Origin of the sequence: Fibrobacter sp. UWOV1 (assembly GCF_900142495.1) — a bacterium.
GTDB lineage: Bacteria > Fibrobacterota > Fibrobacteria > Fibrobacterales > Fibrobacteraceae > Fibrobacter.
This window is the reverse complement of sequence record NZ_FRBA01000003.1, coordinates 288,356-346,026: the sequence shown is the minus strand read 5'-3', so window position 1 is coordinate 346,026 and position 57,671 is coordinate 288,356. Positions and strand designations below refer to the sequence as shown.

The following is a 57,671-nucleotide window of genomic DNA, read 5'->3' as shown; positions in this document are numbered from 1 at the left end:
TTTTCCATTTGCACCAGGATTGATTTCTATCTTAAACAAATTCGCATTCATGTCATAGTTAGAATCGCCATTCACGCATACGGAATCCAACGTCGAATCGCTCCTGCAACCCGGTTCAACAACATCAAACGAATACCTAGGTCCGCAATCATGTCCATAACTTTCATATGGACTAGGGAATTTAATTTCAGTCTTTCTAATCTTGTCAAGAGTCCATACTTGATACTCGCTTTGCTTTATGGGATCATAGCTTATCTCATCAAGAGACGATTTGTTATATGCAGGGTGTCCATCCAAAAATTTTTTCCACCCAGAAAGCGTGAATACCGTTATGTCATAGGCATTCTCATCATATTTTTTGAAATCATATCCATAATAATCGTGAGCATCATTCGCCCTCTTAGATTCAGTCAAGGTTATGCTCTTTGTCGTCGAACTAAAATAAAGTGTATCTACAAAAATCCGTTCATGTTGATTGTCGTCTTTTTTATCACAACTTAAGGCAAGGAAACCGCAATCAACATAAAATGTATTGTAACGCAAATAGCGAACCATGACTAACGGCAGCACTTTCCTATGCCTCTTGATGGCAAGGTTGAAACGCTTCGGCTCATAGCCGATTATCTCCTGGGACCCGGAAATCTGCCCCGTCAAGGGAATTTCGCCATTACGCAGGGGATCCGGCAATTTCCATCCGGCAAGATTGGCCTTTACAAGATAATCGGCAACAGGTTCGTAACGATACGCATCGACCCTGCCATCGTATAGGGCTTCTGAAACGTGGATGGAAGGAACCGTGATATGCTCATTTTTCGGATGATCCGGAGTCATGTCCAGCATAGTCTCGGCATGCTTGACCTTGAACACGGCCTCGGCCGTCGTGGAATTTTCACCATCCGTCGAATTGGCAACAATCAAAAGTTTGTATTCACCTATTTCCAGTTTGGCATGACCCAGGCTATCCTTCCCGTTCCAGCTGATTTGGTAGGCGGTATCACTAGAATTCGCGCGTACCACCATGGAAATATTCTGCAACTCTACCGTATCGGAACCGCTTACCACATAGATACCTACATTGGCATCCCTGTTCTTGATTCCGTATTTCGCGACCATCGTCCTAAGCCACAGGACCCTTTTTTCACAAGCATTCTCGTCGGTCGTATCCGTCTTGCACACCCTGGTCGAATCGTTTTTCAGCAACACAAAATCAGGCAACGTATCCGCAAGCGAGATTCTAAGAGAATCCGGCACAATCACAACCGTGGCCGAATCAAGGAACACGTGCGGATTGGAAGAGACGTTCTCCGTAACCTCCGCATGAATCGTCATCTTGCCCGAAGCGGGATATTTTCCCATCTCAGTTGTGCCGGTCCAGGCAAACGTCAACCCATAGGCACGAGGATTCACGCTCCATCCCATGACCAGTGGATTGAGGGTATCGCTACCGATTTGACCGTCGGCAATCCAGTAGAAGCCGTCAACATCGCTGCTTCCGAAATAGGCCTTCATTTTCGGCAAGGTCGAATCACCGTAAAGGGCCGCTCTAGATACGCGGAACGCTTCCGTAGCAGTCATCACCACATGTCCAGAATTCCCAAACAAGAACATCTCGTGGCTAATTCTTGAAGGCGGAATCCATTCAGGGAAATCTTCCAAATAGGAATTTATGGTTGCCGAGAACAGCCCCATGTCAAAGGCGACCGGCCGTGATTCACAACTGCTGTAACTGCAAACATTCCCAAATCCAGCCGAATCATAGGAAACCTTCAAGGTATCGCCTGCGGCAAGACCTTTCCACTTCAAATGATACTGACCATCCAGTTCATAGAACCATACGGCAGAAGAATCGGACGAAGTATCAGCAGGAGCCCCATAATAAGGGTTGCGCCACACCTTCGACACGGACTCGTCAAACATGCCGACATGCTTTGAATCCTCCGCATACACGCGCAGGAAATAGCTGCCGTTAAACTTTCCGGACTGGTATAGCGACAATCTAAGGGTATCCGTCCCTATATGCATGGCTGTATCGGGGCTCGCCGAGAAATGCCAGTCAGGAACATCATTGAACAGTGAATCCCGATTCTCCCCAAGCAGGATCATCGACGTATCCGTTTTCCACAGGCTGTCAGGACCATCGATACAATTTTCTCCGGCACATACTCCAAGTTCTATGGCAAACATCCCTTCCAGATATTTATTTTCACCAATCTTGCGGTCAAGATAGCCCAGCACCGCATCATTGCTCTGCGAAACCTTGGAAACATTTCGATGCGAACTGTTCTGCAATGCGGAAACGACAAAGATATTGGATGTTTTCCACTCAGGGGCGCTGTCCGTGCCCAAGGAATCAATATTGGCATACCTCAGCCTGTAAACAGTGTTCAAGGAGTCCGCAAGCTTGACTGGCGGAGCCACGCCCGTAATGGCAACAAGCGATGTATATACGGCTGAATCGCGAGGGGACGAGATTACCGGAGTCCGTTCGCCGATGAAGAACAGGTCGGTCTTCACGGAAGCGTTGCCCGCAGCGTCTATGCATACGGCCTCAAGATAACACTTGCCGCGCATATCGCCAATAGAATCCAGATTGAACGTGGCCGAATCGTTCTTCAGCGTCTTGTCCGATATTCTTTTCCACGAAGTCGTCCTTCCGGAGCCACTCACCTGATAAAAGCAGTTCATGCCCGTACGGTTGGACACGACATCCTGTCTTTCGTTCACAACAATTTTCGCCGTGTAACTCCTGTCGGAATCCGGATATACCAGCTTGGAACTCACAAGGCTTTCGATATACGGGGCAGTCTTGTCCACACGGAGTTTTTTCTGTAGCCTGTAAAGCGAATTGTTCTTTGCGGCATCACGTACAAGGGCGCGTATTTCGTAGTCGCCATCTTCAAGACGCATACCGGCCATTTCGGTCCACGATGTATCCGCAATATCGCCGGGTTTCACCTGGACGGAATCTCCCGCATGGTCAATCTTCGTTGGATCTCCGACATGAACAAATTGCCAGGCTACCGTCACGGGTTCCGAATCGCGGCCATCCAGCGAATCACGCACAACATACGATATTTTCAGCAGGCTATCATATGAAGCGTAGGCAAACGACGGATTTCGCGCGGGCTTCTTATCTTGCAGTTGCGGATAAGGGGTCCCCGATGAAGAGACAGCCTCAAGTCGCGGATTGACCAGTTCAGGACGCTTCGTATCGACGAAGAACGTATCATACGCCACGGAAACATTCAGGAAATCGTTCGAATCGGGCCATGACGATTCGGGAACATTTCCCGGGCTTCCTACAATGGCAGAAACAAGACCGTTCATTTTCGTATAGGTATTTTCATCAGGCACGGCATTGTCCACCGCATAGGTCCTAATTCTATAATAGCCGTCTTTGCCCCTGACAGAATTACGCACCGCGTCGTTCCACTGAATCGCGAACTCCGGAGTGCACACATCATACAGGGCCGGGAAATCCGCCACTCGCGAATAGCTCGAATTCCTAGAATTGCCGTTCGCCTTTTCCAGGGAAATGCGCATGGCCCGGATATCGGGACTGCTCGCCGAATCCGCCCATGCAAAGCGGGCCACGAACGGAATGCTGTCCGGATTTACCATCTTCCCCTCGGCCACGATATTGAATATGGGGGCAGTCGTATCCACGCTGAACGATACATTGTATGTATTCGATGAATCTTTACCGGCCGTATCGGAAACCATGTTGCGGATATCCGCCACGAACTCCCAGTGATATTTGCCCTCGGCAGGACGGTCTTCCACCCATTCCGATGTAAAATATGCCGTGGACAAATCCTGGAGACGCCCCGTAGAATCCCGCGTCGTGTCAACGTACGATTCGTACTCCATCGACATTTCCTTCGAAGAACCGGGCGCGACATTTGTATTACCAGATTCCAGCACTATTCTGTCCTTTGCACCCATGACCCTGAATCCTTGGTATCCGAGAGCGCTTGCATAGGCCTTGAAGTTCTTTATTTTGTTCAGCACCATGTTGTGCTGCGGCCATACAGGATCAAGCATATTTGCAGTAGCCTTGAACAGGTAGTAGAATCGCTGCGTATTGGAAAGGCCAATCTTGTTCACCGTCGAAATCGTGACTGTATTTTGATTGTCTTTCTGGATAGCCAGCAAATTGTTGTAGCCATATTCGCCCGGCACAAAATCGAATTGACCATTTTTCTTGACCGGGTGCGGGACCTTGTCAATCGTTATCCTTCGTTCAATTTTTCCACTATCCGTTTCCACAGAATCCACAATCACAATCGGGTTTGTCCAAGCACCTCCACCAGAGCGTCCATAGACAGTACAGGCATCATTAGCCTCCGGATTCTTCGATATATCACATTCCCATGCAATTTCCTCCTGATAGTTGAAATTCATGCGAATCTGGCGCAACCTGTGCGGCATCAAATCGTCCACAACAAAAGAGTACTTTTCAATCCAGTCTTCAACCGTTATCGCAGGGACCTCGTAACGTTCCACATGACGGATGGGGACGCCACCCGGATTATCGCTACCATCAGGGTTCAAGCCATCCACCTTTTCCCAGCGGTCAACCTTCACTCCCATTTTGGACCAGTCGGATTCAGACTTAAATTTCAAGTCACCCTTTCTAAACTCAGAATAATTCTTTTTCCCGTTCGATGCAGCGACTTTTCCGCCAGCACCGAACAGACCAATCTCGCAAAGTTGCTGTTTGTTCGCTTTGTCAGCCTCATAGTAACATCCCGCATCCACAGCCCGCAAGGTTGAATCCGACACAAAAAGTCCCAAGTTTACGAACGGCTTTTCATAGAGAAAATCTTCCATAAGCCGTATCTGACCAGACTCGTTACCGCCCTTGACCTTCGTGTAAGAGAAATCCACGGAATACAGCGTATCAAGCATACGACGTGTTTTTGCATTTTCATGGGAATCAATAAGATCAGAAACACCCATTTCTGCCAAATCAAAGCCAAACAAAACAGCCCCGCCTAGCGCTATAGCCGCCTTTGTAGCAACCTGGATTAGAGGATATGCAGACAGTGCAATATCAGCCGCAATAATACCACTCACAACCCCTGTAATTTCTGCGACATTGCGAAGAGCTTTCTTTGTAGCACTTTTAGAATTCGCATTCATTGCAGCATCGTAAGTGAATTTTCTCACATCAGCATTAGGATCATTAAAGGCAATTGTAGAATCGGCCAAACTTGACCACTCAGGAACCAACGTTGTTCCGACATCCTGCAAAGCAATTCCACCAAAAACTCCCAGAGCAAGACCCGTCACCATGTTCGTATAGATAGCAGAAGCCGAGCCATCGCCTTCAAATTGCTCAATCATGTTCATAACCGATGTAGACGCACCTTCAGGAATAAAAATATTCAAGAAATTACGAAAACCTTTATTCGGGTCGGAGAACGTCAATCCACCCTTTCCACCCAGCAAGCGTATCATTGGCATGTTTTCATTAAAAGGCCGATTAATCAGTGCAGAAATGCCGGGAGCACCCGGCTCGATATATGAAGTTAATGCATCTTCAGCTTTGAAACCATAATCTTCTTGCAACTTAAATTTATCCACCGCAAGTGTCACAACTCTTTCAACAGCACTCAAACCAAACGTAGGAGCCATCAACCAAAGAGCAATAGTTGCCGTGTATGGTTCCTTGGCTATTGCACAATAAGACATTCCAAGTATGGACATCAACATATATTGAGTCTGTGCTTCCGCATACTGACGTCCATAATCTCGCATATCCAGCAGCATGTTCAAGCTACCCGTCCCCTCGTGTGGCGAATCAAGAGCAATCATCTTATCGACATCATTGTTATAGACGCTTTGGTCTGTCACATACTCATGCGAGGCTACACCTCCCATACTATGAGCAATGAGGATATTGCGGGAAGGAATGGTGCGATACAATGCTCCTTGTGACTCCCTCTTATTTCTTAATGAGTCTTGTCCACCAGCCCTTACTTCCTGAGCTTCCTCAAAAAGCGACCGGCGAACAGAGCACTTGTTGTTACCTTTCCACGTTCTGTCTCCGATTTCATGCGCATTGTGGGCAGGGGATTCCGCAGGATTTGCAAATGCCCGCTGGATATAAATATACGGCGAGCTTCGATAATTCGTGGAATCCATATAAATTTTGTCATTTTGATACTGATAATCCTCAAATACGGCAGAATCCAACCAAAAGGTAAGTTTCTTTGCAGACCTCTCATTATAATCCTCATCTTTGTTAGGATTAAACGTCCTATCATAGGCACCCAACATCCCAACGGCATCACCCAAATTCCAACCAAATGAATCCGGTTTGACAATATAATTGGTAGTAATAGTGTAAGCATCCCTTATAGCACCACTATTACATTCACTTTCAAAGCCTTGTGTTTCTGGCGCTGCTCCATGAACAAGGACGACATTATAGCGATCCAATGTTTCCATCGGCCTCGGAACAGCGTACACAATACCAACAATAGCAATTATTGCATAAAGAATTATCCTCATAATTCTTCCCCTTATTTTGTAACAACCAAGTCCTCTGAGGGATAACCTATTGACAACCCTACAGAATCAACAAATTCATTGTATTCGATTCGCACAGGCAAAATAGGCGTTTTCAAAGGTTTCAAAAAATGAATATAATTTCCGTTCAAAGGATTTGATTTACCATCGAGCATCCTAGTTGGATGTTTTATCGTAAGCATTTTTCCACGTATTTCTAGAACATTTTTGGTATATATAGACCAACTGGCGTCATTCCAAATTAAAGAATCCATCAAACCATCTTTTCCATATTCATAAACCCCATATTTTTTTTCATCATACAAACCCTTTACGCACACAATTTCTCCATCAATGTACGTAAAGTCATCACATCCTTCCAGCCACGCATATTCACCTGTAAATTCCAATTTTTTCACGACACCTGTAGCCGTATCGAGTATTGCATAGGGACATTTTTCCTGCGTAACCATTTTCAGTAACACATCCCCACCAAGCCACGGGCGTCCATATTTTTCATGATTACATTCACATGGAGTTTCGCAATTCCATTTTCGAACAACTCTAGGTTTTCCGCCAACCCGCCAAAAACCGAATTCGTCATTTGCATTTGAGAAAAAAGCGGAAGAATCATTGTAAAACCCCTCAACGAAACTCATTCGGCCTTCTATCGTATCGCCCCAATATGGCGTTCTTTTTTTTCTATAATTCACCAAATATAGTCCATCGTTCGTTCCACCCTTATCACAAATATCGCTTCCCATAAAAACTTCATGACAATCTTCATATCCCCTGGAGTTCGTCAACAAAGCCAAAGAATCATCAATTATTGCAACTAGGGTTCCCTCATAACGCCCCCCCCATTGGCGATAATCACTATCCCCGCACCCCCACATGCTTACGCAAGCAAGTACCACCGGGGCTACCACAATCAGTCTTTTAATTTCAACCATCATAAAGGAGACCTCCTTTGCCACCTATCCACAGCCAGACACAGCCCAGAAATATGTGACAGCAATCACATACAAATATACTCTATATTTTGTACAAAATCAAGTATGGCGGCGAACGATTTTCACCGAAGAATACGAACAACGTTTCAAATAGCGAAATCGACTTTTTTTCTTTGATTAAAACGTAAAAAAAGGGCCGCATCGCTGCGGTCCTTTTTGCTAAAGGCGATCCCGGAACAAGTCCGGGATGACATTTAAGGATTAATCCTTCCCGTACACCTTTTCGGCGTAGGTCACGGTTGCGCCGAGGTATTCGCGGTTCATCTTGGCGATGTAATCCACGGTGATACCCTTCGGGCATGCGGCCTGGCATTCGTAAAGGTTCGTGCAGTTGCCGAAGCCTTCCTTGTCCATCTGGGCGACCATGGCCAAGACGCGCTTCTTCGCCTCGACCTTGCCCTGCGGCAAGAAGCTGAGGTGAGAAACCTTGGCAGATACGAACAACATTGCGGATGCGTTCTTACATGCAGCGACGCAAGCACCGCAACCAATGCAAGCGGCAGCGTCGAAGGCGCGGTCGGCATCGGCCTTGGGCACGGGAATCGTGGAAGCTTCAGGAGCGGCACCGGTATTCACAGAAATGAAACCGCCAGCCTGGATGATGCGGTCGAATGCGGTACGGTCAACGGCGCAGTCACGGATAACCGGGAATGCGGCGGCGCGCCACGGTTCGATCACGATGGTGTCGCCATCCTTGAACTTGCGCATGTGAAGCTGGCAGGTAGTCGTTGCATGGTCAGGACCGTGCGGCATACCGTTGATGACGAGAGAGCACATACCACAGATACCTTCGCGGCAGTCGTGGTCGAAGGCGAAGCCTTCCTTGCCCTGCTTCATCTGTTCTTCGTTCACAATGTCGAGCATTTCCAAGAAGGACATGTCCGGAGAAACATCGTTGATCTTGACAGTTTCGAACTGTCCCTTGGTCTTGGCATCCTTCTGACGCCAAATCTTCAAAGTCAAATTCAGTCCGCTCATTATTTGTAGCTCCTAGTAGCGAGGTGGACGTTATCAAAGGTAAGAGGTTCCTTGGAAAGTTCCGGTGCGACACCGTCGCCCTTGTACTCCCAGGCACCCACGTAGCAGAAGTTCTCGTCGTCGCGCTTAGCTTCGCCTTCCGGAGTCTGGCTTTCTTCGCGGAAGTGGCCGCCGCAAGATTCCTTGCGATGCAGGGCGTCGAGAGTGAGGACTTCGGCGAACTCGAGGAAGTCAGCCACGCGGCCGGCACGTTCGAGGTTCTGGTTGAAGGAACCTTCGGAGCCGAGCACGTTGACGTTTTCCCAGAATTCGGCACGGAGAGCCGGAATCTTCTCGAGGGCGGTCTTGAGGCCGGCCTCGTTACGGGCCATGCCCACGTATTCCCACATGATGTTACCGAGTTCACGATGGATATCGTTAACAGTGCGGTGACCCTTGATGGAGAGGAGCTTGTGGATGCGTTCTTCGGTCTGCTTCTTGCAGTCTTCGAACGCGGCATCGGATTCGGAAACCTTCTCGAGCTTGGTGCCCGCGAAGTAGCCGCCGATGGTGAACGGAATGACGAAGTAACCGTCGGAGAGACCCTGCATAAGAGCAGAAGCGCCGAGGCGGTTTGCACCGTGGTCGGAGAAGTTGGCTTCACCGAGAACGAAGCAGCCCGGAATCGTGGACATCAGATCGTAGTCCACCCAGAGGCCGCCCATGGTGTAGTGGATGGCCGGGAAGATACGCATCGGGACCTTGTACGGGTCTTCGTCGGTAATCTTTTCGTACATCTGGAAGAGGTTGCCGTACTTGGCAGACACGCCTGCAACGCCCATGCGCTGGATAGCGTCGGCGAAGTCGAGATAAACGGCCTGCTTGGTGGAACCCACGCCGAGACCTGCGTCGCAAACCTGCTTGGCGTTACGGGATGCCACGTCACGCGGCACGAGGTTACCGAAGCTCGGGTACTTTTCTTCGAGGTAGTAGTAACGGTCTTCTTCGGGGATCTGGTCCGGGCTGCGGGTGTCGCCCGCCTTGCGCGGGACCCAGATACGGCCGTCGTTACGGAGAGATTCGCTCATCAAGGTGAGCTTCGACTGCAGGTCGCCGTGGCGAGGAATGCAAGTCGGGTGAATCTGCGTGTAGCAGGGGTTAGCGAACAGGGCGCCACGCTTGTAGGCACGGAAAGCGGCCGTCACGTTGGAACCCTGGGCGTTTGTAGAAAGGTAGTAGACGTTACCGTAACCGCCGGTGCAAAGGCACACAGCGTCACCCACGTGGCTTTCGAGTTCGCCAGTGATTAGGTTACGGACGATGATACCGCGAGCCTTGCCGTCGATCACGACGAGGTCCATCATTTCGCGGCGGGGGAACATCTTCACCTTACCGGCGGCAACCTGGCGCATGAGGGCCTGGTAGGCACCGAGCAAGAGCTGCTGACCCGTCTGACCGCGGGCGTAGAACGTACGGGAAACCTGCGTACCACCGAAGGAACGGTTGTCGAGGAGGCCACCGTATTCACGACCGAACGGAACACCCTGGGCCACGCACTGGTCGATGATGAGGTTCGAGTTTTCGGCCAAGCGGTGCACGTTGGCTTCGCGAGCGCGGAAGTCACCGCCCTTCACGGTATCGTAGAACAGACGGTAAACGGAGTCGCCGTCGTTCTTGTAGTTCTTGGCAGCGTTGATACCACCCTGGGCAGCAATGGAGTGTGCGCGACGGGGGCTATCCTGGATGCAGAAAGACTTGACATTGTAACCAAGTTCGGCGAGGGATGCGGCGGCAGAAGCACCGGCAAGGCCAGTACCAACCACGATCACCGTGAACTTACGCTTGTTGGCGGGGTTCACGAGCTTGAGTTCGAACTTGTGCTTGGTCCACTTTTCTTCGATGGAACCACCGGGGATTTTAGAATCAAGAATCATTAGTGGGCTCCTTAAAATTAAGCGTTAAAAGAAACTTCGACGGTGCCAACAGAAGGAATCACGAAAGAAGTCTTGGCGGCTTCCTTGTCCTTCTTCATCTGTTCGTACTGCGGCTGGAGGCTGCGGGACTTTTCGATGAGGGCCTGGGTACCCGGCTGGTTAGCGAGGTAGAAGGCTGCAACGGCGGTGATACCGAAACCGAGGGCAACGATAATGCTGTAAGCGATACCGGCGATGTCGATAATCGGGGTCCACTTCTGGTGAGCAATGCCCATGGTCTGGAAGGCAGAAGAAATAGCGTGGAAGAGGTGCATACCGATCACGAACATGCTGACCACGTAGAATGCAGCCCAAGCCGGGTTAGCAAACATCTGGATGGTGGTGAGCCACATGTCGCGGACGATTTCACCTTCGGCATTCACATAGAGGTAGTGTTCGCCGAACTTGAGCATCATGAGGTGCTGCACGAGGAAGCCGAGAATGAAGAGACCGGACCAGATCATGGTGAAGGTCGCGAAAGTCTTCTTGCCCTTGCGAGCGTTGACTTCGTAGTCGATGCCACCGCGAGCCTTCTTGTTCTCGATCTTCAGCTTGATAGCAAGGAAGATGTGGAGAGCGAAAGCAGCCACCAGCACCAGTTCAACAAGATAAATCATCTTGATCGGGAAGTGGAGCGGGTTGAATCCGGTCAGGAATTCGGTGTAGGCATTGTAAGATGCCTGTGCCGCAGCCTGATCGAAATTCAGAAGCTGGAAGTTACCACACATGTGGCCGAAGATGAACAGGGCGAGGAACGCGCCTGTGCATCCCATGATCTGCTTCTTACCGATGGAAGAGGTAAGATACTTGACGATCCATTGCATTGAGTTGTGTCTCCTTGAGGGGGGTTATTTTTGAAACTTAGAGGACGCAGCAGGCCTTGAGGCTCGGCATTTCGTAAGCGTAGCGTTCGTCTTCCTTGAACCAGAAGTCCAGTTCGCGCTTGGCGGATTCGGGGCTGTCGGAGCTGTGCACGACGTTTTCGGTCATGGAAGGGGCAAAATCGTAGCGGAGGGTACCGGGTTCCGCCTTAGCCGGATTGGTTGCACCGTTGATAGCGCGAACCTTGGCAATGGCATTTTCGCCGCCGAGGGCGAGCATCACGGACGGGCCCTTGGTCATGTAGGCTTCGAGTTCCGGGAAGAACGGCTTTTCCACGTGTTCGGCGTAGAAACCGCGAGCATCGGCAGAGGTCATCTGGTGCATCTTCACGGCGCAGACGGAGAGGCCTGCAGCGATGTAACGGTCGATAATGCGCCCGATGAGGCCAGACTTGACCGCATTGGGCTTGATCATTGCAAATGTCATTTCCATAGTAGGTACCTTTTGTTTTAAGATGTGGGAAATATAGATTTTAGTAGGAAGTAGGAAGTAGGAAGTAGGAAGTAAAAAGACAAAAAAACTGCCTACTTCCTACCGTCTACTGTCTACGGCGAGCTTTGCGAGCTACTCTTCGGCTTCGATTTTCTTCATCAGATCTTCGGCGAGTTTGCCGTTACTCTTGATGTTGTCGACGAGCCACTGGGCAGATTCCTTGAGTTCGCTATTCGGATACTTCTGGAGGAACTCTTCGAGTACTTCGAGAGCCTGTTCATTCTGACCCAGGTTTTCATTGAGAATAAAGCCTCGACTGAACATGGCCTTTTCTGCATTAGGGCTATTCGGCCACATGGTGTAATAGGCATAATAGTCGCCTTCAGCATCCTGGAATTCTTCATTTTCGCTTTCGATCTGGGCCATTTCATAAGCAACATGCTCGAACAGGCTGTCATTATCGGCATAAGCGAACATGACCTTACGGTATTCGTAGTAGGCATCAGACTTCTTGCCGGCCTGATAGAGAGAATCGGCACGAGCCAGAAGAACGCTAGCAATCATGGTCGGCTTATACTCGGCAACGCCCGTGTCATAAAGATGAACCGTCGCCTTGGAATAGGCTTCAGCAGCAAATCTTTCGGACATGAGTCTTTCGACTTCGTCAGAACGGCGAGCATAAATCACAGGAATACTTTCTTCGAAAGTCTTGCCAACATAGAGCATGCGGTATCCCATGTAATATTCATGCTTGTACATATTTACCGGGAAGGCCGCAACCTTGCGAAGGTCGTTCTTAGCTTGTTCGTAATCGTAACCCACATGAATCGGGGAACCCGTGCGGTCATACAAGGCTTTAAGCGTGTCTTCGGGAATATTTTCGCAACCGAATTTTTTCTGGATGTAATGTTCACTCAAGTAATCCCAGCGAGACTGGCGGACCATGGCCCTGTATTCCCAGCTATGGTTCAAGTGAGCTTCTTTTGCAGCATCCGCAAAGGCAAACGCTTCGGCAAGCATCGACACAATGCGGTCATGAAGGTTGCGGTTCATTGCACGTTTGACAAACTTTTCATTAAAGCGGATCATGTCCGCTTCCGTGAACACGGGCTCCCCGGCCTTGGTAATCAGCACGACAGAAGTGTCTACGTCAAAGTAGAACCCCTCCTTGATTGCATTGGCAATACCCACATCGACGCGGTCAAAGGGCTTTAACCGAGAAGCGTCGATACCGGCCAAGTAGAAGACATGGAACGTATTATCGCTAGCCTTGAGCACCGGCGTTACAAAGCCCGGTTCCTTGTCCTTGAGCGTCGGCATCAACTGAGGCACGACACCAATACCATAAGGCAACACGTAATCGACCTTGACATGTCCTACGTAACCGCTATCCTTGGCCGTTTTTGCATTCTTGCTATTTGCTACAGCCACCGACTTGAACTGTTCGAGAGTCGGCTTTTCTGTAAACAGGCCAGCAAGTTTTGCGGAATCCGCCTGCACATGGTAAAGTTCGTAGCCGGGAACCGTCATGAACTTATCCTGATGTTTGTTGTAATACACCTTCGGATCGACAGGAGGAAGTTCCTTGATTTCGATATTGTGCTTTGCGAGAACATCCGTAGACAATTCCTGTTGCAGAGCGATACGGCGAGCATCAGCAAAAGACTTTTTCGCCTTCAAGGAATCTTCGGCTGTCGGATTTTCAAGCTTGAGAGAATCCTTGATATAGGCTGCGAAAGCATCGGCGTTCTTGGAAGCGTAATAGTAGCTTGCAACCAGAGGACGCACCGACAAGAAATCACCGGTAGAATCTTCGGGGAACATGCTACGGTTGGCATCATAGAACTGACGGAGTTCTGCATCGCTATAAGTCATGTTTTCTGAGACGTAGTAGCGCTGGTAGACCATCGTGAGCACGCGTGCGTCGAGGTCGGCGTAGTAAGCCTTCCATTGCTCTTCCAGTTCGGGATATTCTTCAACAGCCTTAGCCGAGAGAGCCGCCTTTGAATACAGATTGTCGTAAAGGTACTGATTCTTGACAGCCTTGAGCCCACCTGCATTTTTCAGAAGCAGTGCATAATCTTCTTGATAGACCTTTTCACCATCGATGCGAGCCAGGAGCGTATCCTTGTCGCCGATACCGTTACAGCCGTTCAATATAAACAGCGAGGCTAATGAAACGAGAGTCAGAAGTTTTGCCTTCATATATCCTCTAAAGATTTTTCATACTAACTTACAAAAAATTTAGCCCACGAACCGTGAGCCAGAGCCCTCAAGCGAAAGTTGAGGGCGGAGGCGAGAGAAAAGGGCCAAGCAAACATCATTCTTAAGCATTAGCCCTTTTCGGCTACAAAAATTCGTCCATTGCGGAAGAGCTGCATCCACGGGCCGTCTTCGCCCCATTCCGCCGGGTGCCAGGAGTACTGGCAGGTACGGAACACGCGTTCGGGGTGCGGCATCATCACGAGGGCGCGGCCGTCTTCGGAGCAGAGGCCGTTGATACCGAACGGAGAGCCGTTGGGGTTCAGCGGGTAGCGTTCGGTGTATTCGTGCTTGCCGTCCACGTAACGCAGCGCCACGAGACCGGTCTTGAGGCAGGCTTCGGCGGCTTCGCGGCTAGCGAATTCCGCGCGGCCTTCGCCGTGTGCGACCGCAATCGGGAGCACGGAGCCTGCCATGCCCTTAAGGAGCACGGACGGAGTATCTTCGACCTTGAGCGTGCAGAAGCGAGCCTCGAAGCGTTCGGAGAGATTCTGCACAAAGCGCGGCCAGTGCTTGGCGCCCGGAATCAAATCCTTGAGGTTAGAAACCATCTGGCAACCGTTGCAGACGCCCAGCGTGAAGGTGTCCTTGCGGTTGAAGTAAGCCTCGAATTCGGCGCGGGCCTTCGGGTTGAAGAGGATGCTCTTGGCCCAGCCTTCGCCGGCACCGAGAACGTCACCGTAGCTGAAGCCACCGCAAGCCACGAGACCGTTGAAGTCCTTGAGGCTTACGCGACCTTCGAGAATGTCGGTCATGTGAACGTCGATAGATTCAAAGCCAGCCTTCTGGAAGGCGGCAGCCATTTCGAGTTCGCCGTTGACGCCCTGTTCGCGCAGGATGGCCATCTTCGGGCGGCTTGCGAAATCCTTCACAATCTTGGCGGACGCCGCCACGTCGAAGGTCACCTTCGGCGTGATACCCGGATTGTCCTGTTCCAACTTGAGCTTGTATTCGCTTTCGGCACAATCCGGGTTATCGCGGAGGGCCGCGATGCGGCGGGTCGTGTCGCTCCAAATAGCGCGGAGATCCGAGAGGCCTTCGGCGTAGTCGCCGATGACCAAGTTATAGGTATCGTTGAGCGTACCGATTTCAGAAACGGTATCGCCGAGACCAGCGGCAGCAAATGCATCGCGAACGGCCGCAAGGTCAGCATTCTTCACCTGGAGCACGGCACCAAGTTCTTCGTTGAAGAGGGCGTCGATGAGGTTGCCCTTGAGGGCGTCGGCCTTCACCGTCACGCCCACATGGCCTGCAAATGCCATTTCGGCAAGCGTCGTGTAGAGACCGCCATCGCTCTTGTCGTGGTAGGCCATAATCTTGCCTGCCGCATTGAGCTTCTGGATGGTTTCAAAGAAGGCGCGGAGTTCCTTGGCGCTGTCCACATCCGGAGCCTTGTCGCCGAGGTTGCAGTAAACTTGAGCGGCAATGGATGCGCCCATGCGGTTCTTGCCACGAGCGAGGTCCACGAGAACGAGGGTCGAATCCTTGCATTGCAAGAGCTGCGGAGTGAGCGTCTTGCGCACATCGGCGCACGGAGCAAAGGCACTGATAACGAGCGAAATCGGAGCGGTCACGCGGTGGCTACCCTTGTCATCCTGCCACACGGTGCTCATGCTCATGGAGTCCTTGCCCACCGGAATCGTAATGCCAAGTTCCGGGCAGAGTTCCATACCGATGGACTTTACGGCTTCGTAGAGGTCGGCGCCATCGCCTTCGTAGTTCGGCGTGGCCATCCAGTTTGCAGACAAGTTCACACGGCCCATATCGGGCACGTAGGCGGCAGCCATGTTGGTGAGGGATTCAGCCACCGTCATGCGGGCAGCGGCCGCCGGAGAAATCAAGGCGATCGGGGCGCGTTCGCCCATACTCATCACTTCACCTTCGTAAGTATCAAGCGTTGCGCTGGTCACGGCGCAGTCGGCGACCGGCACCTGCCACGGGCCAACCATCTGGTCGCGGCAAATCATACCCGTCACAGAACGGTCACCGATAGAAATGAGGAACGTCTTGTCGGCGACGGTCGGGTTCGCAAGCACGCGGTGAGCCACATCCTTGATAGTTGCATCGGTCGGAACCACCGTGGAATTGAGCGGGCGCTTCTGGCTCTTTTCGTTACGGATCATGCGGGGCGGCTTGCCGAGCAACACACCCAGCGGCATGTCAATCGGAGTCGTACCGAAGTACTTGTCGGTAAGGGTCAGGTGCTTTTCAGGGATAGCCTCGCCCACCACGGCGTACGGGCAGCGTTCACGCTTACAAATCGCATCGAACACATCGAGCTTGTCGCCGGCGATTGCGATAACGTAACGTTCCTGGGATTCGTTACTCCAGATTTCGAACGGGCTCATGCCCGGTTCATCGTTCGGCACGTTGCGCAGTTCAAACTTACCGCCGAGACCGCCATCGTTCACCAGTTCCGGGAAGGCGTTGGAAAGTCCACCTGCACCCACGTCGTGAATAAAGGTAATCGGGTTTTCTTCGTCCATCGCCCAGCAGCGGTCGATGACTTCCTGGCAGCGGCGTTCCATTTCGGGGTTTTCACGCTGCACAGAGGCAAAGTCGAGAGATTCATTACCGGCACCGTTAGCCACAGAACTTGCGGCACCACCACCGAGGCCGATGAGCATCGCCGGACCGCCGAGCACAATCAGGTGGTCACCCGGATCGATGTGGCCCTTTTCGATATGTTCATGCTTGATGTTACCGAGACCACCAGCCAGCATAATCGGCTTGTGGTAACCGCGGACTTCCTTGCCGTTCTGGGCATCGACTTCCTGTTCGAAAGTACGGAAGTAACCGAGGATGTTCGGACGGCCGTATTCGTTGTTGAACGCAGCGCCACCAAGCGGGCCTTCGATCATGATGTCGAGGGCAGAAGCAATACGGGACGGGCTACCAAAGTCCTTTTCCCAAGGTTGGACTGCACCCGGCAGTTTCAAGTTCGAAACGCTGAAGCCCGTGAGACCGGCCTTCGGCTTGGAACCCTTACCCGTAGCACCTTCGTCACGGATTTCGCCACCACTACCAGTAGCGGCACCCGGGAACGGAGAAATGGCCGTCGGGTGGTTGTGGGTTTCGACCTTCATGAGGATATCGACTTCTTCATTGTGGAAGTCGTACTTGTTATTGCGCGGGTCGGCGTAGTAGCGGCCAGCAACAGCGCCCTTCATCACGGCGGCGTTGTCCTTGTAGGCGCTAAAGATGTTGGAGTTGTGGAGCTGGTAGGTGTTCTTGATCATCTGGAACAAGGACTTGTCCTGTTTGACGCCGTCGATGGTCCATTCGGCACCGAACACCTTGTGGCGGCAGTGTTCCGAGTTGGCCTGAGCGAACATGTAGAGTTCCACGTCGGTGGGGTTGCGCTTGAGCTCGGTGAAGTTCTTGACCAAGTAATCGATTTCATCCGGGGAAAGAGCGAGGCCCATTTCCTTGTCGGCCTTCACGAGGGCGTCGCGGCCTTCGGTAAGCACCGGAATCACGTTCAGCGGACGCGGTTCTTCCTTGCTGAAGAGGACTTCCAAGGAGGCGGTGTCGGCAAACACGGCCTGGGTCATGCGGTCGTGAATCTTGGCGGAGATTTTCTCACGGGCGCCAGCCGGTGCAGCACCTTCAAACTTTACATAGTAGGCAATAGCGCGTTCGATGCGCTTGATGGCCGGGAGGCCGCAGATGTGAGCGATATCGGTCGCCTTGGAGCTCCACGGGCTGATGGTACCCGGACGCGGGCACACCACAAAGAGTTCGCCTTCGAGAGCCTTGGGTTCGCGGGCCGGACCGTAGTGAAGCACCTTCTTCAATGTTTCGGTTTCTGCATCGGAGAGTTCGGCGGACAAATCCACCACATGCAGGAATTCAGCGTAAACGGAAGCGACAGAAAGGCCTGCGCTCTTGAAATCGGAAGAAAGTTTCTGGAGACGGAAATCCGACAGAGCCGGCGTACCACGAAGAATGAGCATTATAAACCTCGGTTTGATTTTTTACGAGGGGAAATTTAGAAATTAGTAGACAGTAGGAAGTAGGAAGTAGGCAGAAATAATCACAACAAGAAACGGCCCGCAGAGCGGGTCGTTTCTTACATTTTTATAACTCGTTGAGAGTCAAAAGATTAGCGCTTTTTGCCCTTCTTGCCTTTCTTGCCCTTGGCGGCCTTAGCAGGCTTTGCGGCCTTCTTCGGAGCCGGAGCTTCTTCAACGGCTTCTTCTGCGCCTTCTTCGCCTTCCTCAGCTTCCTCAATTTCTTCGCCCGGATTACCGACGAGAGCGTTCACGTTCACAGAGACGAGGCCAGCCAGAGATTTGACTTCGGTTTTCTTATCGACTTCGACTTTCGAGAACTTGGAGATGATGTAGTAGGCACCCGTGGCTTCAAAGCGGCGAGTCATGTTCGCAATGCTCATGGAGCCCTTGGTAGACGGGAAATACTTGGATTCCAGACGAGCCTGGTCCTGAGAAGTCTTTACAGACTGCACGGTTTCGCAAGCCAGGGACCACACGCCCTTGTTCACATCGATAGAGTTGTTCACGTATTCGATGATCTTGGAGGCACCCTTGTAGGAATTGGTGGTGGTCTTGGTGTAGTGTTCCGTAGCCTGGGACACGTAGCTACCCTTCTGCATCAAAAGTGTCGCAAGGAGAGCGATAACCAGAACGGTGAGTGCAATCGAAATATTCTTTACGTTCATTTTCACAACTCCTTATTCAAAATGGTAGGCCGCAGGGGCTTCGAGCTTAAATTGATCGGCCATGTTGTAGTTGGCAAGAGCACTGTAGTCGCTGGACTTCAGCTTGCCCTTTGCAAACGTGAACGAAATGACGCAGTTCTTACCGCAAGCCACTTCCTTGACGCCGCCTTCGTTCTTCAAGAGGAACTTGTCGGCAAGGCCGGCCTTTTCGTAAATGGAATTCTGGGCCTGGGGAGGAATGCCGGCAGCTTCGTACATGTAAGAAAGCTGCTTGAAACGGGCATCCTTGTCGCCTTCGATAGCCTTGACTGCGGCATCAAAAGCAGCTTCGGTCTTTGCAGTGGTCAGAGTTGCATAAACCAAGCGCCATGCCATACCGTACTGGTCCACGGCCTTCCACTGTTCCTGAACGGCACCGTTGGAAAGTTCGAGGTAGGCATCCACCTGTTCTTTCACCGTCTTCTGGGCCTGGTCGTTGTACTGGCCCTTCAGAACCATCATCAAGGCAAACAAGCCGATAATGAGCACAATATCGACAATCATCAAAATTTTGAATTTCTTTTTGTCCATAAGTATCCTTTTGCAAGTTTTTTGCATATAGAATTTACTTCCAAAATAAAAAAAAACAAGCAAACTTTCCGAAATTTAAGGCTTTTTTACAGAAAACACCCCCTTTTTTAGTATATTGCAGGCCATGAGCGAACAAGAAAACAAAGAAATGCTCCCCTCCCAGGTCATTTTCGAAAACCTCAAGGAGCTTATCAGGGCTAAAAACACAGCCCACGAATCCATGTTCAAATTCCACTGGAAAAAAATGTGGCCGTTCAGCCTGTTCTGGCCGCAAGTGGATTTTGAACGCATTGTTCGACTCATGAGTGAAATCCGCAAGAACGCCATCAACCAAAAAAACTTGGTCCTACAGGCAAAGTCCAAGGCAAAGCCTTTCGAAAAGACTTTCCTGAACGCTGTCCCCGCCTACCTGGACGCACTCGATATTTCTTGCCAAAAACTTTCTGCCGCGGCCCAATGGAAACAGGACATGCTCATGAAACGCATTCATAAAGATGTCAAGTTCCGCCGCGACGTATCTGAATGGAGCCGAATCCTAAAAGAATACGAAGAAGCGCAAGGCAACCTGGTTCGCGCAGGCGCCATTGTGCAAATGGGTTGGGGCGAAGTCGTTCAAGCGATTAAATAATCGCCTTCAACAAATCAAGCCGCCATTTGATTTTCTGAAAAACGCCTGCGGGAGAATTCCCGATATGCGTCGCATTGGCATGATGCTGGCGGTATTCCACTAGCGGTTCGTCGATAGACTTCACCTTAAAGTTTTTTTCTGCCACAAGGCCGAGCCATTGGTCATGCATCGGAAGATTTTTAGGGAACGGAAGCGCCTTATCCAAAATATTGCGGCGGAATGCAATGCAGCACCCCGTAAAGGTATTCTTCCACCAGTTTGCGATTACCCCACTCTTGTAGGCGCGAATACCGCTCAACTTGCCAGCGCGAGTCCAAGAAGAACCCGATATGCCGGAAGGGCGAAGCATCCATGCATCATGAATCACGAGGTCGGCTTCATTCAGCGCTGCAAGAACCTTTTCCACTTTTCCCGGAAGCCAGACATCGTCTTGGTCTGCAAGAAAAATGATTTCACCCTTGGATGCCTGCAGGGCTCGTTCAAAGTTGTAGATAACGCCTAAATGCTTTTCGGCTGGCAAAAGGCGGAGTCGGGCATCCCCGATAGATTTCACTACGGCGAGGGTTTCGTCAGCCGAGCCGTCATCGGCAATGACAATTTCTGCATCAGACGACAACTGCGAAAGAATGCTTTCCAGCTGTTCGCGGATAAACTTGCCGCCATTATATGTCGCCATGCAGACTGAAATCATTTTAGCCCTACCGTTTTAACAGGAACTTCGGAATAAACAATTTGGGCAGGCGTTTGAGGAATGCCGGACTGAACGAAGCCAATTGCGGCAAGCGTCTGAGCGCTTCGCCTTTTTGCGCATAAGCCAACATCGAGAACCAGTTCGCCTTCCAGTTCCGAACCGCCTGCGGGTAAAGCTTATGGTCCTTGTACAGTTCAATAATGCGCAGGAACTCAGCATACATGCGATTGTGATTGGCATGTAAGTTGTTTCCATGAGTGCGGTAATGGCAGCACACGACATCGGGAGTCACGGGCTGCGGACCGTACTCATACAGTAACTTCAGGAACAGCGGATAGTCTTCAAAGAAGAACCTGGAATCGTAACCGCCCACGCGGCGAACCGCCTCGACGGAAAGCATCTCGGCGCAACCATGGAGCGGTTTTAGACCCAACAGGAATTCTTCAAAATGGATTTCAGGAACCGCTTTCAAGTAAGCGGGATCCACTTGTTCTGCAACGACACCGCCTTCGCTCATGGGCTTTACCTGTCCAAAGCAGGCCACCGCATTCGGATGAGCGAGCAAAAAATCCAACTGTTTTCTCAAACGGTCCGGAGGCATGATGTCATCGGAAGAAAAGGTGCAGAAATACTTTCCCCGCGCAAGTTCCAACATTTCGTTCAATGTTGCGACGACGCCCTTGTTTTCGCGATGAATGTAGCGGAACTTGAATTCTTCGGCAAGCTTTTCCAGAATATCGGGAGACTTATCTTTACTACCATCGTCAAGGACAATCAATTCAAAGGCGACGCCCTTCTGCGACAAAACCGAACGCACCGCAGCTTCCACGTACTTTTCATGATTATAGCTAGCTAGGAGCACCGATACGACCGGCGGAAGTTCCCGTTGCTCCATCTCTTCACCTTGGGCAAAAGCTTTCACATAGACATTTTCGGTCATTTTCTGTGCAAACATGTTCGTTACGGAGTATTCCATTTAAGCCTCCTCACCAAAATGTAGAGCACCACAAAATAGACGAAGTTTTCAAAGGCATATGCCGCCATAGGGCCGTTGAAATCCAGGAACTTGATTCCCACAAAAGTGCCTGCGGCAAGCAAAAATTCAGAGCCCACTTCTACAGACAGAAACGCCACCGTTTCGCGACGGGCAATCAGCACCAGCGCAAGCGCGAAGCCGCCGGCTCTAAAGAAATCTCCCACCAGCTGCAAGGGCAAGTAATCAACCGCCCCCATGTACGCCTGCGAAAACAGCACCTGTACCAGGATGCTGCGGCCAAAATACAGAACCGCAATCATTGCAAGCGAGATTCCCATAATGCGAAGCAAGAGCGGATTAAACATCTTGAAAAATTCACCGCGGTTCATGCTTGCAGAAACCCGCGGCAAGATAATGACCGTCAAAATGGCAGACATGGCCATGAACAAAAAGTCGGAAACCTTCCAGACGCTCTGCCAGATGCCGGCGGCATCGTTTCCGAAATTTGATGCAACAGTCATTCGCATTACCGTAAGCACCACTGGCGAAAGAACCATTGGCACAAGCCCCATGAGCGCATACGAAAGCCACGGACCGCGCGTATCAAGAGCGGTTTTCCAAATTCGATTGACGCTAAAACCGGCGCGGCTAGAGATTCTACCTGCAAAAATGGCCGCCACAATCGACTGGGTCGCGATAATCGAAAGCACCGAGAGTCGCCCCGTATAAAGGAAGAAAGCCACCCAAAGCACTTGCCACACCGAAGTCACGATATTGATGAGCGCCCACTTGTGGTTTTCGCCAAGGCCGTTCATAACGGCAGCAGTAATCGTGATGATGTTTGTCGCCAAGATTCCCGGCAACGCAAAGAGGATTGCCGCCTGGGCAAGACGCGTAGGAACCCCGGGCAAAAACTTTTCTAGCGGCGCCATAAAACAGAACAAGAGCGCAATGACAAATGTGAAAAGGCTTGCAAAAGTCGTCAGGCGAAGACCGCCACGCCAAATGCCAAGCAATTTGTCCTGGTTGTTCTTGTTCTGCGCCGTCAGTGCAGTCCAACCGTTCTGTAGCGCAAGCGAAGACGTTGCAGAACCGATGCTCATGAAATTCAGGAACTGGCCTACGCAGGCAAACGCCGCCGGCGGCAGGAATACAGCAAGCAACTTGTTAATAGCAAACGCTCGAAGCGCGTTGAACAACGTGACTGCTCCGGAGCCGGCAAAGAGTTTCGCAAATTTCAAATCTGAGGACATCGTAAATCAAGCAAAAGCGTTAATGGATTCGATGACGTAGGTGACTTGTTCGTCAGTCATGGCCGGGCCCATCGGGATGCTGAGTTCCGTGCGAGCCAGTTCTTCGGCAATCGGAAGCGGGCCGTAGCGAAGTTCACCGCGAGAAAGAGCCCCGTCAAAGGCTTCTTGCAGGTGCGGCGGAATCGGGTAATGAATCAGAGTTTCAACCCCGCGGTCTTTCAAGAACTTCTGCAATTCGTCGCGACGTTCGCAGAAAACCGGAAACACATGCCACACATGGGACTTGGAATTTTCGGGAATCGGAGTCAGGCGAATGAGCGAATTCTTGATTTTAGCACAATAACGGGCCGCAATTTCTTGACGGAGAGCATTCCAGGAATCCAAATACGGGAGCTTTGCCAGCAAAATGGCTGCCTGGACTTCATCCAAACGAGAATTTACACCCACATACTTGTTCACGTACTTTTCGACAGAGCCGTAATTTCCGAGAGACTTTACCACTTGGGCAAGTTCCAAGTCATCGGTCACCACCGCTCCCCCATCGCCCATGGCACCGAGGTTTTTGGTTGGGTAAAAACTGTAGGCCGCTGCATTAGACGAGAGTTTAGGTTGATCAAGCCGCGCGCCGTGTGCTTGGGCAGCATCTTCAAACACAAGCAATCCATGAGCCTTCGCAAATTCACAAACGGCAGGCATGTCCGCCAAACGGCCATACAAGTGCACCACCAAAATGGCTCGGGTCTTTTCAGAGCAGGATTCCGCCAACCGCGAAGTATCCAGCACACAAGTGTCGCGATTCGGTTCCACAAGTACCGGCACAAGTCCCGCAGCACGTACCGCCAGAACGGTCGCCACAAAAGTATTCGCCGGAACAATTACCTCATCGCCCTGTTGCAAGCGACCCAGTTGAATAGAAGCCTTCAGCATCAAGGTCAGTGCATCAAGCCCATTGCCGACTCCAACACAAGCCTTTTTACCGCAATAGGAGGCAAAAGCCTCTTCGAACGCAGCACAACGCGAGCCGCGAATAAACCATTTAGAATCAAGGACGTCAGAAAAAGATTCGCGCAGGGCGTCGCCCAGGGTGCGATTCACATAATCCAGCGAATAAAACGGGACATTCATCATTGTTTGATGAAAATAGCAAATTAGTAGGAAGTAGAAAGTAGACAGTAGACAATGATTAGTAGTTAGGAATTTACTATTTTAGGAAATATGTACGAAATTTTGCCCTACAGCCCCGAAAAAGAATCCCGCTGGGACCTCTTCGTCATGAAAGAATCCATGAACGGGACTTTTTTGCAGACTCGCAAATTCCTGAGTTACCATCCGGAAGGCAGGTTCCAAGACGCCTCGTTCCTGATTGAGAAGAGCGGAATCATTGTCGCTGTCGTTCCCGGTTGCAATGTCGAAGGCAATTTTATTTCGCACCAGGGTTCTACTTTTGGCGGCCCCGTTATTTCCAGGGATTTTTATTCCGGAAACAAGATTCTTGAAATCATCCAGGTCATGAACGACCATATCGAAAAAAATTTCAAGGGAATCCGCCTCAAGCCCACCGCCCCTATTTTTGCGACTGCCCCCACCGAACTGCTGGAATACGCGCTAGAAAACAAAGGCTATACGCGGCATACCGAACTCAGCTGCTACACGCCGTTGATCAAGGACATCGACCCGCTCGAAAACTGCAGGCGCGAATGCCGCCACAACTTTAGGCAAGCCGAGAAGCTGAACCTGACCTATGGCGAAATTCCCGACAGCGAAATGGAAAAATTCTACGAACTTCTGGTTCTATCGAAGGCGCGCCACAACACCAAGCCTGTTCATACTTTGTCTGAACTCAAAGATCTCAAGAAAAGATTCCCCGAAGAAATCCTTTTCCGCGGTATATGGAAAGACGGCGTCTACCTTTCGGGCATGATGATTTTCGTTTTCAGGCAGGCAAAAACTTACCACTTCCAGTACCTCGCACCCGACGACACCCAGCGTGAAACCAATGCCACCACAGCATTGTATGTAAACGTCATGCGCGAAGCCGCACGGAACCAGTTTGAAAAATTCTCCTGGGGAATTTCGACCGAAGACGGCGGCAAATACTTGAACGAGAACCTTTACCGGTTCAAGGAAAACTTCGGAGCGCTCCCCTGCTTGAATGCTAGATTCGAAAAATAGATGTGAGATGTGAAATGAGTGATTATCCTCTTCATTTCACACTACACATTACACTCTACATTTCATTCACTATCTTCTTAAACTCGTCGTACTCGTAGATGTAGTCCGATGCATCGTAATGTTCGGACGCAAGCACCATACACACTGCACCCGACGAGAAATTTTCGATTTCGCGCCAATGCATGGTGGGAATATAGAGTCCGTGGTAGGAACGGTTCAGCGAGTACTTGGTGCGCTTTTTGCCATCGTCCAAAATGACATCGAAACTGCCGCTTGCGGCAATAATCAGCTGACGGAGATTCCTGTGGGCATGCCCCCCACGGGTGGTGCCACCGGGAACGTCGTACAGGTAATACACTCGCTTGATATCGAAGGGCACCAGTTCGCCCCCCTCCACCACACTCAGGTTACCCCGCTGGTCGTGGGCAATAGGGATATCGATTAATTGCGGTTCGTTGAGATTCGATTCGTTCCAAGTCATATCTATAATATAGTATAGTAGACAGTGGTTAGTGATGTGGAATGTGAAATGTGAAATGTGGGTTTATTCATTTCACATTTGTCACTTCACATTACACATTGTATATGGTGCATTTTCTGTCCTCTAGGGGTGGTTCGGGGTGTTTTTCCGGAAAAACTAGCGAAAATGGATTGCTTCGCTTCGCTCGCAATGACGTAAAAATGAAATTTTGCTATATATGGGACTCCAATGAGTGCATGTCGCGCCAAGCTCTGCCAACATGCATGTTAACCAAAGAGCTTCCTTTAACGAGGTAAAAATGTCCTCTTTCCGTGGACCAAAAGGTAAGGTAGCCCGTTCTCTCGGACTCGCCGTCTCTCAGAAGACTCAGAAGGCTCTCGATCGCCGTAACTTTGCACCCGGCCAGCATGGCCAGACCCGCAAGAAGTCTTCTTCCGTGTACAAGCAGCAGCTCGTCGAAAAGCAGCGTCTGCGTTTCACCTACAACATTTCCGAAGCTCAGTTGGCCAAGGCTTATGACGAAGCCAACCGTCGCGCCGGTTCTGCTGGTGACAACCTGATGATTTTGCTCGAAACCCGTCTTGACGCCCTTGTCTACCGCATGGGTTTTGCTCGCACGATTTTTGCAGCTCGCCAGTATGTCGCTCACGGTCACTTCACCGTGAACGGTGTCCGCAGCTACTCTCCGTCTCGCCAGATCAAGGCCGGTGACGTGATTGCAGTTCGCGAAGGCTCTAAGGAACACGTTCAGATCAAGGAAGCCATTGCTAACGCTCCGGCTGTCCCTGAATACGTGACTGTCGATGCCGGCAAGATGGAAGGCACGCTCGTGAAGCTCCCGCTCCGCGAACAGATTCCGGTCAAGCTGGAAGAACAGCTCGTCGTGGAATACTACTCCAGGTAGTAACCACTCAAACCAAGAGTTTGGGACGCTCGGCATTCGTCGAGCGTCTTTTTTTTATATTCTTTACGAGGAAGTGAGAAAATAATGTCGTCGTACAAGTCTAGACAAAATATAATGGTGATCGAAGACAATCCAGATTGTCAGGAAACATTTCAGAATGTCCTGGAAGAGTCTTACAACATCACTGTTGTCGGCAACACGCAAGAAGCTTTGCTTTTATTGATGGACGCCCCCACGACCTATACCCTTATTCTACTGGAACAAGACCTACCCGACGACACCTGTATCGAATTTTTAAAGCAACGAAACGCCCAAAGCTTTTTGCAGAACATTCCCGTTATCGTCATTACAGGAGAAAACGATGAAAACAGATGTTACAAACTGGGTGCAGACGAATTCATACGCAAGCCTCTGAGTTCCCCCGACATTATTCTGGCCCGCTGCGAACGCACCATAGCTTTATACGAAAGCAAGAACCTGGTGCAACAGACCGAAAGGGACAAGCTCTCGGGACTTTATACCATTGACTATTTCTTTGAATACCTGAAGCAGATACTCCCGCTGGACATGGGTTCTGACCGCGATGCCGTTGTCATTGACATTGAACATTTCCGTTTGATTAACGAAATTTACGGACGCGGTACCGGCGACCTGGTTCTGGCAGAAATCGGGGTCTACCTGCAACAAGTGCTTACAACCTTGAATGCAATTGCCTGCCGCGCAAGCGCAGACGTTTTCTACGTATACTGCATTCACCAAGATGACTACCAAGAACTTCAGACAGCGCTTCAGACTATTCTTACCCATTATATCAAAGTAAGCAATATCCGAGTCCGTGTGGGCGTATGGCATTACGTAGAACGAGGAATGATTGACCCCGAAACATGGTTTGACCGTGCCAAGAGCGCTTGCGACCGCATTAGCGGAAACTTTACGATTTCTGTATCCACATACAACAGTGGACTACACAGTAAGCATCTTCGCGAAGAACGCTTGATCAGGGACGTTTACGAAGCGATCGAACGCAAGAACTTGAGGGTGTACTACCAGCCCAAGTACGCTATTCAAGGCGACAAGCCGCACCTGCGCAGTGCCGAGGCGCTCATCCGCTGGATTCACCCGACTCTCGGCTTTATCAATCCGGGAGACTTCATTCCTTTGTTCGAATCGAACGGCCTGATTCAGATGGTTGACTACTACGTGTGGAAAGAAGCCGCCGCCCAAATCCGCCGCTGGAAGGACGAATATGACTTTACCGTTCCCGTGTCGGTAAACGTTTCGCGTATTGACATTTACGATCCGGATCTTGAGAACAAATTCTGCAACATTTTGAAAGAGAACAACCTCTCGCCCAGCGAGTACATGATCGAAATTACCGAAAGTGCCTACGCCGAAAACGCACAGGGCTTAATCGAAGTACTCGACAGCATGCGCAAGAAAGGGTTTAAAATCGAAATGGACGACTTTGGTACCGGTTATTCTTCGCTCGGCATGCTGACCGAAATTCCGATCGACATTCTAAAGATCGACATGTCTTTTGTCCGCAGCATGGAAAAACACGAAAAAAACAAGAGGATGGTGGAACTGATTATCGATATCGCCAAATTCTTGAAGGTTCCTTGCGTTGCCGAAGGTGTCGAAACAGAATCTCAGCTGCGCGCACTCAGAAGAATGGGTTGCGACGTAATTCAGGGCTATTTCTTTTCGAAGCCGGTGGCGCCTGAAGATTTCGCCAAGTTTATTGAAAAAGAAAAGAGCCTGTGGACTAAATAAGACCGAAGATTTTGTATCTTATGGATATGAAATCAATTGCTCTTAAAGTATTCGATTATCTCAAAAGTTATTTAAAATCCCTGAACTGGATTGTCCTTTTGGGGATTGCCGCATTCTGCATTGCGCTTGCCGTAATCAACAACATTCGCGTTGAAGATTCCAAGTCGGTCGACTGGATCGGCAGCCAGGAAATACTTGCCAAGCCGGACGAGGTGCTGTAATGAAGAAGACGATTATCTCTGCAGTACTGCTCGTTGTAGCCTCGATTCTGGTAGCTATCGGTGTTGCCGAAATTTCGTTCCCGGAATCGTTCTTGACTTTTACCGACCAGGATTGGCTGATTGACATTTGGCCGAAGGCATACCGCTACAATATTCATGTGGGCCTTGCCGCCATCATTATCGCCACAGGCATTTGCGTTCCGGCTTACCGCCTGCAAAAGGACTTTGCCATCCGTGCGCTCGAAACCTTGTTCCGTGTGGGCATTGGCGGCATGTTCATTTTCGCAAGCATCTACAAGATTCAGGACCCGCACCAGTTCGCAGTCCTTGTGGCGCAGTACCAGTTCTTCCCCGCTTTGCACTTGGAAAGCGTGAACAACTTCTTTGCGCTGGTTTACCCGCAGTTTGAATTTTGGTTTGGACTTGCCATGATTGTAACGCCGTTCGTACGTGAATCGGCCTTCGCCATTTTCTGGATGTTCGTAAGCTTTATCATCGCACTCGCATGGGCGCTCGGCAACGACCTCGGCATTACCTGCGGTTGCTTCGAGCTTGAAGACGGCAACGCTCACGACAAGGCAGAGGCGTGGACAAGCCTAATTCGCGACTTGATTCTGATTTGGCCCACGCTCTGGCTTGCAACCAGAAAGAATCACAGCCTGATTAAGGTGTGGCGCCGGAAATAGAATTCAGGAAGTCTACAACGCGCTTCGAATAAGCTTCGATTGAAACACGGTCCAAGAGTTCTTGGGCCTTTTCTTCGTTTACGACCTTTTCGCCAGCGAGCACGCGGTCCAAAACCTTGGCATAAGCCTCGGCATCGGTTGGCGGGTCAATAAGCGGGCACACGCCATCCAAGTTTTCGAGAAGCGACGTCGTTCCACCGGCAACTGCAGGAGTTCCGCAGCTAATAGCCTCGACAGGCGGAAGGCCAAAGCCTTCAAGAAGGCTCGGGTACACCATCAGTTCGGCATGATAGTAGAATTCGCGCAATTCAGGGGCGTTAAATTCAGGGAAATGAAAAACATTGTAAAGCTTTTTCGCGTTAATGATATCGCGGTAATGCTGAGTCAACTTACCCACGCGAACAAAAGCCACATCGGGGCGCAAGCGGGCCATTTCGTAATACGTTTCCACATTCTTTCGCGGTTCGGCAAGGCCCACATGAACGCACATGGCCTTGTAGTTCTTGATGCCGTAGCTGCGGCGGAAGGCTTCACGCTCTTCGGCGGTTTTCGGTTTTTCAAGGCGCTTGAACACGGTTCCATCGATCGGGCAGCCAATAACAGCACCCGGAGCGTTCGCCATTTTCGGGCCAAAGTGCTTGCACACCGCATTCTTGGTCCATTCAGAATTGTACACGAAGCAGTCGGCATTGATCGTCGGATCGATATAGAACTTGTTCAGCAAGATAAACTTGATGCTGTGCGGATACTGCGTTTCGGCAAAGTCATCGTGCAGGTACAAGACAGACTTTGCATCAGGGCCGCCTTCGCGCTTGTTCTTTTCAATCGCCTTCTTGGCAGACGAAATCAGGAATCCGAGTTCCGGGCGAATAAAGAAAACGACATCGGGCTTGACTTCTCTGACGCAATCGTAAACAGGCTTGCGCAAGCTAAGAAAACCTGTATAAAGCGACTTCACCCAGACTTCGTGAGCCGTATACGTGCTCGGATCGGCCACAATCTTGCCGCCTTCTGCCGTATGTTCCGGATTCGGGAAAAACTTGGGAGTCTTCATCCACAGAACATGCGTATCAAAGTCCTTGGCTACAGACCTCACCAAGTTCAATGTGAGGCGGCCAAAACTGGTACATTCGTTCTTATCGCAAATAAACAGGATTTTCTTCATAGTCAAATTCCGGTAATGGCTTAAAATATAACATTATATTTATATATTGTGGGCTATGGCAAAACTCTGCATCGTAATGGCAACGTACAACGGCGAAAAATATCTTTCGCAAATGCTAGATTCGCTAGTCAACCAGACAAGGCCAGCGGATTCTATCATTGTCGTTGATGACGGCTCTGCCGATTCGACCGTCTCTATTCTCGAAAGCTACGTCGACAGGCTCCCCTTAAAGATTATCAAGTTTGAACACAACCAGGGGCACCGCGCCGCATTTTCAAGAGCACTCGAAGAAGCGCAGAAGATTCTTGCCGAAAACGATTATATTGCGCTTGCTGACCAAGACGACATTTGGCTTCCGCAAAAGCATGAGCTATTGATTAAGGAAATTGAAAGCCGCGACGTAGATCTTGTCTTTGGCGATGCCGAAGTCATCGATGCCGACGGAAACAAGACGGCCGATTCTTGGCGCGCCCTCGGGCAGATTCCCGAGCACCTTTCTTTGCAAGCAATCATGACCGGCTTTACCGACGTGACCGGTTGCATGGTCCTCTTCCGCGCAAGCCTTCTCAAGGACATTCTCCCGATTCCTGTTGCAGTTCCTGTCCACGACCAATGGATTACATTCTGTGCGTCTGCAAGGAACGGCTACGCATCAATCAAGGCGCCCGTCATTCAATACCGCATTCATGGTTCTAACGCCATCGGGCTTGGTCACACGCACACTTGGACCGGAAACCTGAAGTTGAACTTGGGCTGGGCCAAAATGTTGCGTGAAACGCCGCATTACCAGAAGCTGAGCGCTACCGACCAGAAATTTTTGAACGTCTATATTTCCTATGTCGAAAGCAGGCTCACAAAGTTTATTCTGCCCGGTTACCTTTTCTGGATTATAAAGAACGCTAAGGCGCTTTACCCGCATGTATCGTCGAAAACGGCGATGCTTCCGCGAATCCTGTACGGAATCATCGGGGCAAAATTTGCAGCCAAGTTCATGGGAAGGTCGTAATGCAAACCTGCGCAGTCCTTGTCAACTATAAGAATGCGGCCTTGACGGTACGATGCCTGCACGCCCTGGCACAGGGCACTGTCAAGCCCGACCTTATTTATGTGATTGACAACGCCACTTGCGAAGAATCCCAAAAGGTTTTCCAAAGCGAAGATTTTTCGATTCCAGTAAAGTTTATTTGGAACAAGCACAATGTAGGCTTTGCCGCAGCCAACAACCAAGGCGTGCGTGCGGCACATGCAGAAGGATTCGAAGGCTTTGTTTGGCTGATCAATAACGACACCGAACCCAAGGGAACTGCCCTCGAAATGCTCTTGCAGAAAGCAAAAGAATCGGGCGCAGGCATTACAGGTTCACAGATTGTAGACGAAAAAGGCAACTACATCGGTGGCGCTGGAACGGCACACGCAAAGTTTGCATCGGTCGGCCGCCCTCAAGCACCCCAAGGTTCTAACGTTCCGCATTTTGATTATATCGAAGGCGCTTCGTTCCTGATTTCGCCAGAATGCATCAAGACAGTCGGCTTGCTGAGCGAAGAATTTTTCTTGTACTTTGAAGAAAGCGATTACTGCTACAGGGCAAAGAAAGCGGGGTTCACGCTTGCCTGGGCAACCGAAAGCATTGTCAAGCACAGAATCGGCTCAAGCACCGGGAGCGAAAACGCCAAAGGCTGCGTTCCCTTCTTTATCGATTGCCTGATGATTCGCAACCGCATACACTTTGCCAAGCGCAACGGATTCCCCGCTGTCGGCATTTGGGCAGGATTCTTGATTTCGCTTGCAATACGCCTAAAACGTTGCCAACTCAATCGCGTTCTGAAAATTATCGAAATTACTCTTTCTACGAAAAGACTTAAAAAGTTCATTGAAAACAACGGTGGCTACTATGAAATTCATGAATAAGAATCTTTATTGGGGACTGTTTTTTGCAGTCTCTATGAATGCAGCTAACGCCACAGGTTCTTTCAACGATAGCCCGGCGCATTTTACGTTTACCGATTCCGCTCGCCACCACGAGGTGAGTATTGGTGCGCAGCTGGTGGATTCCCTTGCGATTACGAACCTGACGAATGCACCGACGCATTACGACAATTCGGCATCGGTTCGTTTGTTCTTGAACGGGCATTTTACCGAACGGTTCCTGTTCAATGCCCGCGTCAAGGTAAGCACGGACCACACGAATAAAGAAATCTACGACAACTTTTACAACCCGAGCGAAGGAATCCCCTATAACAAGCAAAGCGACAACAAGCGCACTTGGGATATTTTCGCAGCTAACGCCAGCTACGACTTGGATGCCGTTAAGCTACTTGCCGGATTTGATTATTTGAGCATGGGACCCGCCCGCAGAAACCACGTGATTTTGCGCGGCGAGCAGAGCAATTACCGCCCGTGGCAAGATTCTACGAGCCGCATTTTCGAACCCACCCCCACGCCTTATTTCGGCTACCAGTTTGAATTGGGCCCAATCGTTTACTCGCAGTACGCCATGAAGCTTTTCGAGAAAAAGAACTTCGGCAAGTACATGCACGTACACCGCTTGGATTTGAACTTGCCCAAGAACATTACATTCGGCCTTTCTGAAACGGCGCTCTACGGAAGCACCACCGAGGAATTCCCGAACCCGAACGAAGACGCCGACAGCACCGGCCGCGAATTCGAATGGGCTTACGTGATTCCGTTCATTCCTTATGTTTTCCAGGAACACCTGCAGGGCGACCAGGACAACATTTCACTCGCGTTCGATTTGAGCGTAAAGACGATTCCGCATTGGGAATTCTACGGAGAACTCTTGTGGGACGACATGAAATCGCCTACGAGCATGTTCGATGACGGCTGGTGGGGCAACAAGTGGGCCACCTCGGTCGGTATCGCCCGCGATAGTCTTAAGCTCGGCAGCACGCTTTGGAACTGGTATCTGGAATACACCCGCGTAGAACCTTGGGTATACACGCACCACAAGGGCGGCGGTTACACTTACCGCAGCTATTCCCAGAGCCTCGGCTCCGATCTCGGTCCGAACAGCCGCGAAATCTATAGCGAAGTCAGCGGGCTCTACAAGGTCGAAAGCGGACTCTTGAAAGACGCCTTGTTCAAAGGAACGCTGCATGCAAGCGCCGTCGCAAAAGACACAGCCTTCGGCGGAAATATTACCGACATGCACACGCCTGAAAGCGCAACCGACAAGAAATTCTTGAACGAAAATACCACCTTGCACTACGTGGAAGTCGGCGGTAAAATCGAAATCAAGCCGTGGGAATTGATGACATTCCGCGCGGGCTATGACCGTTACTTCGGTGATTACGAAGGATTCCGCGCTATGGTCGGCGGAAGCGTGCAGTACTAAACTTACTCTTCAAATAAAGCTTTCAGGTGCTCGGGGGTTTTTGCATCTAACGCCCGGGCACGCCACTCCGGGTTCAGCAACTTACGCGCAATGTTTGCGATAAACTGCGTATGACAAGTGGCAGACTCTGCCGGAGAAAGCAGCAAGCAAATGTATTGCGGCACTTGCCCTTGCTTTACAGCGATGTCGGTAAATCCCTTGGGGCAAACAGCAAAAGCAAACAGCGGCTGCGGAAGCCCAGGCACGCGCGTATGCGGCAAGAGCAAGCCCTCGCCCATGTAGATTCCCTGTGCAATACGTTCTGACAGGGATTTCCAAGTTGCCATGGCGTCGAACTTGACCGGGCCATGCACCAGGGCATCGTAAGCAAAACCCAAAGCCCTAGCGAAGGATTCGGGTTCTGCATAATGTTTTACGTAAATAGGCTGCATTTATACCAGTGCATTGTCCATGAAGTCGAAGGTCTTCGGCGAGGTTGCCTTGGCAATCTTCTTGAATTCATCGAAGACAACACGCAACTGGCGCTTACCCGGTTCAATGTACTGTTCAAACTTCTGGATTCCCTTCACCTTGCTCAAGAAGCAGTAAGCGCCCATGGCCTGCATCACGCGCTGCAAGCTAGCGTGAATAAAGGCTTCCCAAGCGTCTTCCTTGGTGTAGGTCTTGGTTTCGCGATAAGAAACGCGCCAATATTCAAAGAAGTCCTTGATTTCAGTCAGCGAGAGTTCCACATACGGGTCCCACAAGAGTGAGGCCAAGTCATAGAACATGGCACCGCGGCGTGCGCCCTGGAAATCTACGAAGGCGATTTCGGAATTCGGTTTGACCATAATGTTCTGGCTCTGGAAATCGCGATGCATCAGCACCTTGTGCTGGGCTTCCACAGAAACCGCAATCAGGGAATAGAATTGACGCACGTATTCGGGGATTTCAGCAATGCCCTTGAAATTCTTCAAGTAGTTTTCGGTGAAGTAGTCGGTTTCCCACTTGAGGGCGGCAAAATCAAAGCGACGCAGCCAGAGGTCAGAGCGAGAACTGAAGAGCGAACGGGAAATGTTCTGCCACTTGATCAAAGAATCGATGACTTCGGGGTAAAGAATGCGAACGTTGCCCGTCTTCTTTTCGGAACCCGGCGAAACAATGTTGTCAAGCAAGTTGTGGGCACCCAGGTCTTCTTGAAGCACGGAGCAAGAGGCTTCGTCTACGCAGTAAATCTTAGGCACCGGAAGTCCAAAGGAATTGAACGCTTCGGCATAATCCACAAAACGCTTAAAATCTTCATCGACCGAGGCAGAAACCTGCAACACGGCACTCTGCTTACCGGAGGCAATTCGGTAATATTTACGGCCCGAACCGGCACCGGCAATAGAGGTGACTTCGTAGTCGGCATAGCCGCGGGACTTCAAATACTTTTCAATAACAGGCGAAACAATTTCGTTACTCATGGTCTGTAATATAAAAAAGACGAAAGACGAGAAACGAAAGACGAGAGAAAAATAACGCCTTAAAGCTACGAGAATTTGATGCGCGGGTCTACGAGGGTGTAGAGGATATCGCTGAACAAGCGCCCAATCATCGCCATCAAGCTGCTGAGGAAGATGACGCCCATGACCACGTTGTAGTCGCGGTTGACCATGGAGTTGTAATAAAGTAGCCCCATGCCATCGATATCGAAGACCTTTTCGATAAGGAGCGCGCCCGCAAACATCAAGGTGCAGATTTCAGAAAGACGAGTCGCAATGGGAATCAGGGCGTTACGGAGCGCGTGGCGAACGAGCGCCTGGTTAAAGCTCATGCCCTTCGCAAGCGCCGTGCGCATATAGTCCTTGCCCAGTTCTTCGAGCGCCGAATTCTTCATCAAAAAAGTCAGGAACGCGAATTCGCTGATCATGTAGCAGAAAATCGGCAAAATCAAATGGTGCCCGAGGTCTACCATCTTTTCGAAGAAGGTGAAGTCCTCGAAGTCATCGCTTGTGAGGCCGCCTAGCGGGAAAATGTCGAGGTACGAGCCGCCCGCGAGGAATATAATCAGCAAGATACCGAGAGCGTAGCCCGGCATCACGTAGCCCGAGAAAATCACGCCCGAAGAAAGCGAATCGAGTTTGCTCCCGTGATGCACCGCCTTCCAGAGACCCAGCGGAATACAGACAAGGTAACTCAAGAAAAACGAGGTGATTCCAAAGAACAGCGAAATCGGGAAACGGCTCGTAATCACGTCCCACACGGGGAGTCCGTAGGTGTAACTGGAGCCCAAGTCCAGGTGCAGAACGTTCCAGAGCCAAGTCAGGTAACGCTTCCAGGCGGGTTGGTCAAAACCGAAGTACGCCTGGATTTGTGCAATCTGGTCGGGCGAGAGTGCCTTCGAGGCATCGACCCCGCCCTTCATGGCCGCAGCCTGCTGCGCACGCGAAATCATTTCCTCCACAGGTCCTCCCGGCAACAGCTGGATAAGGATAAAGCATACCAGTGAAATCCCGATGAGAGTCGGAATCATCAAAAGTAAGCGACGGAGGATATAGGAACGCATGGTGTAGTAGGAAGTAGGAAGTAGGAAGTAGGAAGTAACAGTCTACTTCCTACCGTCTACTGTCTACTTTTTAACGCATCTTGCCGGAGCGGAGGACGTCCATCATGTTGAAGGGTTTGGCCGTTCCGTTTGCAATGTGGCATGCGAGGAAGTTCACGGCGTCCACGGTGCCTTCGGCGTAAATCTTGCGGCCGCAAACATTGTGCTGGAATTCAAAGTGAACCGTTCCGTCGGCGCTGTCGAGGCAGTAGGTGTGGAAGGCGTGACCGCCGAGGTATTCTTCGGGTACGTGCATGCGTTCCATCTGTTCCTTTTCATCGCGGACCTTTTCGATATCGTCAACGGTGAAGTCGAAACCCATCTTCTGGAAGTCGCCCACCACGGCCTTCGCGGTACCGCTCGTATCGGCCTTGGTCTTCTGGTGGCTTTCCACCACGGAGAGTTTGTAGCCGCTGAATGCCGTCGGGAATTCCTTAGCCAAGAATTCAATCATCATCTGGAAAGCAACAATCTGCTTTGCCATATTCGGGGCAATCACGCTCGGGTGATTTGCGTCGGCAACGAGCTTGGCGAGCGCTTCGCGGTCACCGCCGGTGGTACCCATCACGAACGGAATCTTGTGCTTTACATAGAAAGCGGCGTTGTCGTTCACGGCCGTCGGGTGCGTGTAATCGATGCAAATGACGTTCGGGTATTTTTCGAGAACTTCTGCAATGCGAGCTTCGCGATTGCTCGGCTTCAAAAGCTGGATGGTCTTGCCGGCGACTTCGGCTTCGTTTTCCACGATAATTTCACCCGTCAGAGAATACGGGACGAGTTCGAGGCCGCGGGCCACGCAGGTTTCGGCCACGATGCGGCCCATGTTGCCCGGAATACCATTAACCATCACTTGAACAGACATAATAACTCCTAGTTTTTGGGAGGAAAGATAGAAAAAATGCAAGAATGAGACTGCGAGACGCTTGATGTGAAGTGTGGGATGTGGGATGTGGGATGTGGTATGTGAGATGTGAGATGTGGGATGAAGAATTACACATTACACATTGCGGCGCAGCCGCCCACATTACACATTATTTTGTCCAGCGTTCTTTTTCATAATCATTTAGAACCGCAAGAGCATTCTTTGCCTTCTGGATTTTTTTGAGATTGGTTTGGTTCTCGGCGAGGTGTGAAAACGCAATCCGGCAGCGTTCTGCAAATTTGCCGACAGTTTCGCCGGGCTCCCGCCTAAATCCAGCGCGGGCCAAATCGCGCTCGGCGCGGTCAAGCTTTTTCGTCCATTCCAGGGCCCGCGCCGAGACATAGGTGCGATCCTTGGCACTTAATTTATACGCAATGTAAATCTTGCGGCCAGCAAAGCCTGCGACAAGAATCACGAGTACCACATACAGAATCGGGCTTTCTAATAATGCGGTCGACTGATTCTGCCAGCTATCGACGACGCGACGCCACTCGCCTTCTTTAAGGGCATGCATCACGCGGGCTAGGCGCCCGCGCACGCCCTCCCATTTGACGCTCCACCAGCTGGGCGATTCCGCAAACTGCGGCAAAATGGGAGGCGTCGGGTCGAAGATTACCCAACGATTATCCACATACGCTTCGACCCATGCATGCGAATGCCTGCGGCGGAAAATACTATAAGGCAGCCCCTCGACCACTTCAGGATTTGCAAAGCCCGTCACATACCGCGCCGGAATTCCCAGGCGGCGAAGCACCAGCGTCGAAAGCGTCGCATAGTATTCGCAGAAGCCCTGCTTTTCACGCCAGAAAACAGCCAACGGCTCATTCTTCGCGCCATTCCATCGCGTAATTCCCGGTACCGAAAGCGAATAGGTGAAATTTACGAAGTAATAAGCCAGCATTTTCTGCAACACCAGAGAATCCGGCATTGATTTTGCAAGCGCCGTCGAATCCGTAGCAGCAGAATTCGCGGAGATAGAATCCGTCGGAACGGTGTCGCGCAAACCCATCGCCGCAATCACGGTATCAATCAGCGGCAAGTACCGCTCGCCTACCAGCAAATCGCCTTCACTCGGAGCCATCAGAGAATCCGGCAACGTGCACGCCCCCGGCGTATTCTCCGCCTCACTCCGCGACGCATTCTCCGCCGAGAGAGGTTTGCACTTGAAATAATGCCAGTCAGAACGTTTTCCGTTTCCGTCCAACCCCTGCACCATGCCGCCGGCATAATAGGTCAAAGAATCTACATCTTTCGCCGCAAAACCCACGACACCGTACGGCGCAAACACAAATCCAAAATTATTGAGCGTCGACTGCACCCAAATCTGTTCCACCTCGCGCAAGGAATCGGCCTTCGTCAGCGAATCCGCGGTTTCAAATACCGCATAGTCCACCTGATAGTAGGCAGGATAAAGCCTCTTCGCAAATTTTGTCGGCAACTTCCAAATGCCCGCCACGTACTTTTCGTAGCTGGCCGCCTTAAAGTAACGCGACGGCTGTTTATCCCACACACGCAATACCACCTGGCTATTGTAGCGAGAACTATAATTGCTCCCGAAGCTTCCCAATGCCGCGACCGGATCAAAGCCCATCATTCGTTCACGCTGGTAATAGTTTTCGGCCATCTGCGCGCCGTAGCGGTAACGCTGCATTTTCCAGTATTGCCAACCACCGTAAGAGATGGCGCCGAGGGCCGCTATCACGAGCAAAAAGAGCCCGTACTTGTAAGGCGCTGTACCGCGGCGGCTATAAGCACAAAGCGCTAACAAGAATCCTACAAGGCCCACAAAGCCCCAGCCGTGCGGCACCATGTACATTCCAAAGAGCAAAGCACCTACGCCATCGAAGGCGACAAAGACTTCAAAGCCGCCATTTCCGCGGCTCCGTTCCTGCAACGCCGCTAAATACAGCAAGTAAATTCCCGGCAAGAAAATCAAATAAGGCGACACGCCGTTTTCAACGGACGGCGTCATCACCCAGAATAATGCGAGCGGCACAATCGCGCCGTACGCCAAAATCTTGTTGTAACGCGGGCGCTTCGCAAATTCACGGCGGCGCGTCGCATTCAACACACCGATAGCCACAAAATAGATGGCAAATAAAACGCTGAGCCACAAGAAATCAAACGTATGCCCCAGATTCACCGAGGCAAGGCAAAGGAATAGCACCTTGAAGGCGTAGCGTATGTCAACTTTTTCGCTAGCCATCATAAAGTCACCACCCCGCGTTCAAGGCCATCCAATTCTTCAGGCGATACCACCAGCAATTTATCATCCGTCGAGGCAGGCTGCGTTCCGACCACGATATGTTTGTTCACAAGCGGTTCTTCGTTTTCGTAAAGTCCTATGCGAAGCACCGGATCCATCGGGCGCGCCGCAGGTGCCCAAGGTACCGGCAGTTTTGCATGCGCAAGCGATGCAGGCGGAATTCTCGCCAAGGCATCCAGCAAATTCTTGCGGCTTTCGCTACCGCCATCTAGCGCAATTTCTTCGCTGTCAATAAAAAATCTTCCGAGAATTTCGCGGTCCAGGAGCCACTCGCCCACTGCCGCCGTCATGCGAATCGCCTGCTCCAAGTATTGCCGCGACTTGAAATTCGGTGTCGCCGTATCCAGGAGCAAAATAATGCCAGCGCCACGCTCAATTTCAAATTCTTTCGTGAAAGGCTTTCCGTAGCGGGCAAAAGCCTTATGGTGCAAATCCCGCAGGGAATCACCTTCGCGGTAAGGCCGCACGCCAATAAAATTCATGCCGCGGGTAAGACTCGGCATCAAAAACGGCGCAAACGCCATGCCCGAAGCGCCTTGAGTGAGGAACGGGAAATCTTGCACCTTGAGTGCACGCGGGTAAACCAGCAATTCGACCGAGCCGTTAAAGCCATAAGGCCAGCGCAAAAGTCCCATGATTTCGGGCACATTCGCCGAGACCTTATTCAGCATAAAGGAGCCGCGGCGCGTCGTACGCACATGGCATTCCATCTTGCGCGGCGGCTCGCCCTTCTTAATCTTTGCGCGGTCCGATTCAAAGCCTGTCAGCGAGGGCGGCAAACGGTTCGCTCCCAAAGTCACGCAGTCAATCGTCGAGCGCACCGCCACAAAAGCCGTTACCGTAGCCGTTTCGCCTTCGCGCACGCGATTCACCGAGACACCTTCAATCCAGATCTTGCTCCGCTTCGCCGTCACGAACAGGCTGAATACTAGCCCCAAGAACAGCAGAAAATCAATTCCTGCAAAAATCCACGCTGCCCAGAATCCAGGCACGGCGCCTGCAAACATCGCCAGCAAAAAAAGCGAGGCAAAGGCGCGACCTGCCGGAGTAAAATAGTCCAGCCACCAGAAGTATACCGCCATCAGGAGTCCCGATTTTTTCGGGGCCCGCGGAATAGAACGAATAAACCAGTGGAAGAAGGACATTGTTGGAAGTAGGGATGTGAGGTATGAGGTATGAGGTCGGCGCAAAGCGCCTTTGAGATGTAAGGTGTGGGATGTGAAATGATTAGTCATTACACACCACACATTACACATTGTTTTTATTTGGGTACGTTCACCTGCTTTAATATTCCCTGCAAAATCTTCTTGCTGGCGTCGGGGTCGCCGCTGTCCTTGGCGAACACGCGGTGTTCCATCACCGGGAAAAACACGCGCTGAATGTCATCGGGATTCACGAAGTCGCGGTCATTCACATACGCACACGCCTGCGCCATACGCACCAGATTCAATCCGGCACGCGGGCTAGCCGCCAGACGTACGCTACCGTCGTTACGCGTCGCCTGCACCAGTGAAATCACATAGCGCTCCAGCGATTCATCAATATGAATGCCGCGCACCGTGGCACGAGCCTTCAAAATTTCTTCGGGGCTCGTCACCGCCTTCAAAGTATCAATCGGGCGACTTGTACGATGCGCTCGCAAAATTTCAAGTTCCGTTTCTGCACTCGGATAGCCCACGGAAATACGCACCATAAAGCGGTCCATCTGCGCTTCGGGCAGCGGGAATACACCATGAAATTCCACCGGGTTCTCTGTCGCAAGCACCATGAAAAGTTCCGGCAGCTTATAGCGTTCGCCTTCCAGCGACACCTGCCGTTCTTCCATCGCTTCGAGCAAGGCGCTCTGCGTACGCGGCGAGGCTCGGTTGATTTCGTCGGCCAAAAGCACCTGCGTAAACACAGGGCCCTTCTTGATTTCAAATTCACCCGTATTCGCCTTGAATACGGCACCACCCGTCACATCGGCAGGCAACAAATCCGGCGTAAACTGGATTCGCGCAAAGTCCGCGCCAATCGCCGCGGCAAGCGCCTTCGAAAGCGTCGTCTTGCCCGTGCCGGGAACATCTTCCACCAGCACGTGGCCGTCCGCCAACAGCGCCATCACCAAAAGTTCCACCGTGTCCGATTTACCCAGCAGAACCCCATTTAAAGAATCTATCAGCTCTTTTACCATATTCTAAATATATAATAAAAAAGGAATCACGTTAGTGATTCACGATAAATGCGTAAGGCGAGTGAAGCAGGATTGCTTGCAAGCCTATTTCCGAGCCTAGCATTTAGTACTTTAGTACAATCCGTGTGGCCTAAGGCTATTTACTTCGCCCTTTCGCGCATCAAGGCAATTTCTTTTGCGTAGCCGGGCAATTCATTCGGCGTTTCCAGGTAAAACGGCAAATTCTTCAACGCCGCATGGTTCACCACCCGCGTCAGCGCATCCAAGCCGATATACCCCGCCCCTAAAACCTCATGACGGTCCTTGTGGCTACCCATGGGGTTCTTGCTGTCGTTCAGGTGAATCGCTTTCAAACGTTTTAAGCCAATCACCTTGTCAAATTGTTCAAGGACGCCGTCCAAGTCGTCAATAATATCATAACCGCCATCGAACACATGGCAAGTATCCAGGCAAACTCCCAGTTTATCGCCCAGCTCTACGCGGTCAATAATGGCACGCAGTTCCTCAAAAGTACGGCCCACCTCGGAGCCCTTGCCCGCCATCGTTTCAAGCAGCACAAGCGTCTTTTGTTCCGGCTTTAAAATCTGGTTCAGCGCGCGAGAAATCAAGTCTACGCCCACTTCGACACCTTGCTTCACATGGCTTCCAGGGTGAAAATTGTACATCGCCCCCGGAAAGTGATCCATACGCCAGATGTCATCGATCATCACGTCAACCGCATACTGCCGCAAGCCTTCGTCTGCAGCGCAAGCATTCAGCGTATAAGGAGCATGCGCCAGAATCGGGGCAAAATGGTTGTCATTCAGCAACTTGACAAGCGCATTTGCGTCGGCCGCGTCAAAGGGCTTTGCCGACCCGCCGCGAGGATTCCGTGTAAAAAACTGAAAAGTATCAGCGCCGATCGAAAGCGCCGTCTGCCCCATGGCCAAAAAGCCCGCCGAAGAAGATAAATGACAACCGATATGCATATACTTTAAGCAGTTAAACGAGTCGCAAATCGTCTAAAGACTTGTCGCAATACACGCAAGCCATAGGTAACCACATTCAAGTTCGATTTTTCATCGGCGTAACGCGTCGGAATCGGAAGTTCCGCAAGCTTGTAGCCCAAAGAATCCGCAATCGAAATAATCTCGAGATCGATATCGAACGAAGAACTCAATTTATCCAATTCAAGCGTCCTCAAAAACTCGGAATCGTACACGATAAATCCGCTGTGGCGGTCCGTGAGTTTCTGGTAAAAGGCAAAATTTTCGATCAAGGTCAAGAAGGTTCCGCCCAAGCGCTTGTACAAGGGCATATTTCCGGCTTTAGCTCCACCGCGAGTCAAATGGCGAGAGCCCTGCACCAAGGCAAACTTTCTTTCGTCTCCGTGGTCAACATTGTTGACCGTCTTGAGATAGTCAAAAAATTCATCCAGCTGCTCTGCCGGGTACTGTCCATCGCCATGCAAACAGGCCACCAGTTCTGCACCGGAACGAAGCCCTTCGGCAATTCCTTTCTTGACCACAGCACCGTAGCCGTTATTTTGTTCAAACCGCATATAGCGTAAACGGTACTTTTGCTCTTCGGCAAGCGAGCTCGCAAAATCTTCATAGGCGCTACGTGTATCGTCCGTAGAACCGTCATCAATAATCAAGACGAGAGACTTGTTCCAAACGTTATCAGAAATTTTTTCCAAAACCGACGCAAGCGTACCGGCAACGTTATAAGCAGGAACAAATATAAAGTAGTCGTTAGCCATAATGGTGTGCAAACCATGTTAAGGATTCTTCCAGAGCATTCTTCAACGGAATCTTGGCCTTGAAGCCAACCAGGCGTTCCGCTTTTTCGACAGAAGGTAAACGACGCAAGGAATCGTCGTACCCCTTCCCGTAATACTCTTCGCCCGGAATCACCTCGACTCCAGGCACTTCGTTTTCATGCACACCCTTAATAACGGCATACACGGAGCGCATCAGTTGAGCAAGTTCTGCAATCGAGACTTCGTTTGCCGCATTGCCCACATTGAACGCCTGCGAAAAAGCGCACTCCCCGGCAGCAAGCAGGCAGAACATAAAGTCCACCGCATCGTGCACCGAGGTAAAGCAGCGTTTCGCAACACCTCCATTTACAAGTTTTAGCGATTCCCCACGAACAAGTGCCGTCGAGAAATTCGCTAGCACGCGAGGAATCCCTTCGCCATCGACCCCCGGCATGAAATCCATAAACGGGCCCACGAAATTAAACGGTCGAACCACCGTCCAATGAAGTCCGTCCAGACCGGCCAAGTAGCGTTCGGTCAAGAGTTTTGCCGTCGCATAGCTCCAGCGACTCGCCGCTACTGGCCCAAGCACAATTTCGGACTCGTCTTCGAGAAGCGCACCCGAATCAGCCGCCGTCTTGCCGTATATTTCGGATGTCGAAAAATGAATCAGCCAACTGCCGCTTTGGGCACAGGCGTCTGCAAGTGCCCGCGGAAGGTCGTAATTGCTGCGAATCACCTCGGCTGCTTCGGCCATGTAGCGCCCGGGCGTACAAATCGCCGCCAAGTTGACCACTACAGGATACTGCGCAATACGCTTTACCACCTCGGGGTTTGCAAGGTCTGCGCTAAGGAATTCAAAGCGAGGATTCGCCAAATGCTCCTGAATGCGATAGGAATCAAGATCAACACCAAAAACGCGCCAACTCGTGCGTTCAAAGATGGCTCGCAAAAGGTGGCTACCAATAAAACCACCGCAACCCACAAGGGCTACGGTGATTGAAGAATCTTTAAATTCGAGAGTCGAGTTCAAATTACTCGGTCACCTTGAAGGTACCGGAATTTGCGCCCTTGGCAGTCTGTTCGTACGGAACCACGCGAATGATTGCCGTATTGGTCGGTTCTGCCACGTCTTCGGTCAATACGACCTTCTGTTCATAGCACTTCTTGCCGTCCGGTTTCATGGGACCGGCAGATTCTTCGAGCATATCAAGGCCAGCATCTTCTTCAGAAGTCTTGAAGACGAAACGGTAACCGGAACCTTGCACGTCAGAACCATAAATCACGGTGATGGTATCGCCCATCTTGAAGGAATCGCCCTTCTTGGGAGAAACAACCTTCACGCCATCTTCGACGGAGCAATCATTGGATGCAGAGGGTTCGTCATTGGAGCTTGCAGACGAAGAATCATCGCAAGCAGCAAACATAAATGCAGCAGACACAGCGCATACAGATGCCATCAATTTAAAAAGCTTCATAAAGCCTCCATTTTTTACTTAATATACAAAAATGAAGACATCAAGACCTGTCCATTGAGCTGAACCCGCACGAAATAACGCCCAGACGTCATTTTCGACTGATTTTGCAGCAACGAAACCGTACCGGGAGCGACATTGTGCGTTTCTTGGGCAACCACCTTGCCCATCGCATCGGACACCTGAACCATCAACATTCCACCGGCTGTCGTGATTGTCTGGTTTCGGGCATCAAAATGCAGGCTCGGAGCCGGACGTACACTGACAATCGTCGTACCGCTCGAAGACGACTCCACGTCGTTTTCAACCTTAGCCGGTTTGCAACCGGTGCGGTACACGCCCTTCATGTCGAAGGCAATCATGTCGATATTCGGGCCGCCATCACTTGTCGTCGAAGCAATCTTCATCTTGAAATCGAGAGCGTCTACCCAGACGTCTTCGATGTAGGCGGTATCCCACTTGTCCCAGCTACCTGTCGAGGGGAATGCCACATCATACGTTCCGTTGTCAATCGTGATTTTCATGTCGCGATTGGTATTCCCCTGGAACGAATAGCGAATCATGACGCGGGCATTCGATGCAGACTGGTCGGACGTCAACTTGTAAGTAGCAGTGCTGTAGGCGCTGTTTTCAATATTGAAGAAGCCCTGGCCCGTATAACCTTCGTGGTTCGTTTCAGTCAAGCCATCTGCAATTTCGGGACTTGCCATATCGATCGGAGAAGGCCAAGCTGCATCGGCAGTACCGTCAAAGCAAAGTTTCGGATCAATGGAACTCGAAGATTCCGGACCCTCGGAGCTAGAGGACGTGGGATTTTCGTTGCCGGATTCTTCGCTATCGTGAGCAATTTTCTTGCATTCGGAACCGCCCTTGAACATCGCCGTATAAGTGATATTGCGGGCCTTGGTCCTGAAACCGTAATAAATCATGTTCTTCGAGATTTCGTTACAGTCGTCGTCCACCCACTTTTCGAAGGTCTGACCGTTCGGAGTCACGCGGAGCGTCATCGGGGAACCCGCCGGGAAATACTGCGTCTGCGTGATAAGACCATTGTAATTCGAAAGGTTAGTCTGCACCTTGATGGTGTAACATTTCTTGATAGTAGAAACAAGCGTGGTGAGCGCCGCCTTTGCGTCGGCAGAAAGATTCGAATTGCTCTTGAGATTTTCTTCAAGTTCTTCGCAAATCATCTGGGCATGGCCCATCGAGCCCATCTCCTGGAAATGTGTCGTTCCATCGTTCACGCCATCCGGGTAATTCGGATATTCGCCCTTCTCCAGTTTCTTGTACAGATAACGTGTCACGTAATCCGGCATGTTCTTGTAAGTCGTATTGTAGGTATTGTACGACTTCATGTTCAAATCCACAAACGGGACCTTGTTGTTCTTCGCCACCGTCTGCATCATGCCGCGGGCATCGTAATTTTTGTCGCCGGTAGAGAACACGTTGCGGCTACCGTTCAAGTTCATCGGCGAAATCAAAATGGCATTAGCCCCCTTCGCCTTGGCAGCATCCACATATTTCTGGATATAGCCCGAAAACTGGGAGGGTTCCACATAGCGGGCCGCCTTGCTGTAGTCGCGGTCGTTATGGCCAAACTGCACGAACAGGTAATCACCCTTCTGGAGCTTGCCCTTGACTTCGTCCAAACGGCCTTCTTCAATAAAGGTTCTAGAACTGCGGCCACCGATGGCATAGTTATTCACCTTCACGCGGGACGCATCGAAGAAATAACCAAGTACCTGACCCCAACCCGTTTGCGGATAAGCGTTATCCTTGTACGTACAAACTGTAGAATCGCCAACCACGTAAATTGCGAAACTGGTGGAATCGCTTACGGCAACCCCCGTGAACACCGCTGCAGCGATGAAAAATTTGAACAACGATTTCATTTTTCCAACCATTCCTTGTGTCATCTTGAGCGAAGCTTTAGCGAAGTCGAAAGATCTCATATAAAGAGTTCCTTAGATCCTTCGACTACGAACCTTCGGTTCTGCGCTCAGGATGACACTTTGTATCCTATTTAACCTTGACCCAGTTTGCGTTAAACTTCGTGTTACCCTGCTTCACCACAACGCGGTAGAGTCCGGCAGACTTCACCATCGTTGCAAGCGAAACTTCTGATGCGTTTTCGACAATTCGCTTTGCCACCAGACGACCACTCATATCGAACACATTCACATGAGCACGTTCCGTACCGGCAAGGCGCAGCATTTCGCCATGCAACGCAAAACCAGTCACATCGCGAACCTTATTCAAAATAGTCGTCGACGTATCTTCGGTGCAGCCTTCGCTTACGCGGCAAACGCCGTCGATACTGAAACCAAAGGCATCTAGATTCGGAGCGCCATCGCTTGTAAGCGACATAATCTTGAGTTCGGCTTCACCTTGCGGAGCATCCATCACCACGTAGGCGGTATCCCACTTGTCCCAACCACCCGTCGGCGGTGCACTCACAAGGTAATCATGGTCCAAATAAGCATTGAACATACGATCCGACGATCCGCCGTTTGCATAGCGCACCGCAAGCGTCACATAGCCTGCGCCTGGGAACTTGACCTTATATGCGGCAAACGAGGCATTCGTATTATCCAGATTGTAATAGCCTTCGCCCGTAAAGCCAGTCCATTCGTTCTGAGTCCAGCCGATTCCAGCCGTATCCGGAGTGCTTGCATCAAAGAATTTCTTGATATCCTTGTCAATTTTCACCGTATCCTGCGTGCTGCCTCCAATCGGGGTAAACGGAACAAAGGTCACATCGTCAAGGCTCTTCGGGGTCGTGGTCGGGAATGCGGTTAACGCGGCACCATCGCCGGTATATTTCTGCGCCGTTCCGCCCTCGTAAACCGCCGTGAACTGCGTCGAGGCACTCCCCATCACGAACGTATGAATGTAAGGAGACTTCACGTTCGAACGGCTCGGGGCACCCACCTTGTTGCCGTTACCGTCGTACCAGCCCAAGAACTTCTTGCCGCTCTTCGGAATAGTCTTGAGCATCACGGTCATGCCCTGCGGGTAATAGGCGTTGATCGAAGTCGCTTCGGCAGCACCTTCGGGGCTTACCTTCACACTCACCTGGTACATGGGCGCCATGTAGTCACCGAGCTTTTTCACGATCGGGTCCGTATGCGCACGCATCTGTTCGGTAATAATGCGCCCGAAAGCGTTCGCACCGTTCATCTGCAAATGCACGGCGTCTGTCTGGTCGCTTCCCAAGTTGCTGTATTCAGACTTGGTCGCATAGTTGAAGACATACTGTTCCGCATAGCGTTCACCCACAGAAATCATGTAGTTCGCGACCATCTCGCTCATGTCGATAAACGGCACGTTGAGTTCTTCGGCAAGGCTCTTGTTCAGCGCCGGGTAGCCGCGGTAACTATTGTGAATCTGCGTCGGGGAATCGTAATACTTACGACGAATCGGGCTCATGATAATCGGATAAGCGCCCTTTGCGCGGACATCGCTCACCATCTTTTTCATGTTCGAAGCAAAGAATTCTTCGGTACTGTAGTTCACGTCGTTAATACCGAACTGGATCACGACATAGTCGCCCGCCTTGAGTTTTTCAGCGATGCAGTTGCCATTGGAGCAACCTTTCTTGAAGAACATGTCGTAATAGCCGACAGCGGTATTACCCTTCTTGTCAAGACCGCCGCCACCGAGCGACATGCCACCCTGGCCGCGATTCACGACCGTAGCCTTGGTCGGATCAAACCAAAAATGGAAATCCTGTCCCTGTCCCTGCTTGGGATAGTAGCCTTCGTTCCAGTCCTGCATGGTGGAGTCGCCACACATATAGATGGTCACTGCCGACCATGTGAGCGGCGCCACGACCATCGATGCGATTACGGCAGATTGCCAAAGTTTATTAAACATCTTCATAACCAAAACCCAAAATCGCCTAGCCCCGGTCCAACACTCGAAAGACCAAGGCTAGGCAGTGAGGTGTTTATAGCTTCGAGAATTTCTTCGTCGAAACAGCCTTTCCGTTAAGTTTAACCTTCACCAAGTACATTCCCTTCGGGAGCAGTTCTTGGTCGAGTGCCATCGCTGTAGATCCCGCAGAAACATTCTTCGAGATACCCAGGCGCATCGCACCGGACATGTCGTAGAAGTAAATTTCAGCAAGGCCGCCCCTCGGGGTAAAGAGTACGCCTGTGGAAGGATTGAAGGCCACACCACTCTTGAACGGAATTACCGCAAGTGCAGTCGGATTATCAATCTTCTGCGTACCGTCGTAAAGCTCCACACCGTCAATGCCGAAGGTGAACATGTCAAAGTTCGGGCCACCGTCACTTGTCATCGAGGTAAACGTAATCGTATTCACGCCCGCGACCAGCTTCACATCTACCTTCGCTTCGGAATACTTCGTCCAATCGCCAGTCGAGGCGAAACTGAGCGTGCCGGCAGAAGCGCCGTTCACGTTCACCGCCATGTTGCGGGAAGTCGTGCCACCGTTCGTGAAGCGCACCGTAAGCGTCGTCTTCGCCTCGGTCTTCGAGAAGATTTCCCAAGTGCCGTAGCTCGAAAGCGCATTGTCAAAGTTATAATAGCCGTTCTTGAGGAAGCCTTCGTTGGTCGTTTCCGTCACACCCTTGCCATCCTTCGGGGTAGAGGCATCCAGTTCGGACTTGCCGTTGTTCACCACCGGAGTCGTGTCGGCAGGTGCCGGGTCCTCGCCCACCACGAAGATGCTCGGCTGCTTGAGCGACTTCACCATGTCAGGTAGGTAGTAACCCAAGTGCGGCGGCTGGTTATAGGCCGTATTTTGAGACGCAACCGCCGTGCGGTAGGTGGCATCGTGCATCAAGGTATAAACACGGTGTTCGCTTGTCACCGGAGTCGAAACGATGTACAGCAACGTCGGATCCTTTTCGCTACGCACTACCATTTCTTCGCGCCAGTCGCCAAAGAGGTCGGCCACAAGGCTCGGCGTATTCTTGGTGCCATTGCAACCGGTAACACCGAGGGCAGATGGACCATCGAAATAAGTTTCAGATTTTTTCGACGTAGAATTGAACTTGGTCACAAAAGCGCCGTCCATGAGTTCGTCATACTCATCGCCGTCAAAATAAATGCGAAAGTTCTGAGACACTGCAGGCGTTCCAATGAGTTTGCCCTTAGCAGTCTTCATTCCACCGCCCTTTGCAGACCACATTTCATAGCCACGATGTTCAGAATCAACGTCTGCAGCCATGCCACGACCATTATCGACACCTTCGGCAGATGGCTGCGGAGTGCCCCAAATAATCTTGCCATCGTTGGCACGCATTTCTTCGGTGTACTGGGCATTCTTGTGTTCGTGCACATCCCAGGATTCAAGCCCCGGAAGATCCGGATCCAAATCACCGATGTGGTGGGCGTCGCCATGGCCAAGTCCCGTGCGGTAACGCAGCGTGCCGTCGTGGTTCAGGGCCGCAGCACCGAAGAACACTTCATCGTAACCATCGCCATCGAGGTCAGCCGCCTGGAGGCTGTGGTTTCCTTCGCCGTAAAGCCCCTTGTCCGGGTCTTCGGACTTGTGGAGCCAACGCAGCTTCAAGTCCTTTCCATCGAAATCGTAGGCAGCCACGTAGGCAGAGCTATAATAGCCGCGAACGAAAATAGCACTCGGATGTACGCCATCCAGGTAGCCCGTCGCCGCCAGGTAGCGTTCGCAGCGGTTGCCGTAATTGTCCCCCCACTTGCCCTTAGCCTGGGGCGAAGAATGGCTCAAGATATTGCGGCTCGGTTCGTACGTAACAGTCGAAATCGCCGCACCGTCAACACCGCGAAAAACTGTCAGGTATTCGGGACCATCGAGGATGGTTCCCGCAGAGCTGCGGTAATCCTTCGACTTGTCGCCAATCGCCTTGCCCGTACCGTCAATCGTACCGTCGGCAGTCTTCACGATCATCTCGGCCTTGCCGTCGCCATCGTAGTCAAACACCTGGAACTGCGTGTAGTGAGCGCCCGCGCGAATATTCTTACCAAGGTCAATACGCCAAAGGCGCGTACCGTCGAGCTTGTAGGCATCGATGAATACCGTACCCGTATAGCCCGTCTGTGAGTTGTCGTGGGCATTGCTCGGATCCCACTTCAAAATCAGTTCGTATTCGCCGTCGCCGTCGAGGTCGGCCGTACTCACGTCATTGGGAGTGTACGTACACTTTTCGCCGTCAGGCATCGTCTGTGCCGCGGGGACTTCCAGTTTAATAGTCTTATACGGGAAAGACTTTCCGCTGTTGGAGACTGTCTTGTCGAGCACCACGGAAACACCCTGCTTGGCCCCTTCCTTGCCGCCAACTACTGCCGCGACCGTATATTTGGAAGTTGTCTTGCCGGCGGCGTCCAGGTAGTTCGTGCCACCCGTCTTACCAACGGAAGCAATTTTCTCACCATCGCGATAGAGATTGAACTCCACATCCGGAGCGTCGGTACCCAAAAGACGCCAACTCACGAGCATACCCTTGCCCGTGTTCGTGACAGCAAGACCGCGCGAAAGATTTTCCATTTGGCGGTTAGCCGAAAATGCCGGAGAAGCAAGCCCAAACGCTAGCACGACTCCTGCAAAAATTGTCGATGTTTTTAAGCCAATACCCATATAAACTCCATTTTCAATGGCCTTACTGCTAATCTATTTCTAAAAGTTCAAAACAGAACGCAAATTATTCTTATTTGTAGTCTTTAGACAACAAGACTCTACAGCAATTCCTTTTCTAAATATAATCAAAAATTCTATAAAAAGTCCACATTATTTTAAAAATTTTATAGACAATTTGGCATTTTAAAAATTGTAATAAAAATAAAAAGTCTACATTTCTTCATTAATGCCGTCAAGTGAGGACAACTACGGAATCGCCCGCAAGCCCGTCACAAGCAAAACGCTTTGTTTCAAAATAAAACACAATCTCCTTAAAGTCTTAAAAGCCGCCAAAAATGTTTCAAAACGATACTGTAAGACGCCTAAAAACACCAAAATAGACACAAATCGCCCACCAATAGAACTTGGCACAGAAATTGCTTATTTTAGGGCGAAACAAAAAAAAAAATAGTCCAACATGGACTAAAAAGTTCAATCAGGGCGCAAAAGCCCGCAAAAAAGGAAAAGTGAAAATGATTAAGCCTCTTGCAGATCGAATCGTCGTCAAGCCGGCAGAAGCCGAACAGAAGACCTCTTCGGGTCTCTTTATCCCGGACAACGCCAAGGAAAAGCCGATGCAGGGTAAGGTCGTGGCCGTGGGCCCGGGTCGCAAGAACGACAAGGGTGAACTCGTTGCCATGGAAGTCAAGGTCGGCGACGTGGTGCTTTACGGCAAGTACAGCGGTACTGAAGTCACTGTTGATGGCGAAAACTACCTGATCGTGAAGGAATCGGACGTCATCGCTACTCTGTAGTGGTTAGTAGACAGTAGGAAGTTAGAAGTAGAAAGTATTTACAATCGCGGCTTCGCCGCCTAGCTATTAAACTGTCTACCGTCTACTGCCTACTTCCTACTCTTTCAACAAAAAGTTTTAAATAAAAAAGGAAAACAACAATGGCAAAGCAACTTAAGTTTGATGTAGCAGCTCGCGAATCCCTGATGAAGGGTGTCGACAAACTCGCCAACGCAGTCAAGGTCACCCTCGGTCCTAAGGGCCGTAACGTGATGATCGCAAAGGCCTTCGGCGCCCCGAACGTCACCAAGGACGGTGTGTCTGTCGCTAAGGAAGTGGAACTCGAAGACGCCTACGAAAATCTCGGCGCCCAGATGGCCAAGGAAGTCGCCAACAAGACGAGCGACGCTGCTGGTGACGGTACCACCACCGCTACCGTGCTCGCCCAGGCGATCACTCGCGAAGGCCTCAAGAACGTGGCCGCCGGAGCAAACCCGATGGACATCAAGCGCGGTATGGACGCCGCCGTTGACGCCGTCATTACCGAAATCGGCAAGATGGCCGTGAAGATCAATGGCAAGGAACACATTGCCCAGGTCGCAACGATTTCTGCAAACAACGACCCCGAAATTGGCGAACTCCTCGCCAACGCTATGGAAAAGGTCGGCAACGATGGCGTCATCACCATCGAAGAATCCAAGACCGCTGAAACCGTTCTCGACGTTGTCGAAGGCATGCAGTTCGACCGCGGCTACCTCTCTCCGTACTTTGTCACTAACACTGACAGCATGGAAGTAAACCTCGAAAACCCGTACATCTTGCTGTACGACAAGAAGATTTCTACCATGAAGGATTTGCTGCCGATGCTCGAACATGTGGCAAAGCAGGGCAAGTCTCTCCTCATCATCGCCGAAGACGTCGATGGCGAAGCTCTCGCAACGCTCGTCGTGAACAAGATGCGCGGCACCCTGAAGGTTGCTGCAGTCAAGGCTCCGGGCTTCGGTGACCGTCGTAAGGCCATGCTCGAAGACATCGCTATCCTCACTGGCGGTATGCTGGTTTCCGAAGACACGGGCGCCAAGCTCGAAGACGCTCCGGTGACCGTGCTCGGCCAGGCCAAGTCCATCACCATCACGAAGGACAACACCACGATCGTCGAAGGTGCTGGCGACGCCGCTTCTATCAAGGGCCGTATCGCCCAGATCAAGAAGCAGATCGAAGCTACCACCAGCGATTACGACCGCGAAAAGCTCCAGGAACGTTTGGCCAAGCTCGCTGGCGGCGTTGCCGTGATCAAGGTCGGTGCTGCTACCGAAGTCGAAATGAAGGAAAAGAAGGACCGCGTCGACGACGCTATGCACGCAACCCGCGCCGCTGTCGAAGAAGGTATCGTTCCGGGTGGTGGCGTTGCCCTCATCCGCGCCGAAAAGGCTATTGACGCCCTCAAGTTCGACAACGCCGACCAGAAGACTGGTGCAGCCATCATCCGCCGCGCTATCGAAGAACCGCTCCGTCAGATCGTCACCAACGCTGGCCTCGAAGGCTCTGTCGTGGTGAACAAGGTGAAGGAAGGCAAGGACAGCTTCGGTTACAATGCCAAGACTGACACCTACGAAGACCTCATCAAGGCTGGCGTGATTGACCCGGCCAAGGTGACCCGTACGGCTCTCAAGAATGCATCCTCCATCGCTTCGATGATTCTTACCACTGACTGCGTGATCGCAGAAAAGAAGGAACCGAAGCCGGCAGCTCCTGCCATGGATCCGTCCATGGGCATGGGCGGCATGATGTAATCGGCTAGCCGCTAGATTCTACTCCTTATGGACGTCCGGTTCTTTGAACCGGACGTTTTTTGTATAAAAAATATTTGGATTATGAAGGCGGGAGTCTGCTCGGCAAAGACGCTTTCTCGGCGGGATGCTTCTCCGCTTTGCGGAGAAGCTCCGGCTTCGGCTCAGATATGCCGGCAAGCTAGCTTGCCGTCGCATCTTCGCCTTACGCCGTGGTCGAACATGAGTTCTCCCGTTGCGTCATAAGTATGAAAAAGAGGTCCCCGATGGGGACCTCTTTTTCATACTCACGGCGGGAGTCGAACCCACGACCCGCTGCTTAGAAGGCAGCTGCTCTATCCAACTGAGCTACGCGAGCGTTGTGGCGCAAATATAGAAAAAATTTTTCAAGTTTTCATTGACTATTTCATAATTCCAGTTGCCGCTTTCAGAAACATTATCTATATTTATGCACGTATCAACATATTTGCATAAACCTAGGACGCCGGTTTGACCCGCCCACGGAGAGATTATGAAGATTGTAGACATTCTGAAGCAAGATAAGATGAGCCTTTCGTTCGAAGTGTTCCCGCCTAAAAAAGAGACGAGCTTCGAAAACGTGAAGGCGGCGACAGAATCCATTGCGGCGCTCGGCCCCGCATTCATGAGCGTCACCTACGGTGCAGGCGGCGGCGTGAGCCACTTTACCCTCGATATCGCGAAAAACCTCAAGGAAAAGTTCAACATCCCGATGCTCGCCCACCTCACGTGCGTTTCGAGCAGCAAGGAAACGGTGCACCAGCGCATCGAAGACATGAAGGCGGCGGGCATCAAGAATGTGATGGCTCTCCGCGGCGACCTCACCCCGGAACTCATTGAGAAGGGCCGCGACAACTGCGACTACCACTACGCCGTCGAGCTTATCCGCGAACTCAAGGCATCCAATGCAGACTTCTGCATTGGCGCCGCCTGCTACCCCGAAAAGCACCCCGAAAGCGCCAACCAGGCCGAAGATATCAAGCACCTTAAGGAAAAGGTGGATGCCGGCGCAGACTTTTTGACCACGCAGATGGTTTTTGACAACAACCTGTTCTTCAGTTTCCTCTACAAGTTGCGCGATGCAGGCGTCAACTGCCCGGTGCTCCCCGGCATTATGCCGATTACCAACGCAAACCAGGTGGAACGCGCCATCAAGCTTTCCGGCTCCTTTATGCCGCAGCGTTTCAAGTCGCTGGTCGACAAGTTCGGAAGCGACCCGGAGGCCATGAAGCAGGCGGGCATCATCTACGCAAGCGACCAGATTATCGACCTGTACGCGAACGGGATTACAAACGTGCACGTGTACTCGATGAACAAGCCCGACGTGGCGGAAGGCATTCTGAAGAACGTTTCTGCAATTCTCGGAAAGAATTTTGCCGGTTAATTTCGCAAGTTAAAGATTAACCGTCTTTAACCATTCGCGCATTTCATAGACATCAACTTTCGCCCGCAAAGACTTGTGGGCGATTCTTGCACCCGGAGTGGTAGCCATCTTTTTAGGATCCAGATGCATACCTACGCGGCCGAGGTCTAGGCGGTCGGCATCGTAGCAGGTGTTGATGGTCGGATTATCAGTCTGATGTTCCTTAGTGTGATAGAAGCAGGCATGGTACAGTTGGTCGAACTGTTCCTGCGTAATATCGAGGAGTCCCTTTTCGAAACATTCCTTGGCAAAAGCTGCGCTGCGCTCGCCATGTTCGCCATCGTAGCCGTCATCTTCGCGCTTGCAGTCGTGAAAGAGTGCGAATAGCCGCACGACTGTCACGTCGGCACCAGTAATGGGTGCGAGAAGCAAGCCGTTGAATTCCACCTGCCGCCAATGAGAAAGCCCATGAATCGTCGAATCCACGATCCGATTGCTATAGACAAACTCTTGTAAGGCAGCAAAATCTAGCATAGATCTAATTCAGATTTCGGAGTTCGGAATTCAGAATTACCTATATAAAATTTAATTCATAATTCTGAAATCTGAATTCCGAATTATTTTCCGTAGTGTTCCTTCAGGTCCATCAGGCACTGGAGCGCCTGCATCGGAGTCATTTCTTCGGGCTTTAAGCGGCGGATTTCTTCTTTAAGGAGCTGCGTGGATTCGTCGGGGGGAGCGAACAGGTCGACCTGCGGCTTTTCCATGAGCTTCTTGTGGGTCGCGCCATCGCTCGGGTCAATCTTCTGCTTTTCGAGGCGCAAAAGAATCTTGCGGGCGCGGCGAAGCACGTTATTCGGGAGGCCCGCCATTTCCGCCACGTGAATGCCGTAGCTGGAGTCGCAGGCGCCTTCCAAAATCTTGTGCAAGAATATCAGTTTGTCGCCCTTTTCTTGAACGCCCACCTGGAAGTTGCCGGCGTGTTCAAGGCTTTCTACAAGGCCCGTAAGTTCGTGATAATGCGTTGCAAACAGCGTGATGGCGGCTCGGGCCGGTTCATCGTGCAGCGTTTCCACAATCGCCCACGCAATCGAGAGGCCGTCAAAGGTACTGGTTCCGCGACCGATTTCGTCGAGAAGCACCAGGCTGTGCGAAGTCGCATTGCGCAAGATGTTTGCGGTTTCAATCATTTCCACCATGAAGGTCGAAAGGCCGCGGCTCAGGCGGTCGCTGGCACCCACGCGCGTAAAGATGCGGTCCACCACGCCGATGCGGGCACTTTCGGCAGGCACAAAGCAGCCGATTTGCGCCATAAGTACAATGAGCCCTGTCTGGCGCAGGTAAGTCGATTTACCGGCCATGTTCGGGCCTGTAATGAGCATGAGGCGCGTGGCTTCAGGCGAAAGATTCACATCGTTCGGGATAAAGTCCAGGTCCGAATTCACCGCGACAATCACCGGATGGAAACCGCCCTTGATTTCGATACCCGAGCCTTCGAAGACTTCGGGGCGAACGTAATTGTACTTGCGGGCGGCGCGGGCAAAGCTGTAAAGCGTATCGACATGCGCAATGGCATTTGCGATTTCCTGCAGTTCGGCACGCCAGCTGTTCACGCGTTCGCGGAGTTCGCAGAAAATCTTGTATTCCAGCGCGTGAATGTTGACTTCGGCGTTACTGATGATGGATTCGCATTCCTTCATCTCGGGCGTAATGTAGCGTTCGCCGTTCACCGTCGTCTGCTTGCGAATGTATTCGTCGGGAATCGGGCTCGTGGCCTTCGCCATCTGCGCCTTGGTAATTTCGATGTAGTAACCGAAAACGCGGTTGTAGCCAACCTTCAGGCTCGGGATTCCGAGGCGTTCTCGCTCGCGGACTTCCAAAGAGGCAATCCATTCGCGGCGTTCCTTGATGTCTTCGTTCATGGCATCGAGCTCCGCATTTGCACCCGCGCGAATCATGCCGCCCTCGCGAACCGTCAGCGGCAAGTCATCGTTAAACTGCGAGAGGAGTTCTTCGCCGCGGCCTCGGGCGGCAATGAGGGCCGCTCGCATCGGTTCAAAAATCGGCGAATTCAAACCCTCAAGCACATCGGCCACCTTGGATGCCTGCGAAAGCGAACGGCCCATGCCCGCCAAGTCGCGGGCATTCGCGCGGCCAGAACCGACGCGGCCCATCAGGCGTTCCATATCGAGAATCGAAGTCAGCGATTCCTTCAGTTCGTCAAGAGCGACCGGATTATTGACAAGTTCTTCGACGGCTTCTTCGCGTTCCCTGATGCGGTCCACCGAAATCAACGGGTGACTCACCCATTCCTTCAAGTTGCGCCCGCCCATCGCGGTCACCGTAAAGTCGAGCACGTAGCAGAGCGTGCTGCTGATGTCGTCGGCATTCAGCGGACGCACCAGTTCCAGAT

General features: G+C 51.3%; 44 protein-coding genes and 1 tRNA gene (2 of these 45 running past the window's edge). 12 read left to right on the top strand and 33 right to left on the bottom strand.

Annotated elements, in window-relative coordinates; translation table 11 throughout:
• The 10 genes from BUC02_RS07140 to BUC02_RS07090 form a co-directional block, all read right to left on the bottom strand.
• Positions 1 to 5,886: part of a LamG domain-containing protein coding region (locus tag BUC02_RS07140; protein WP_139261055.1), annotated on the bottom strand (this coding region is incomplete at its 3' end). Its footprint begins 5,180 nt before the window's first position; the window shows 5,886 of its 11,066 annotated nt.
• A gap of 644 nt (positions 5,887 to 6,530) precedes the next feature.
• Positions 6,531 to 7,472 carry a hypothetical protein gene (locus tag BUC02_RS07130; protein WP_073320619.1) on the bottom strand — a complete coding sequence of 314 codons (942 nt, stop codon included), beginning with the start codon at positions 7,470 to 7,472 and terminating at the stop codon, positions 6,531 to 6,533.
• Positions 7,473 to 7,730: 258 nt separating this feature from the next.
• Positions 7,731 to 8,507, bottom strand: a complete 777-nt coding sequence (locus BUC02_RS07125; protein ID WP_073054923.1) for a succinate dehydrogenase/fumarate reductase iron-sulfur subunit — start codon at positions 8,505 to 8,507, stop codon at positions 7,731 to 7,733.
• Positions 8,507 to 10,420, bottom strand: coding sequence for a fumarate reductase/succinate dehydrogenase flavoprotein subunit (locus tag BUC02_RS07120; protein ID WP_073114345.1), 1,914 nt, complete (start codon positions 10,418 to 10,420; stop codon positions 8,507 to 8,509). Before BUC02_RS07120 ends, BUC02_RS07125 begins: the two co-directional genes overlap by 1 nt.
• A 17-nt stretch (positions 10,421 to 10,437) precedes the next feature.
• A complete protein-coding gene (locus BUC02_RS07115) occupies positions 10,438 to 11,283 on the bottom strand; it encodes a succinate dehydrogenase cytochrome b subunit (protein WP_073320616.1) in 846 nt (281 codons plus the stop codon).
• A gap of 37 nt (positions 11,284 to 11,320) precedes the next feature.
• Positions 11,321 to 11,773: a nucleoside-diphosphate kinase gene (ndk, locus tag BUC02_RS07110; protein WP_072797367.1), complete on the bottom strand. Its 453-nt coding sequence runs from the start codon at positions 11,771 to 11,773 to the stop codon at positions 11,321 to 11,323.
• Positions 11,774 to 11,905: 132 nt separating this feature from the next.
• Positions 11,906 to 13,978 (bottom strand): peptidyl-prolyl cis-trans isomerase, encoded by a 2,073-nt coding sequence (locus tag BUC02_RS07105; RefSeq protein ID WP_073320613.1) that lies wholly within the window; start codon positions 13,976 to 13,978, stop codon positions 11,906 to 11,908.
• Positions 13,979 to 14,106: 128 nt separating this feature from the next.
• Positions 14,107 to 17,991, bottom strand: a complete 3,885-nt coding sequence (gene purL, locus BUC02_RS07100; protein WP_073320611.1) for a phosphoribosylformylglycinamidine synthase — start codon at positions 17,989 to 17,991, stop codon at positions 14,107 to 14,109.
• A gap of 149 nt (positions 17,992 to 18,140) precedes the next feature.
• Positions 18,141 to 18,716, bottom strand: coding sequence for a hypothetical protein (locus tag BUC02_RS07095; protein WP_073320609.1), 576 nt, complete (start codon positions 18,714 to 18,716; stop codon positions 18,141 to 18,143).
• 12 nt (positions 18,717 to 18,728) lie between these two features.
• A complete protein-coding gene (locus BUC02_RS07090) occupies positions 18,729 to 19,286 on the bottom strand; it encodes a hypothetical protein (RefSeq protein ID WP_073054910.1) in 558 nt (185 codons plus the stop codon).
• Between the two features lie 124 nt (positions 19,287 to 19,410).
• Between BUC02_RS07090 and BUC02_RS07085 the strand changes: the two genes are divergently transcribed.
• Positions 19,411 to 19,914, top strand: coding sequence for a hypothetical protein (locus BUC02_RS07085; RefSeq protein WP_073320606.1), 504 nt, complete (start codon positions 19,411 to 19,413; stop codon positions 19,912 to 19,914).
• On the opposite strand, the gene BUC02_RS07080 is transcribed toward BUC02_RS07085, so the two are convergent.
• From BUC02_RS07080 to BUC02_RS07065, 4 genes are read right to left on the bottom strand one after another with little or no spacing between them, the layout of a single operon-like run.
• A complete protein-coding gene (locus BUC02_RS07080) occupies positions 19,907 to 20,605 on the bottom strand; it encodes a glycosyltransferase family 2 protein (RefSeq protein WP_073320603.1) in 699 nt (232 codons plus the stop codon). The genes BUC02_RS07085 and BUC02_RS07080 overlap by 8 nt on opposite strands.
• A 7-nt stretch (positions 20,606 to 20,612) precedes the next feature.
• On the bottom strand, positions 20,613 to 21,581 hold the full coding sequence (locus BUC02_RS07075) for a glycosyltransferase family 2 protein (RefSeq protein ID WP_254794140.1): 969 nt from the start codon (positions 21,579 to 21,581) through the stop codon (positions 20,613 to 20,615).
• Positions 21,566 to 22,834 carry an O-antigen translocase gene (locus BUC02_RS07070; protein WP_254794139.1) on the bottom strand — a complete coding sequence of 423 codons (1,269 nt, stop codon included), beginning with the start codon at positions 22,832 to 22,834 and terminating at the stop codon, positions 21,566 to 21,568. The genes BUC02_RS07075 and BUC02_RS07070 overlap by 16 nt, the downstream gene beginning before the upstream one ends.
• A gap of 6 nt (positions 22,835 to 22,840) precedes the next feature.
• Positions 22,841 to 23,962 carry a DegT/DnrJ/EryC1/StrS family aminotransferase gene (locus BUC02_RS07065; RefSeq protein WP_073320600.1) on the bottom strand — a complete coding sequence of 374 codons (1,122 nt, stop codon included), beginning with the start codon at positions 23,960 to 23,962 and terminating at the stop codon, positions 22,841 to 22,843.
• Between the two features lie 87 nt (positions 23,963 to 24,049).
• Here BUC02_RS07065 and BUC02_RS07060 point away from each other — a divergent pair, with 87 nt between their 5' ends.
• Positions 24,050 to 25,006, top strand: a complete 957-nt coding sequence (locus BUC02_RS07060; protein ID WP_073320597.1) for a GNAT family protein — start codon at positions 24,050 to 24,052, stop codon at positions 25,004 to 25,006.
• A gap of 55 nt (positions 25,007 to 25,061) precedes the next feature.
• Here BUC02_RS07060 and BUC02_RS07055 read toward each other — a convergent pair whose 3' ends face one another.
• Entirely contained in the window at positions 25,062 to 25,487 is a 426-nt protein-coding gene (locus BUC02_RS07055; protein WP_073320594.1) for a sugar 3,4-ketoisomerase, read from the bottom strand.
• 298 nt (positions 25,488 to 25,785) lie between these two features.
• On the opposite strand from BUC02_RS07055, the gene rpsD reads away from it, so the two are divergent.
• The 4 genes from rpsD (at position 25,786) to BUC02_RS07035 (ending at position 29,071) form a co-directional block, all read left to right on the top strand.
• Positions 25,786 to 26,391 carry a 30S ribosomal protein S4 gene (rpsD, locus tag BUC02_RS07050; protein ID WP_073320591.1) on the top strand — a complete coding sequence of 202 codons (606 nt, stop codon included), beginning with the start codon at positions 25,786 to 25,788 and terminating at the stop codon, positions 26,389 to 26,391.
• A 114-nt stretch (positions 26,392 to 26,505) separates the two neighbouring features.
• Positions 26,506 to 28,164: a two-component system response regulator gene (locus BUC02_RS07045; protein WP_073320588.1), complete on the top strand. Its 1,659-nt coding sequence runs from the start codon at positions 26,506 to 26,508 to the stop codon at positions 28,162 to 28,164.
• 26 nt (positions 28,165 to 28,190) lie between these two features.
• Positions 28,191 to 28,385 carry a hypothetical protein gene (locus BUC02_RS07040; RefSeq protein WP_139261054.1) on the top strand — a complete coding sequence of 65 codons (195 nt, stop codon included), beginning with the start codon at positions 28,191 to 28,193 and terminating at the stop codon, positions 28,383 to 28,385.
• The gene (locus BUC02_RS07035) at positions 28,385 to 29,071 is read left to right on the top strand and encodes a MauE/DoxX family redox-associated membrane protein (protein ID WP_073320585.1); all 687 of its coding nucleotides are present in this window, start codon (positions 28,385 to 28,387) and stop codon (positions 29,069 to 29,071) included. The genes BUC02_RS07040 and BUC02_RS07035 overlap by 1 nt, the downstream gene beginning before the upstream one ends.
• On the opposite strand, the gene BUC02_RS07030 is transcribed toward BUC02_RS07035, so the two are convergent.
• Positions 29,049 to 30,236: a glycosyltransferase family 4 protein gene (locus BUC02_RS07030; RefSeq protein ID WP_073320582.1), complete on the bottom strand. Its 1,188-nt coding sequence runs from the start codon at positions 30,234 to 30,236 to the stop codon at positions 29,049 to 29,051. The two genes, BUC02_RS07035 and BUC02_RS07030, sit on opposite strands and share 23 nt — an antisense overlap.
• A 55-nt stretch (positions 30,237 to 30,291) precedes the next feature.
• Between BUC02_RS07030 and BUC02_RS07025 the strand changes: the two genes are divergently transcribed.
• The 3 genes from BUC02_RS07025 to BUC02_RS07015 are packed head-to-tail and all read left to right on the top strand — an operon-like array spanning position 30,292 to position 33,588.
• Entirely contained in the window at positions 30,292 to 31,242 is a 951-nt protein-coding gene (locus BUC02_RS07025) for a glycosyltransferase (protein ID WP_073320579.1), read from the top strand.
• The gene (locus BUC02_RS07020) at positions 31,242 to 32,144 is read left to right on the top strand and encodes a glycosyltransferase family 2 protein (RefSeq protein ID WP_073320577.1); all 903 of its coding nucleotides are present in this window, start codon (positions 31,242 to 31,244) and stop codon (positions 32,142 to 32,144) included. Before BUC02_RS07025 ends, BUC02_RS07020 begins: the two co-directional genes overlap by 1 nt.
• On the top strand, positions 32,128 to 33,588 hold the full coding sequence (locus tag BUC02_RS07015; RefSeq protein ID WP_073320574.1) for a capsule assembly Wzi family protein: 1,461 nt from the start codon (positions 32,128 to 32,130) through the stop codon (positions 33,586 to 33,588). Before BUC02_RS07020 ends, BUC02_RS07015 begins: the two co-directional genes overlap by 17 nt.
• Positions 33,589 to 33,590: 2 nt before the next feature.
• Here the strand turns inward: BUC02_RS07015 and BUC02_RS07010 are convergent, their stop codons facing one another.
• The 14 genes from BUC02_RS07010 to BUC02_RS06945 form a co-directional block, all read right to left on the bottom strand.
• Positions 33,591 to 34,019, bottom strand: a complete 429-nt coding sequence (locus BUC02_RS07010) for a PTS sugar transporter subunit IIA (protein ID WP_073320571.1) — start codon at positions 34,017 to 34,019, stop codon at positions 33,591 to 33,593.
• A complete protein-coding gene (locus BUC02_RS07005; protein WP_073320568.1) occupies positions 34,020 to 35,033 on the bottom strand; it encodes an aminoglycoside phosphotransferase family protein in 1,014 nt (337 codons plus the stop codon).
• A 65-nt stretch (positions 35,034 to 35,098) separates the two neighbouring features.
• On the bottom strand, positions 35,099 to 36,115 hold the full coding sequence (locus BUC02_RS07000) for an ABC transporter permease subunit (RefSeq protein WP_073320565.1): 1,017 nt from the start codon (positions 36,113 to 36,115) through the stop codon (positions 35,099 to 35,101).
• 70 nt (positions 36,116 to 36,185) lie between these two features.
• A complete protein-coding gene (gene dapB, locus BUC02_RS06995; protein WP_073320562.1) occupies positions 36,186 to 37,016 on the bottom strand; it encodes a dihydrodipicolinate reductase in 831 nt (276 codons plus the stop codon).
• Positions 37,017 to 37,185: 169 nt separating this feature from the next.
• A complete protein-coding gene (locus tag BUC02_RS06990) occupies positions 37,186 to 39,285 on the bottom strand; it encodes a transglutaminase-like domain-containing protein (protein ID WP_254794138.1) in 2,100 nt (699 codons plus the stop codon).
• On the bottom strand, positions 39,282 to 40,424 hold the full coding sequence (locus BUC02_RS06985; protein WP_073320558.1) for a DUF58 domain-containing protein: 1,143 nt from the start codon (positions 40,422 to 40,424) through the stop codon (positions 39,282 to 39,284). Before BUC02_RS06985 ends, BUC02_RS06990 begins: the two co-directional genes overlap by 4 nt.
• A 179-nt stretch (positions 40,425 to 40,603) precedes the next feature.
• The gene (locus BUC02_RS06980; protein ID WP_073320555.1) at positions 40,604 to 41,515 is read right to left on the bottom strand and encodes an AAA family ATPase; all 912 of its coding nucleotides are present in this window, start codon (positions 41,513 to 41,515) and stop codon (positions 40,604 to 40,606) included.
• A gap of 140 nt (positions 41,516 to 41,655) precedes the next feature.
• Positions 41,656 to 42,483 (bottom strand): deoxyribonuclease IV, encoded by an 828-nt coding sequence (locus tag BUC02_RS06975; RefSeq protein ID WP_073320543.1) that lies wholly within the window; start codon positions 42,481 to 42,483, stop codon positions 41,656 to 41,658.
• A 5-nt stretch (positions 42,484 to 42,488) separates the two neighbouring features.
• On the bottom strand, positions 42,489 to 43,256 hold the full coding sequence (locus BUC02_RS06970) for a glycosyltransferase family 2 protein (RefSeq protein WP_073320541.1): 768 nt from the start codon (positions 43,254 to 43,256) through the stop codon (positions 42,489 to 42,491).
• The gene (locus BUC02_RS06965) at positions 43,249 to 44,289 is read right to left on the bottom strand and encodes an NAD-dependent epimerase/dehydratase family protein (protein WP_073320539.1); all 1,041 of its coding nucleotides are present in this window, start codon (positions 44,287 to 44,289) and stop codon (positions 43,249 to 43,251) included. The genes BUC02_RS06970 and BUC02_RS06965 overlap by 8 nt, the downstream gene beginning before the upstream one ends.
• 1 nt (position 44,290) lies before the next feature.
• A complete protein-coding gene (locus BUC02_RS06960; protein WP_073320537.1) occupies positions 44,291 to 44,734 on the bottom strand; it encodes a hypothetical protein in 444 nt (147 codons plus the stop codon).
• 14 nt (positions 44,735 to 44,748) lie between these two features.
• Positions 44,749 to 46,623 (bottom strand): GDSL-type esterase/lipase family protein, encoded by a 1,875-nt coding sequence (locus tag BUC02_RS06955; protein ID WP_254794137.1) that lies wholly within the window; start codon positions 46,621 to 46,623, stop codon positions 44,749 to 44,751.
• Between the two features lie 127 nt (positions 46,624 to 46,750).
• Positions 46,751 to 48,613, bottom strand: coding sequence for a GDSL-type esterase/lipase family protein (locus BUC02_RS06950; RefSeq protein WP_073320535.1), 1,863 nt, complete (start codon positions 48,611 to 48,613; stop codon positions 46,751 to 46,753).
• A gap of 67 nt (positions 48,614 to 48,680) precedes the next feature.
• Positions 48,681 to 51,314, bottom strand: coding sequence for a rhamnogalacturonan lyase family protein (locus tag BUC02_RS06945; RefSeq protein WP_073320533.1), 2,634 nt, complete (start codon positions 51,312 to 51,314; stop codon positions 48,681 to 48,683).
• 512 nt (positions 51,315 to 51,826) lie between these two features.
• Here BUC02_RS06945 and groES point away from each other — a divergent pair.
• Both groES and groL read left to right on the top strand, forming a co-directional pair.
• Complete coding sequence (gene groES / locus BUC02_RS06935; RefSeq protein WP_073320529.1) at positions 51,827 to 52,108, top strand: co-chaperone GroES; 282 nt, start codon at positions 51,827 to 51,829, stop codon at positions 52,106 to 52,108.
• A 140-nt stretch (positions 52,109 to 52,248) separates the two neighbouring features.
• On the top strand, positions 52,249 to 53,880 hold the full coding sequence (groL, locus tag BUC02_RS06930; protein WP_073320527.1) for a chaperonin GroEL: 1,632 nt from the start codon (positions 52,249 to 52,251) through the stop codon (positions 53,878 to 53,880).
• Positions 53,881 to 54,161: 281 nt separating this feature from the next.
• On the opposite strand, the gene BUC02_RS06925 is transcribed toward groL, so the two are convergent.
• Positions 54,162 to 54,235: transfer RNA gene (locus BUC02_RS06925), tRNA-Arg, on the bottom strand.
• Positions 54,236 to 54,388: 153 nt separating this feature from the next.
• Between BUC02_RS06925 and metF the strand changes: the two genes are divergently transcribed.
• Positions 54,389 to 55,279: a methylenetetrahydrofolate reductase [NAD(P)H] gene (gene metF, locus BUC02_RS06920; protein ID WP_073320525.1), complete on the top strand. Its 891-nt coding sequence runs from the start codon at positions 54,389 to 54,391 to the stop codon at positions 55,277 to 55,279.
• 9 nt (positions 55,280 to 55,288) lie between these two features.
• Here the strand turns inward: metF and BUC02_RS06915 are convergent, their stop codons facing one another.
• Positions 55,289 to 55,792: an HD domain-containing protein gene (locus tag BUC02_RS06915; RefSeq protein WP_073320523.1), complete on the bottom strand. Its 504-nt coding sequence runs from the start codon at positions 55,790 to 55,792 to the stop codon at positions 55,289 to 55,291.
• Positions 55,793 to 55,875: 83 nt separating this feature from the next.
• Positions 55,876 to 57,671 carry the 3' portion of a DNA mismatch repair protein MutS gene (mutS, locus tag BUC02_RS06910; RefSeq protein WP_073320520.1) on the bottom strand. It continues 817 nt past the right edge of the window, so the window shows 1,796 of its 2,613 coding nt (coding positions 818-2,613); its start codon lies beyond the right edge, outside the window — the gene reads right to left on this strand; it ends in the stop codon at positions 55,876 to 55,878.

Coding starts and splice junctions, on each gene's coding strand:
- BUC02_RS07015 (WP_073320574.1), top strand. CDS start 32,128: ATGAAATTCATGAATAAGAATCTTTATTGGGGACTGTTTTTTGCAGTC.
- purL (WP_073320611.1), bottom strand. CDS start 17,991: ATGCTCATTCTTCGTGGTACGCCGGCTCTGTCGGATTTCCGTCTCCAG.
- BUC02_RS07040 (WP_139261054.1), top strand. CDS start 28,191: ATGAAATCAATTGCTCTTAAAGTATTCGATTATCTCAAAAGTTATTTA.
- BUC02_RS06960 (WP_073320537.1), bottom strand. CDS start 44,734: ATGAAGCTTTTTAAATTGATGGCATCTGTATGCGCTGTGTCTGCTGCA.
- BUC02_RS07090 (WP_073054910.1), bottom strand. CDS start 19,286: ATGGACAAAAAGAAATTCAAAATTTTGATGATTGTCGATATTGTGCTC.
- BUC02_RS06945 (WP_073320533.1), bottom strand. CDS start 51,314: ATGGGTATTGGCTTAAAAACATCGACAATTTTTGCAGGAGTCGTGCTA.
- BUC02_RS07070 (WP_254794139.1), bottom strand. CDS start 22,834: ATGTCCTCAGATTTGAAATTTGCGAAACTCTTTGCCGGCTCCGGAGCA.
- BUC02_RS06985 (WP_073320558.1), bottom strand. CDS start 40,424: ATGGCGGTATACTTCTGGTGGCTGGACTATTTTACTCCGGCAGGTCGC.
- BUC02_RS06950 (WP_073320535.1), bottom strand. CDS start 48,613: ATGAAGATGTTTAATAAACTTTGGCAATCTGCCGTAATCGCATCGATG.
- BUC02_RS07095 (WP_073320609.1), bottom strand. CDS start 18,716: ATGAACGTAAAGAATATTTCGATTGCACTCACCGTTCTGGTTATCGCT.
- groES (WP_073320529.1), top strand. CDS start 51,827: ATGATTAAGCCTCTTGCAGATCGAATCGTCGTCAAGCCGGCAGAAGCC.
- groL (WP_073320527.1), top strand. CDS start 52,249: ATGGCAAAGCAACTTAAGTTTGATGTAGCAGCTCGCGAATCCCTGATG.
- BUC02_RS07085 (WP_073320606.1), top strand. CDS start 19,411: ATGAGCGAACAAGAAAACAAAGAAATGCTCCCCTCCCAGGTCATTTTC.
- BUC02_RS07130 (WP_073320619.1), bottom strand. CDS start 7,472: ATGATGGTTGAAATTAAAAGACTGATTGTGGTAGCCCCGGTGGTACTT.
- BUC02_RS06975 (WP_073320543.1), bottom strand. CDS start 42,483: ATGCATATCGGTTGTCATTTATCTTCTTCGGCGGGCTTTTTGGCCATG.
- BUC02_RS07115 (WP_073320616.1), bottom strand. CDS start 11,283: ATGCAATGGATCGTCAAGTATCTTACCTCTTCCATCGGTAAGAAGCAG.
- BUC02_RS06980 (WP_073320555.1), bottom strand. CDS start 41,515: ATGGTAAAAGAGCTGATAGATTCTTTAAATGGGGTTCTGCTGGGTAAA.
- ndk (WP_072797367.1), bottom strand. CDS start 11,773: ATGGAAATGACATTTGCAATGATCAAGCCCAATGCGGTCAAGTCTGGC.
- BUC02_RS07060 (WP_073320597.1), top strand. CDS start 24,050: ATGTACGAAATTTTGCCCTACAGCCCCGAAAAAGAATCCCGCTGGGAC.
- BUC02_RS07105 (WP_073320613.1), bottom strand. CDS start 13,978: ATGAAGGCAAAACTTCTGACTCTCGTTTCATTAGCCTCGCTGTTTATA.
- BUC02_RS06915 (WP_073320523.1), bottom strand. CDS start 55,792: ATGCTAGATTTTGCTGCCTTACAAGAGTTTGTCTATAGCAATCGGATC.
- BUC02_RS07125 (WP_073054923.1), bottom strand. CDS start 8,507: ATGAGCGGACTGAATTTGACTTTGAAGATTTGGCGTCAGAAGGATGCC.
- BUC02_RS07035 (WP_073320585.1), top strand. CDS start 28,385: ATGAAGAAGACGATTATCTCTGCAGTACTGCTCGTTGTAGCCTCGATT.
- BUC02_RS07000 (WP_073320565.1), bottom strand. CDS start 36,115: ATGCGTTCCTATATCCTCCGTCGCTTACTTTTGATGATTCCGACTCTC.
- BUC02_RS06970 (WP_073320541.1), bottom strand. CDS start 43,256: ATGGCTAACGACTACTTTATATTTGTTCCTGCTTATAACGTTGCCGGT.
- BUC02_RS07120 (WP_073114345.1), bottom strand. CDS start 10,420: ATGATTCTTGATTCTAAAATCCCCGGTGGTTCCATCGAAGAAAAGTGG.
- rpsD (WP_073320591.1), top strand. CDS start 25,786: ATGTCCTCTTTCCGTGGACCAAAAGGTAAGGTAGCCCGTTCTCTCGGA.
- BUC02_RS07075 (WP_254794140.1), bottom strand. CDS start 21,581: ATGGAATACTCCGTAACGAACATGTTTGCACAGAAAATGACCGAAAAT.
- BUC02_RS07045 (WP_073320588.1), top strand. CDS start 26,506: ATGGTGATCGAAGACAATCCAGATTGTCAGGAAACATTTCAGAATGTC.
- BUC02_RS07010 (WP_073320571.1), bottom strand. CDS start 34,019: ATGCAGCCTATTTACGTAAAACATTATGCAGAACCCGAATCCTTCGCT.
- BUC02_RS07055 (WP_073320594.1), bottom strand. CDS start 25,487: ATGACTTGGAACGAATCGAATCTCAACGAACCGCAATTAATCGATATC.
- BUC02_RS07020 (WP_073320577.1), top strand. CDS start 31,242: ATGCAAACCTGCGCAGTCCTTGTCAACTATAAGAATGCGGCCTTGACG.
- metF (WP_073320525.1), top strand. CDS start 54,389: ATGAAGATTGTAGACATTCTGAAGCAAGATAAGATGAGCCTTTCGTTC.
- BUC02_RS07065 (WP_073320600.1), bottom strand. CDS start 23,962: ATGATGAATGTCCCGTTTTATTCGCTGGATTATGTGAATCGCACCCTG.
- BUC02_RS07030 (WP_073320582.1), bottom strand. CDS start 30,236: ATGAAGAAAATCCTGTTTATTTGCGATAAGAACGAATGTACCAGTTTT.
- BUC02_RS06990 (WP_254794138.1), bottom strand. CDS start 39,285: ATGATGGCTAGCGAAAAAGTTGACATACGCTACGCCTTCAAGGTGCTA.
- BUC02_RS07080 (WP_073320603.1), bottom strand. CDS start 20,605: ATGATTTCAGTCTGCATGGCGACATATAATGGCGGCAAGTTTATCCGC.
- dapB (WP_073320562.1), bottom strand. CDS start 37,016: ATGTCTGTTCAAGTGATGGTTAATGGTATTCCGGGCAACATGGGCCGC.
- BUC02_RS06955 (WP_254794137.1), bottom strand. CDS start 46,623: ATGAAATCGTTGTTCAAATTTTTCATCGCTGCAGCGGTGTTCACGGGG.
- BUC02_RS07025 (WP_073320579.1), top strand. CDS start 30,292: ATGGCAAAACTCTGCATCGTAATGGCAACGTACAACGGCGAAAAATAT.
- BUC02_RS07005 (WP_073320568.1), bottom strand. CDS start 35,033: ATGAGTAACGAAATTGTTTCGCCTGTTATTGAAAAGTATTTGAAGTCC.